This window comes from Agathobaculum faecis, assembly GCF_014287995.1.
GTDB classification, from domain to species: Bacteria; Bacillota; Clostridia; order Oscillospirales; family Butyricicoccaceae; genus Agathobaculum; species Agathobaculum ammoniilyticum.
Genome location: NZ_JACOPL010000014.1, coordinates 1 through 56,761 on the forward strand (window position 1 = coordinate 1; position 56,761 = coordinate 56,761).

Here is a 56,761-nt window from a genome sequence, read left to right on the forward strand (position 1 = left end):
TCCAGAATGGCCTGGATCTCCTCCTCCGAGGCGTCCCACAGCCGTTTCTTCAGCCGTCCTACCTTGTTATCCTCAAAAAATATGTTCGGATACGCTGTCGTTAAGTACTTCTCTTGCATGAAATATTGCTCCTTTCATTGGTTTGGCCCACAAACAAAAAACGTTTTTATTCTTAATGAAAATATATCATGAAGAGAAAAAGGGTGTCAATTGGTTATAAATCACAATAACAAGAAGAGGATATATCATATATTTAACAAAAATGATGGATTTAACAAAATTAATATTGCATTTCTGGGGGGGGGGGGGGGGTATAATGGCGACAACAAATAAAAACGTTTTTATCAAAACAGCCTGCATTTATGGTAAAGCATGTAATGATCTTTTTACTTAAGTATAACCGTATTGAATTTTACTCAACTGGAGGCGTGGAACACCATGAAAGCAATTATCTTCAAAAAACCGGGGGAATATGCTTATGAGGATCGTCCAGTACCACAGGTGGAAAAGCCGGATGACGTTCAGATTAAAGTGCTGGGCGTAGGTATTTGCGGTACGGATCTGCATGTTTTGATGGATCCGCCAATGCATCCGGCAAAGCCTGGTATTATTTTTGGCCATGAATACTGTGGTGAGGTTGCCGCGGTAGGGGAGGCAGTGGATTGGTTGAAGCCCGGGGACAGAGTTATTGTTGATCCGCACCCGCCATGCGGATGCTGTAAAAATTGCCGGAGCGACCGTCCGGGCCAGTGTACTACGCTATACAGCCAGCAGGATACGCCGTGGCCGGAGCATGGAGTTACGAGGGGGCTTTTTGCGGACGGTGCATTGACAAGCTATACCTGTGTTCCAGCACATTCCGTTTACAAGATCAGCAAAGATACCCCTTGGCAGCTTGCCGCCTTGGCTGAACCGCTTTCTTGTGTTGGTTATGCTATTGAAAAACTGGATATTCAAGCAGGGGATACGGCTTGTGTTCTGGGGGCAGGCCCTATGGGACTCCTTTTTGCGGCAATGGCAAAAGCAAATGGTGCGACAAAGGTTATCGTGTCGGAGCCGTATGAATACCGCAGAGAAAAAGCGTTAAAGTGCGGTGCCACCCGTGTGGTTGATCCTGCTAAGGAAGATTTGAAGGCAGTCTGCTTAGAGGAAACGGATGGACTGGGGGTGGACCATTGTATTGAAGCGGTAGGGCAACTGTTGCCCACAGCGATTGACATGATTCGCCCTGGAGGAAAAATCGTGATGTTCGGACATGACGAAACGGCTATGCCGCCGGTACGGCTGGCAGAGATTGTTCGCAAAGAGGCAGCGATTTTTGGTGGGTTCCTTGGAAAATATTATTTTGAAAAAACAGCTCGTATTATAGAAAGTGGAATACTGCCGTTGGAGGAGATTGTAACACATACCTTCCCGCTCAGCGAGTATGAAAAAGGGCTTGAGCTGCTGCGGGCAGGTAAGGCTTTGAAAGTAGTAATGTATCCGGAGGAATACTGAGGGGTATTTTATGAAAAATGTTGTTGCAATCCTGGGCGCTGGCCGTATCGCGAGAGTTCACGCTGAAGCATTGGTTCGGTTTCAACGGGATGTCCGAATTAAATACATTATTGATCCATACCTGACCGAAGAAGCTCGACAGTGGGCTGGTCGAATTGGCATAGAAAATACGGGTGTGGACGCAAACTGTGTTTTCGAGGACGCGGAAATAGATGCTGTATTTATTTGCTCACCGACACCAACGCACTGCACCTATATCATGAGGGCTTGCGAAACCGGTAAAAATATATATTGTGAAAAACCGCTGGATTCTGACATCGAAAAAATTTACCAGGCCATTGGAGCAATACAAAAATCCGGCATAAAATTTCTGATGGGCTTTATGCGCCGTTTCGATGTAAACCAACAAAAACTGAAAAATACAGTGTCCAGTGGAAAAATTGGGGTTCCTCAAATCATTAAACTCTGTTCAAGAGATCCCGCGCTGCCTCCTTATGAATATATTGCCTCGAGTGGAGGAATTTATTTTGATTCCATGATTCACGACTTTGATCTTGCCAGATTTTTTTCAGGTTCTGAAGTCTCTGAGGTATATGCCTGCGGTAACGCATTGATTGATCCTGTATTGACAGAGTATGGTGATATCGATACGGCTCTGGCTGTTTTGAAATTCGATAGTGGAGCGGTTGGACTGATTGATCTGAGCCGTCAGTCGAATTGCGGATATGACCAACGTACCGAGGTCCATGGCTCAAAAGGTTTTGCACAGGTAGGGAATGTGCCGGAGACAACAGTAAGCATACATAATGAAGACGGCGTTCATGAAGATAAGCCGGTATATTTCTTTCTGGAGCGCTATGCAGATGCTTTCGTGCATGCGCAAGCGACATTTTTTGATGTGGTGAATAATGGTGCGGAACCGCCGGTTACGGCCTATGACGGGCTGCAAGCAGTGCGGATAGCAAAAGCGGCGACACTTTCCTGGAGAGAAAACCGCGCTGTCAAACTTGATGAGATCCCCTGATCCGGAAAGCAGGGGATCAATAACAAAAGCAGTTCTACCATGAATGTAGGGACGAGAAGAGGAGGAAAATCATGAAAAAAAGAATCGCTTTGTTTGTGGTATTTGCAATGCTGATGAGCCTGTTTGCTGGATGTTCGTCAGATGGAGCATCCGGAAACGATGCTTCCACTGATTTGCCGCAGGACGAGGCAGCAGAAGATAAAATCGTTATCGGCTACACAGTAAACGATTTGAATGATACCTGGGTTTCGTCTGTTATCGATTATGTTGAGCAATGGGCGGATGAACACCCGGATGTGGAAGTCATCATTGGCGATGGTAAATCTGATGTGTCCACACAAATGGCTGTCGTAGAAGGCTGGATTGAAATGGGAATTGACAGCGTTTGCCTTAAGCCTGTCGATTATGAAGCCTCGCTTTCTATTCTTGATTCCGTCAAAGCAGCGGGGATCAATTATGTAGCCATGCAGCAGGATGCGGAAGATGCGGATTGTTTTGTCGGTGCAAATGGTGTAGAGACTGGCGAAGCGCAGATGCAGGCGGTTATCGATGCCATTGGCGGCTCCGGTAAGATCGCATATCTGGCGGGTACGGAGGGTACGCTGGTTGCCTCTGAAAGAGAAGAAGGTTCAATGTCTGCCTTGGAAGCATCGCCTGAATGTGAACTGGTTGCACGCGAGGATGGAGATTGGTTGCGTGAAGACGCCATTTCGATCGTAGAAACCTGGATTACCTCTGGCATTGAATTTGATGCGATCTGCGCGGCCTGCGATGAAATGGCAATCGGCGCGATTTTGGCGCTGCAGGATGCAGGGATAGACGATGTTGTTGTCGCGGGTATTGATGGCCTTCAGATGGGCTGCGAATATGTAAAGAATGGCGATATGACGCTTACTTTTTATGCAGACGCGAAAGGCTTGGCCTATGAATCGCTGGATGCTGCGCTGGCACTGGCCAAAGGCGGGCAGCCGGAAGATGTCGTCCTGAAAGATCTGCTGGTTAATAGAGATAATGTGGATGAATATTTGGCATTGTGGAGTTAAACACACCTAAAAATACATAGGTCGGAACGCTGCTGCGCTTCCTGTATTAAGAATGGAAAAGCAGCACTGTCTCTTTCTGCGCAAATGGTTGTCCGCAAAAGCGGGCAACCATTTGTAAACTATCATGCGGCAAGGAGGAGTACTTTTGGGACAAGAGTATATTTTGGAGGCAAGCGGTATTTGTAAAGCGTTTCCCGGGGTGATCGCTCTGTCAGATGTGGATTTGCGCGTAAGAAAGGGAACCGTCCATGCTCTGATGGGGGAGAATGGCGCTGGCAAGTCCACAATGATGAAAATCTTGTTGGGAATTTATTCGCGGGACAGTGGGAAAATCATTTTTAACGGGAAAGAAGTACACTATAAAGGGCCAAGAGAAGCTCTGGATGACGGCCTGGCCATGATTCATCAGGAGCTAAGCACGGTGCAGGAACTCAAAGTATATGAAAACATTTTTTTAGGCAAGGAAATATGTTTGAAAGGGCTCTGGATCAAAAACGATAAAGCGATGCATGAAGCGGCTCTTCAACTTTTTAATCGACTGGAGATTGATATAGATCCAGATGCAAAAATGAAAACCTTGAGTGTTGCCAAGCAGCAGCTTTGTGAGATTGCCAAAGCAATTTCATATAATGCAAAACTGATTATCATGGACGAGCCGACCTCCGCCATCACAGAAACAGAAGTCGCGCATCTATTCAAAATTATTCGCAAGCTCAGGGATGAGCAAGTCAGTATCATTTACATCACACATAAGATGGACGAGGTATTTGAAATCTCCGATGATATATCGGTGTTTCGTGACGGTCAATACATTGGAACAAAGCTGGCAAGCGATATTACTTATGATGAGTTGATTCAAATGATGGTTGGCCGTACAATTACCAATATTTTTCCCAAGGAAGAAGCGGAAATCGGAGAAGTTTATTTGAAGGTAGAAGGGCTAAGCCGTAATAACGAATTTCATGATGTCAGCTTTGAAGTTCGCAGGGGAGAAATATTTGGCTTGGCCGGCCTGATGGGCGCAGGGCGTACTGAGGTCGTTGAAACACTGTTTGGCGTTCGAAAAAAGTCTGCGGGTAAAATTTATGTGGATGGAAAAGAAGCGCGGATTAAATCGCCCAGTGATGCAATTCGATATGGGTTTTGCCTCCTTACGGAAGATAGAAAACAAAGCGGCTGTTTTTTATCGTTAAGCGTGCGTTTGAATACAGTGGCTGCCTCATTATCCAAACATGCAAAAGGGCCCTTTATCATGCGGAAAATGACCGTGCATTCTGCGGAAGAGATGAAAAAGCTCCTTTCGATAAAGACCCCCGGAATTAACACACCGATTTCAAATCTGTCAGGGGGAAATCAACAAAAGGTATTGGTCGGACGATGGCTGCTAACCAGCCCCGATATCCTTATTTTCGATGAGCCCACACGCGGTATCGATGTGGGAAGTAAATCCGAGATTCACAGGCTGCTGACAAACCTTGCCAAGCAAGGGAAATGCGTTATCATCGTTTCCTCAGAAATGCCGGAGGTCATGGGGATGAGCGATCGAATACTGGTAATGAGCGAGGGGAAAGCCGTCGGCATCATTGAGCGTAAGGATTTCTCTCAAGAAAAGATCATGCGCTACGCAACCGGTACAGCAGATTAAATGGGGAGGAATTCTTGATGAAAAAGTCGCTTGCAATGAAAGACAGACTGCAGGTCGTTATTAAAGAGTACAGCGCTATTTTAATTTTGTTGGCGCTGGTGTTGGCTATGAGTATCCTGAAAGGGGATTCGTTTTTAAAAAGCACGAATCTGGTTAATATCATTCGTCAACAGGCTGTGATCGGTATTATTGCCTTGGGCATTATGTTCCCCATTGTCAGTGGCGGTACTGACCTTTCCGGAGGTTCGGTGGTAGCGCTGTGCGGCGTTTTTGCAGCTTTGGCGGTTCGAGCGGAGCTTCCCATCCCGTTGGTGTTTTTGATTGCAATAGTTATTGGAGCCTTGACAGGAGTGATTAACGGATTTTTTATAGCGTATGGCAACGTTCCTGCTTTTATCGCAACGCTGGGAATGATGTCAGCAGCAAGAGGAGCGGCCTTGCTGATTACCGATAGCAAAAACATCAATGGGTTTTATGACGCATTTGAAAGCATCGGGACAGATTCTTTCTTGGGATTACCTATTGCAGCGTGGATATTTGTTTTGATGGCGATTATCATTTACATTATTTTGGAGCGCACAAAATACGGAACTTCGATATATGCAATTGGAGGAAACGCAACTGCTGCAAAGGTCTCGGGTATTAATGTTCGTCTATGTAATTTCATGGGGTATGTGATTGCCGGTATTTGCACGGGGGTAGCCGCTGTTGTGCTGACAGCCAGAATGCGCTCGGGGAATCCTTCTGTTGGCAACGCCTATGAAATGGATGCGATTACTTGCGTAATTTTAGGTGGCGCCAGTTTTTCCGGCGGTAGTGGAAAAGTTGTCAATACGGTATTTGGCGCTTTGATTTTGGGTATTTTGGTAAATGGCATGACCATGCTGCAGATCGACTCCAATTTGCAGAGTGTGGTCAAGGGTGCTGTTATTGTTATAGCGGTATTTCTCGATTCCCGCAAACGGACGGATTGAATTGGGGAATTATGTAAAGATGAAGATTGAATTTCAAAAAAAAATCAGATATAATAAAACAGCTATATTCAACCCTGAATTTGCAAGTAGCAGAACGGGGTAAGCTAATTTATTAGAAAGAAGCCCGAAATATGATACTTACGGAAAAGTCTGTTGGTATAAAGGATGTAGCGCGGCACGCCGGCGTGTCAATTTCTACTGTATCTAATGTGCTGAATGGGACCAGACCGGTTAGTCTCGCTCTGACAAAACGGGTTATGAAGGCGGTTAAAGAACTGAATTATGAAACTAATTTAGTTGGTCGCCAGCTGAAGACAGGAAAATCCCAGCAAATTGCCGTCGTTATTCCCTCTATCACCAGCATCTTTTTTCCGAATCTTTTAAAAAGTATTCAGGTCGCTGCGGATAAAGAGGATTACACGGTCAGTATCTTTAATACAAAAGGCGATATTAACCAGGAAAGACGAGTTATTAATCTGTTGCGCTCGCGTAATTATGATGGCGTTATGTTGTCGTCTTGCGCGGATGTGGATCAAATTGAAACCGCGGAATATTTGGATTTTCTTCACGCAATCAATTTTTCATCACAGCCGATGCATATTATCTGCCTTGAAGCAGCGATCAGTCCCAAATTAGACGCAGTGGTTGTTAACGATTTGGAAGGGACCATGAAAGCAACTAATTACCTCATTGAGAGCGGACGCAGGAACATCGCGCATATCGCAGCGCCAAACCAATACATGATGGGTAAAAACCGGCGCAGCGGCTTTATATCTTCCTTGTTGCTCAAGGGGCTGAGCGTGGATGACCATCTGATTGTTGAGGGACGTTATACCTGCGAAAGCGGCTATGAGGCCATGAAGCAGCTCTTAAATACAGGACGAACAATCGATGCGGTTGTTGCAGGCAACGACCAAATGGCGATTGGCGCGATTAACTATTTGAAGCAGCAACAGATCCGGATTCCGGAAGATATTGCAGTGGTGGGATTTAACGATAACACACCGGCTTCGCTGATTTCGCCGTCGTTGACCACCATTCATATACCGAAAGAAGAAATGGGAGCGCAGGCGTTCGAGCTTTTTATGCGTCGGGTCAATAATGACCAGTCCGCCAGAATGATGATTTGCTTGGAGGGAGAGTTGATAATACGCAATTCAACTGACCCCAGCGTAAAAGCGGAATGGGATATGAACTGGTAACTATAACCGTACGATGGACTTGAAATGATTTCATAACACGGATTGCAGGCTGCTTTTCGACGCCTGCAATCCGTGTTTTTGATGCTGCTATGGATGGAGCGAATAGAAGAAATGATTCGTAAATGGGTTTGTAAAAAATTTTGTAGATCTGTAATATAGAGAATCGTTTTTTTCTTGACAGTTTGGATAATTGTTATATAATATGAAGTATACTTCATGTGAAGCTTGCTTCATATTCGGCGGTGGTATAGTGAAAAACCGAGTAAAAGAATTGCGTACGGCTACTGGTATAACACAGCAGCAATTGGCGGAGCGGGTCCATGTGTCTGCCAGAACGATTATCTCGTTGGAAAAGGGGCAGTACAACCCCTCGTTGCTGCTGGCCTACCGTTTAGCGGAGCAGTTCGGCACATCGATCGAGGAGCTCTATTGTCTGAAAGAAAACAGGGAAGAGGAGGATAAGCGGTATGAAAATCTATAACAAAAAAACGTTCTGGTATGGAATTGGTTTTATAGTGCTTGGCACGCTCCAGCTGATGATCAGCATATGGAAAGGATTTGACCTGAAAGGAACGGTTATGATGATTTTATGCCTGCTGATCGGCGGCAGCGGACTGCTCCGCAGCTTTTCCCGGGAGATGTCGCGCGAGGACAAGATCGCGGAACTGGACGAGCGAAATCGTTTGGTCGAGTGGCGCGCTAAAAGCCGTGCGCTGGGTATCGCGGAACTGGTGTGCTTTGTTTGTATGCTGCTTAGTATTTTTGGGATGCAGGCAATGGAGGCGTTCTTTGGAGGCATGCTGGTAGCCTTTGGCCTCATTTTTACAACAATGCTGATTATCGAATGCATTACCTTGCTGTACTATAACAAAAAGCCCTGATTTTGCCTGCTTTTGCACGGGCGATGCCGGCTGGATTGCCCAGTTAGCGCTTTTATGCTATAATAGACACCGAAGGGATGTAATGCCTGTATGCAGGAGGAATGCAATGGAACTGACCGATTTTCTCGAAATGGATATGCTGGGTGAACACGACGCGGAGAAACTGATGGAATCCGCCATGCAGTTGCAGCAGATCATGCTGCTGTATGAGGCGGGAATCCGAGAGATCAAGACAAAGCTGGATATTTTGAGCGACGAATCGAATATCTCCGGCAAGCCAAGTCCGATTGATTCGATCAAAAGCCGTATCAAATCGCCGCGCAGCATTATCAAAAAGCTCAAGCGGCGCGGCTTCCCGATTTCTTTACAGTCCATGATGGATAACCTGAACGACATCGGCGGCATCCGCGTGATCTGCCCCTTTATCCAAGATATCTATACGGTGGCGGATATGCTGATGCGGCAAAGCGACCTGACACTGATCGAAAAGAAGGACTATATTGCCAACCCCAAGCCGAATGGTTACCGCAGCCTGCACCTGATCCTGGAGGTGCCGATTTTCCTGTCGGAAACAACCAAGCCGGTGCGGATCGAGCTGCAGCTGCGGACGATTGCCATGGATTTCTGGGCGAGTCTGGAGCATCAGCTTCGGTATAAATCCGATGTGCAGGTGCCGCCGCACATATCGGACGACCTGAAAGAGTGCGCGGATGTTATCGCGGCGACCGATGAGGAGATGCAGCGCATTGCTAAGGAGCTGCATGTCCTGCGGTAAAACACAAAGCTGAGAAAGGACCGAGACAATGCAATACCTATCTGTGGCCACGCTGGTACTGGTCATCATCCTGCTGGCGCTGGTCATCATCCTGCTGACGCGGAAACCCGCGGTCCAGGAGCGGCAGGAGAGCAGCGGCACCATCGCGGCGCTGGGGACGCTGGTCAGCCAAAATCTGAAGGAAGGCCGCGCGGCGCAGTTGGACCAGCTTTCCGCGATGGAGAAAAGCCTGTCCGGCAGGATGGGCGGCGTGACCGACCAGCTGGGGCAGTTTGAAAAGCGGCTGCACGGCTTTACGGCGGAAACGGCGCAAAGCCTGGAAAACATCCGCGCAGCCGTGGATAAAAACCTGCGCGCCCTGCAGGAGGATAACAATAGAAAGCTGGACGATATGCGGCGGATCGTGGACGAAAAGCTGCAGAAAACGCTGTCCGACCGTATGAATGAATCGTTCAAGCTGGTCAATGAGCGGCTGGAACAGGTCTATAAGGGCCTCGGTGAGATGCAGACGCTGGCGCAGGGCGTGGGCGATTTGAAAAAGGTTCTCACCAATGTCAAGACCCGCGGCATTGTGGGCGAGATCCAGCTCGGCGCGATTCTGGAGGATATCCTTGCGCCCGAGCAGTATGGGGTGAACGTCGCCACACGGCCGGGGAGCCGCAACGTGGTTGAATACGCGGTCAAGCTGCCAGTGGAGGATGGGGGCTTTATCTGGCTGCCGATTGACTCCAAATTCCCAGGCGAGACGTATGGCGCGCTGCGCGACGCCTATGAGGACGGCGCGCGCGAACAGCTCGACGCCTGTGCCAAAACGCTGGTCAATACGCTGAAGGCGGAAGCGAAGGATATCCGCGACAAATATCTGGAGCCGCCATATACGACGGATTTCGGCATCCTGTTCCTGCCGTTCGAGGGGTTGTATGCGGAAGCGGTCAGCCGCGGCATGGTGGAGGTGCTGCAGCGCGATTACCATGTGAACATCGCGGGACCGAGTACGATGGCGGCGCTACTCAATTCGCTGCAAATGTCGTTCCGCACGATTGCGATACAAAAGCGGTCTGGTGAGGTGTGGAGCGTGCTCGGGGCGGTCAAGACCGAGTTTGATAAATTTGAGGCCTGCCTGACGCAGACGCAGACCCGTTTGGACCAGGCCAGCCGTGAGCTGGACAAGCTGGTCGGCACGCGCACCCGCGCGATTCGGCGCAAGCTCAAAAGCGTGACCGAGCTGAGCGAAGCGGAGAGCGAAACCGTGCTCGCCTTGGGAGAGGACGCGGCGGAGCCGGAGGAGTAAAGGGGGAAAGGGGCTGTCCATGGGGGACAGCCCCTTTTTCAGAAGAAGATTAACAAAATCTTAAGAAAATTTTCATTATTTTGAGAGGGAAACAGCAAGAAAAAAGGGGTACAATACAATCAAGGACAAGCCTTGTGATACATAAGGCGCGGGACAGGAAGTGCGGACGGAGGAAGGGGCATGGCATGAAACACTATGGTTTGAGGTTCGGCGGGCTGTGGACCCTGCTGAAGCGCATCGCGGACAGTTGGTTCGGCCCGATCGAGCGCAGCAAGTACCGCGGCCTGTAAAAAGCAAGAACGCCGCAGCGGGATGACCGTTGCGGCGTTTTATTATGCCTGCATATGATTAGGCTGGACCTCCAGATAGTAGCCAACGCCGCGCTCGGCTTGGATTTGGACAACGGAATCGACCGCGCGCAGCTTGCGCCGCAGGAGGGACAGGTATACCTCAATATTGTTATAGCGCGCCTCGGTATCGCAGCCCCAGACCTTTTGCCGTAAGGTGTCGCGCGGCAGGATTTGGCCGGGATGGAGCAGAAACAGCTCCGCCAGCTGCAGCTCCTTGCTGGAGAGGCGCACCTCGCCAGCGCGGCCGGAGAGGAGGAAATGTCCGCGGTCGAGCGTCAGGTCGCCCGCGCGCAGCAGCCGCGGCTGAAGGATGCGTCCGCGCCGCCCGAGCGCGCGTACCCGTGCCAGCAGCTCGGCGATCAGGAACGGCTCGGTCAGGAAATCGTCCGCACCGGCGTCCAGCGCGCGGATGCGGTCGCGCGCGGAGGAGCGCGGCGCGACAACAAGAATGGGAACTGAAACGCCATCCTCCCGCACCATGCGGAGCCGGACGGGCAGGGCGGCGTCCGTATCGGAAAAGAGGACGACCACGTCGTAAAGGTTTTCCGGAAAGCCGGTCTGCGTCTGCTCCGGCCGGGGCAGGCAGTCGGCAAGGATATGATCGCGCCGCAGCGCCGGCAGGATTTTTTCATTAGGGCTGGGGCCGATAAGCAGAACACGCATAGCCGGCGCCTCCTTTGGCAGATGATGCCTTTATTTTGCAGGCTGTGTATGGAGTTTTTGTGTATGAGCGGTGGAAAATTTGTTAAAGCCGGATTTCTTCAATGCTTTTTCAATATACTGCGCTTATGATAGAGCGCGAATTGATAAACCAGCACGGGAGGGAACAGGGTTTGAAATTGCCGTTTGAAAAACTGCGCGGGAAAGCCCCATGGAAAGGAAAAAGGCTGTTTCAGGGAAAGAAAAAGCAAAATGAAGAAGCGGCTGCGGATATGGCACCGACTGGCGCGCACAGCAAAAAGAAAAAACGCAGGAAGCTGAAAAAGAAGGTGGTCATCCCCGTGGCGGTGGTGCTGCTTGCCGGAGGCTGGGGCGTGCATCATATTTTGACAGCCGGCGGTGCGGACGGAACGCAGACCTATACGGAAAGCGAGGCGGTCCGGCAGGACATCCAACTGACGCTGTCCGCGACGGGAACAATCGAGCCGGCCAACCAGTACAGCGTGACCGCATCGGTGCAGGGCGAGGTGCTGTCCTGCACATTTGAGGAGGGCGACGAGGTAAAAAAGGGCGATGTCATGTATGAGATCGACAGCTCAGACGCGGAAAGCTCGGTCGAGCAGGCGCAGCTTTCCCTACAGCAGAGCCAGAACAGCTACAGCCAGACGCTGGAAAGCCTGGACGACCTGAATGTAACCTCGAAAAAGTCGGGCATGATTACCGAACTGTATGTTGAGGTGGGCGACGAAGTGCAGGCGGGCGCGACGATTGCGGATGTGCGTGATTCTTCCGTGATGGAGCTGGTGGTGCCGTTCAATTCCGCGGAGGTGGAAAACTTCGGCGTCGGCGCGGCCGCAACCGTAACAATGGACAGCTCGTTCGAGACGCTGAGCGGCACGGTCACGGCGATCGACGCGGCCGAAACCGTGCTGGACGGTTACCAGATCGTCAAATATGTGACGATACAGGTCAGCAATCCGGGCGGGCTTTCAACGTCCTCAACCGCCTCTGCGACCGTGAACGGCATCGCCAGCAACCAGGGCGCGAGCTTTACATACCGGTCGGAATCCACGATCACCTCGGACGCTTCGGGTACGGTAACGAGCCTGAAAGTGAGCGAGGGTGCGCAGGTTTCGCCCGGCACGGTCATTGCGGTTTTGTCCTCTTCCTCGGTCGAACAGCAGGTGGAGAGCAGCCGCCTGTCGCTCGCACAGCAGCAGCTTTCCTATCAGAATACGGTAGATAAGCTGGACGACTACACGATCACCGCGCCGATTGACGGCACGGTCATCACCAAGAACACCAAGGTGGGCGATACGCTCGACACCACCAATGGGCAGACCACGCTCGCGGTCATTTACGACCTCTCCTACCTGACGTTCGATATCTCGCTCGACGAACTGGATGTGAACGAGGTAGAGGTCGGCCAGGCGGTCAATATCACCTGTGATTCGCTCACGGACACGGCGACGATCGAAGGCGTTGTGACTAAGGTTTCGGTCGCGGGTACGACCTCTAACGGTGTGACCACCTATCCGGTGACCGTGCAGATCGATAACCCGCCGGAAGGCCTGCTGCCGGGCATGAACGTGGACGCTACCATCGTGGTGGACGAGGCGGCGGACGCGGTCGCCGTGCCGATCGCGTCTGTGCAGCGCGGGAACACGGTTTATGTCAAGGATGACAGCGCGAAAAACACGGAAAACGCCATGGTGGGCGGCGTGCTTCTGCCCGACGGATGGCGGGCGGTCGAGGTTGAAACCGGCCTGTCGGACGACAGTTATATTGAAATCACCTCCGGCATCGAGCCCGGCGATATCGTCTATGTACCCGAGGTGCAGCGCAACTCGTCCGGCGATGAGTTCGGCATGCTGCCAGGCGGCGATATGGGCAATATGCCCTCCGGCAGTGATATGGGCGGCATGGGCGGTATGCCCTCTGGCGGTGGTATGGCAGGCGGCGGCATGCCGGGCGGAGGCGGTATGCCGTGATGACAACCGAAACCAGGACGCCGCTGATTGAGCTGCGCGATATTTATAAGATATACCAGATGGGCGATACCGAGGTGCATGCCTCGGATGGCGTTTCGCTCAAGATATACAAGGGAGAATTTGTAGCCATCGTCGGACAGTCGGGGTCGGGCAAATCGACGCTGATGAACATTATTGGCTGTCTGGACGTGCCGACCAGCGGGCAGTACCTGCTCAATGGCGAGGACGTGTCCGAGCTGACCGACGACGAGCAGGCAGAGATCCGCAATAAGACGCTGGGCTTTATTTTCCAGCAGTACAACCTGATACCCAAGCTGAACGTGCAGGAAAACGTCGAGCTGTCGTTGCTTTACGCGGGCATACCCGCTGAGGAGCGCGCCGAGAGGGCGCGGCTCCAGATCGAACGCGTCGGACTCGCGGGCAAAGAGAAAAATCTGCCCACGCAGCTTTCCGGCGGCCAGCAGCAGCGCGTTTCCATCGCACGGGCGCTGGCAGGCGACCCTTCGGTCATCCTGGCCGACGAGCCGACCGGCGCGCTCGATTCGCGCACCAGCCGCGAGGTGCTGGATTTTTTGAAAAAGCTCAACGACGAGGGCAATACGATCGTGCTTATCACGCATGACAACGGCATCGCGCAGGAGGCCAAGCGCGTCGTGCGCGTGGCGGATGGCAAAATCATTTTTGACGGCGCGGCGCGCGACGCGTTTCCGAGGGGGGACTGACGATGGGGTTCACACAGGCGTTCAAGCTGGCGTTCAAGAGCCTGTCGGGCAGCAAGATGCGCGCGTTTCTGACCATGCTGGGCATTATCATCGGCGTGGCGTCGGTCATTATCCTGGTTTCGCTCATGCAGGGCATGACGGGAGAGGTGACCTCCATGTTCGAGGATATGGGTACCAATACGCTGACCGTGACCGTAACCGGACGCGGCTCCTCGCGCACGGTGGATACGGACGACATGTACGCGCTGTATGAGGAAAACACGGATACCTTTATGGGCATGAGTCCGACGGTATCGGTCATGGGTTCGGTGAAAACAGGAACGGATTCGGATTCTTTCAGCTCCACGGGCGTGACCGGCGTTTCCGAGCAGTACGCGGAGATATCCAAGCTGACGATGCGGGAGGGCCGCTTCATCAGCTATGCAGATTTGGATGCCCGCAATAAGGTGGCGGTCGTCGGGACCTATGTGGCGAATATGCTGGGCGGCGATGCGGTCGGGCAGACCATCAAGGTCAACGGTAACGCTCTGACCGTGGTCGGCGTGCTGGAGGAGCAGGACGATTCCTCCGAAGGCTCGGCGGACGACTGTGTATACCTGCCGTATACCACGGCCTCCAAGCTGACATTCGGCGCAATATCCAGCTTTCTGTTTGCCACCTGGGATGCGTCCCTCAACAGCGAAGGCACCACCCTGATCGATAACGCGCTGTATGCGGTGTTCCAGAACGACGATTATTACATGATCTCTGACATGCAGGAAATGGTGGATTCCATGACCGAAATGACCAATATGATGACCATGGTGCTGGTCGGCATCGCGGGCATCTCGCTGCTGGTCGGCGGCATCGGCATTATGAACATCATGTTGGTCTCGGTCACGGAGCGCACCCGCGAAATCGGCATCCGCAAGTCGCTCGGCGCGAAGAAAAAGGATATCATGCGGCAGTTCGTGATCGAAGCGGGTACGACCTCCGCCCTGGGCGGCGTGATCGGCATTGTGTTCGGCTCGGTGGTCGCGGTGATCGCCGGTCAGATCATTGGCATGACCACGACGCCGAGCGTGGGCGCGGTTGCAATCAGCTTCGGCGTTTCCGTGTTTATCGGCGTGTTCTTCGGCTTCATGCCCGCGAACAAGGCGGCGAAGCTCAACCCGATCGACGCGCTGCGGTACGACTGAAAAGCACGCGAGGGGGCAGGTTCCCCCTTGGATACCGAAAAAAGTTCCAGCGGAAACCATTTTCGGATAACCCGCCCTCGCCTCCGCGATGGGCGCACAAAAAAGGAGGAGTTACTCTTGAAGAAAAAACTGCTTTCGCTGCTGACGGCGGCGGCAGTGCTGCTGGGCGGCCTGCCCGCCGCGCTGGCCACGTCCGAGGTATCGGATAGTGTGATCGAGCAGGTGATCCGGTCCACGGAGATTATGGTGGGCGACCCAAACGGGGATATGAACCTAGACAAAACGGTCACCCGCGCGGAATACGCGAAGATGCTCGTTGCGGCCTCCACCTATCAGGACAAGGTGGCGGGGGCATCCAATTCTTCCCCGTTCAAGGATGTGCCATATACCCACTGGGCGGCAGGCTATATCAAGACCGCCGTGCAGCAGGGCTGGCTGACCGGCTATCTGGACGGCAGCTTCCGGCCGGACAAAACCGTCACGCTGGAGGAGGCCGCGACCGGCGTACTCAAGCTGCTCGGTTACACGACCGAGGACTTTTCCGGCTCCTATCCGTATGGGCAGCTCGCCCTGTACGAATCGCTGGGGCTGGACAGCAAGGTCACCGCGTCGCAGGGTTCGGCCATGACACGGCGGAACATGATGTACCTGTTTTACAACCTGCTCAACGCGGATACCAAGGACGGACAGGTCTACGCGCAGATGCTGGGTTACACGCTGAACGAAAACGATGAGATCGATTACCTGAATATCGTTTCTGATACGATGAAGGGACCCTACATTGTGGAAAACGGCATATCCAGCATCGTTTCGACAGAGGGGAAAACCGTGTACCGCAACGGCTACACATCCTCCGCGGATGCGATACAACGGTACGACGTGGTGTATTACACCGGCTCCGCGGTATGGGCGTATGCCAACGCGGTGACAGGCACCTACCAGTCCGCCTCGCCCTCGGCGGCGTCCCCGACCTCCGTGACGGTCGCGGGCAACACCTATGAGATCGAAACCAGCGACGCCGCTTTCGAGCTGTCCACGCTGGGCGGGCTGAATGTAGGCGATATCGTGACCCTGCTGCTCGGGCGCGACGGCAAGGTCGCCGCCGCGCTGCCGGCGGACGAATATGTGTCCGAGGTTGTCGGCATGGTGACCGCCACGGGGACCGGCACATACTACAATTCGGTCGGCAACGCCTATACCTCGCGCACCATTACGGTCACGGCTATGGATGGCAACAGCTATGTATATCCCTGCACACGGACCTCGATCAGCACAGGGGACCTGGTATCCATCGGTTTCGGCTCGTCCGAAACCGATGTTTCTATCCTGAAGTCCTCCACGGTGCGCGGGGCGGTGTCCGGCTACACGATCGGCAGCAAAACGATGGCAAAGGACGTGCGCATCCTGGATACCAACGCCTCAAGCGCCAAGCGGGTGTATTACTCCCGCTTAAACGGCGCAGCGCTGGACTCCACGGACGTGCGCTACTGCGCGACGAACGGCGCGGGCGAGATCACCGACCTGATCCTGCGCGATTTTACCGGCGACCTGTATGAATACGGCATCATCACCAGCGTCAAGGAGCAGTCGGACGATATGAGCGTTTCCGGCAGCTATACTTACCTGGTGAATGGAGAAAAACAGACGCTTTCCACCAACGGCAGGACGCTGGGCGCCTCCAACGGACCGGCCAGGCTGACGGTCGAGGACGGGCAGCTTTCCGCGGTGAGCGCGCTGAAGGCGATCAAGAATCCGGATACCATCACGCAGCTCGGAGTGTCCAAGGACGGGGACAGTTGGCTGTTTTCGGATGAGTGCGCGGTATACCGGTCCGAAAACGCGAGCTACAGCCTGCTCTCACTGACCGAACTGCGGAACAATTTCGATTCATACAGCATCACCTGCTATTATGATAAGGATACAGGGGACTGCGGGCGCATCCGCATCATCATCGCGCGCGAAAAATAAAACGGTCGGTGCGGGAAAAGGGGTTTCTCCTCAGAGAAACCCCTTTGATATTTCTTGCTTGTTGCACAAACAATAGCTATAATATCTGTATAAAACGCAGATAGGAGCGAGGACGATGGCTTCGGATAAAACCAATGTAATGCGGGTGCTGGAGCAGCACAGGATCCCCTATACGGCGCATGCGTATCCACACGGCAAGGAAGCGGTAGACGGCGCAACGGTCGCGCGGCTTTTGGGACAGGATGAGGCGCAGGTGTTCAAGACGCTGGTGGCGCGCGGCCGGTCGGGCAGCTGCCATGTGTTCGTCATTCCGGTGGCGAAGGAGCTTGACCTGAAAAAAGCGGCCAAGGCGGCGGGGGAAAAGGCGGTCGAACTGGTGCATGTCCGAGAACTGCTCGGCCTGACGGGGTATGTGCGCGGCGGCTGCTCGCCGGTCGGGATGAAAAAGGCGTTCCCGACCGTGTTTGACGAAAGTGTGAGCCGCCTGCCGTCTGTCATTGTCTCCGCAGGCAGGATCGGTTTCCAAATCGAGTGCGCGCCGGCGGACCTGCTCGGCCTGACGCGGGCCAGGACCGCGCCGGTCACGACGGACTGAGCAGTTGCTTTGCGTCCGGAAACAGGGCGAACACGGCCTGCACGCCGCAGCCGGACAGTTGCGCGAGCTTGGCCTCGAGCGTGGAGGCATCGTCGAACAGGACAAAGTGCGCGCGTCCCTCGCTGTCCGTATAGGTGAAATACTTGGCGCACAGCTCGCGGGAGAAAAAGGTCTGCGATCCGGTGCGGCCGAGCAGGGTTTCGCGCTCGGTGTTGGTGAGCGGTTTGCCGTTGGGCGAGTTGGACGGAAGCGTGAAATCCTGCGAGACCGGCTGCAGGAACGCCGCGATGCGGGCTGCACCGTAAATGCCCTGCAGGGAGGAGATGTAGTCGGTCAGGCTGCCGCCGGACAGCGCGGTCGGCGTGGTGAGGATCGCATGCGTCAGCGACCGACCGCAGGCGAGCGGGACGTAGAACGGGATTTCCGCTTCGTGCAGCGCCTTGTCGAACGCAGCGAGCAGCATCCGGCCGCGCGGGGTATCGTGCTCAAAATCCGCGAACACACCGGGCGCGTCCGTGCGCTTTGCCTCGAACACCAGGTCGGCGGCAAGCCTGTCTGCATTGCAGTCGGCGAGCGAACGCGGCGGGTCGCACAGGCCCAGCAGGCAGCGCGCCTGCACAGTGGGAAGCTGCAGGCGCTGCAGCGCGCCGGTGGGCGTGATGCCAAGACAGAGGTGCAGCACGGGGATGCCGTGCTTCGCCGCATATACCGTGTCGCGGCCGGTGCATACCAGGATGAGATTTTTCGTATATACCATTGTGATCGACTCCCTTGCTCTGGACTTTTTGGACAAATTCCATTACACTATATGTGGCAATTCCCAAAGTGAGAACGCAGGAGTAAACGAATGAGTAAACTGATTCCCGACTATGTATTTGAGTCGATTTATGACATTACCCCGCAATTGCTGCGCGAGAACCATGTGCGCAGCGTGCTGATCGACCTGGACGGCACGATGGCCTCGCATAAGGCTGCGCTGCCGCCGGATTCTCTGGCGCCGTTTGTGCGCGCGCTGCGCGACGCGGGGATGAAGGTGCTGGTGTTTTCCAATAACAGGGCCGCGCGCGTGGAGAAATTCTGCGCCGCGCTCGGTGTGGATTTCATCAGTCGCGCGGGGAAGCCGTTTTCCGGCGGGTTCCAGCGCGCGGCTGAGCGGCTGGGCGTGCCGCTCTCCCAGACCGCCGTGGTGGGCGACCAGATCTTTACCGACGTGTTCGGCGGCAACCGTGTCGGCGCGCTGACCTGCTATGTGCAGACGCTGGACCGCCGCTTTTTCTGGGTGAATGTGCGCTACCAGCTCGAACGCGGTTTTATCGAGCGCGGCAGGCGCCGGATGGAAGCGAGGGCGCGGCATGATTGAAGCAAGGTTCGGACCCGCCGGCAATTCGGAATCCTTTGCCGCCGAGGGCTTTAAAAAAAGCGAGGACGCTCCCGCCTGGATTGCGGCCAGGGGGCTGACTGCGTTTGAATACCAGTGCGGCCGCGGTGTGCGATGCGGGGAAGATACCGCAAAAAGGATCGGCGCGGCCGCGCGTGCGCACGGCGTCCAGATGAGCATCCACGCGCCGTATTTCATCAACCTTTCCTCTGAGGAAAGCGAGCGGATGGAGAAAAACATCGGGTATGTGCTGGATACGGCGCGACTTGCCGTGCCGCTGGGCGCGGTGCGCATGGTGGTCCATTGCGGCGGCCAGGGAAAGCTGACGCGCGAGCGCGCAATGCGCAACACGCATGAAAATGTGAAAAACATCCTGCGTGCGCTGGAGGAGGAACACCTGACCGGCTGCGCGGTCTGTCTGGAAACCATGGGCAAAAAAAGCGTGCTCGGTTCAGCGGAGGAGGTCTGCGAGCTGGTGGCGGCAGACGAGCGCCTGCTGCCGTGCATCGATTTCGGACACCTGAACTGCCGCACAGGCGGCGGGATGTCCACGCGGGAGGATGTGGCGCGCCTGTTCGATCGGCTGGAAAACGGCATCGGTGCGGAGCGGACACGCATTCTGCACGCGCACTTTTCCCATATCGAATACAATGACAAAGGCGAGGTGCGCCACCTGACCTTTTCGGATACCGTATACGGGCCGGATTTCCTGCCGGTTGCGCAGGAAACGGCGGCGCGCGGCTATGCGCCGACCTTTATCTGCGAATCGGCCGGCACACAGGCCGAGGACGCGCGGATGATGATGGACTTATATAAAAAGGAGACGGAAAAATGAAAAAAGTGCTGCTGATTCATGGACCAAACCTCAACCTGACCGGCCAGCGCGAGCCGGGCATCTACGGCTCGGATACGCTTGCCGCGATCAACGCCGAGGTCGTGGCCAAGTGCGAGCGCCTTGGCATGAGCTGCGCGGTGTTCCAGTCCAACGTGGAAGGGGCGCTGATCGACCGCATCCACGCGGCGCGCGAGGACTGCGCGGCCATCATTATCAACGCGGGCGCGTATACGCATTACAGCTACGCGCTTCGGGATGCGATCGCGTCAGTGCGCCTGCCCTGTGTGGAGGTCCACATGTCCAACGTGCATGCGCGCGAGGAGTTCCGGCACAAATCGGTCATCGGGCCGGTGTGCGCGGGCGTGATCGCGGGCTTCGGCAAGCACAGCTACCTGCTGGCTGTGGACGCGGTCAAGGCGATCATCGGGTGAGGCGGCTATGAAACGGGAAGAATTGCGCGCACTGCTGCGCGAGGCGCCGTATGACGCGATGGTGCTGACCAGCGAAATCAGTCGGCGGTATGCGACCGGATTCCATTCGACCGCCGGCGCGGTCTACCTGTCGGCGGACCAGGCGGTGTTCTATACGGATTTCCGTTATGTCGAGGCGGCGCGCGCCGCGGTATCAGGATTCGAGGTGCGCGAGATCGGCAGCGGGAGGAGTTATTCCGCTGTCATCAACGAGCTGATTGGGCAGGACGGCGTAAAGAAAATCGCACTGGAAGACAAGCAGATGACCTATGCGGAGTACATGTCCTGGTCCTCCGCGCTGCACGCTGCGGCGATGCGCCTGGAGGATGGTGTGGAGCGCCTGCGCATCACAAAAGAGGACGATGAGGTTGGCAGGATTGCCGCCGCACAGCGCATTGCCGAGCGGGCGCTCGAAGAGGTGCTGAACGATATCCGGATTGGCGTGACCGAAAAAGAGGTCGCCGCACGGCTGACCTACCTGATGTTGCATTACGGCGCGGAAAACATGTCGTTCGACCCTATCGTCGTATCGGGCGCGAACAGCTCCAAGCCGCACGGTGTGCCGACGGAAAAGGCGATCGCGGCGGGGGATTTCGTCACCATGGACTTCGGCTGCATCGTGGACGGATACTGCTCGGACATGACGCGCACAGTGGCGGTCGGTCATGTGACCGACGAGATGCAGACCGTATACGATACGGTGCTGAACGCGCAGCTTGCGGGAATCGCGTGCTGCAAGGCGGGCGTCACTGGACGGGCGGTGGATGCGGCGGCGCGTCAGGTCATTGCGGACGCGGGATACGGCGATGCGTTCGGCCACGGCTTTGGCCATGGCGTCGGCCTGGAGATCCATGAGGCGCCGACCGCGGGACCGCGCGGCGAGGCGCGGCTTCCGGCGGGGGCGGTCGTAACCGCCGAGCCGGGCATCTATCTGTCGGGACGCTTCGGCGTGCGCATCGAGGATATGCTGTATGTGATTGAGGACGGCTGTATCAACCTGACCGAAGCGCCCAAGGCGCTGGTGGTCCTGTGATCGGGCGCGTTGCGTCGCCCCAATGCATCGGCCCGCTGCTAAACGGCTGGGAGGAGGGCATGCTGTACGCCTATCTTGCCGGACGAATGGGATATGCGGTCGCGGATGGGGCATACCGGTCGGCGCAGGTGCGCGTCGGGGATTTCTGCTTTTTCGCGGGAGAGCCGGACGCGCGTGTCGCGGCCTGGCAGCCGGAGAACACGCGGCCATATACCATACTGATCCCGCGCACACCGGACTGGCGGCCGCTGATCGAACAGTGCTATCCACAGGCGCGCCTGACGGAGCGGTATGCCTTTGCAAAAAAGAACGCCTTTCAGCGTGCGAAGCTGTCAGTGCTGGCCGCCCGCGTGCCGGATGAGTACGCCCTGCGCTGGATGGACGGGGCGCTGTTCCGCCAGGCGGGGCAGGAGGAATGGAGCAGGGATCTGACCTCGCAATACCCTGACTGGGAAGACTTTGCAGCGCATGGGCTGGGGATAGCGGCAGTAAGGGCGGGGCGGCTGCTGTGTGGCGCGTCCTGCTATGCGGACTGGCCGGGCGGCATCGAAGTGGAGATCGACACCCATCCGTCGCACCGGAGGCTGGGCTTGGCACGCGCCTGCGCGGCGGCGCTTATCCTCGCGTGCCTCGAACGGGGGCTGCATCCGTCCTGGGATGCAGCGCATCCGGTATCCGCACACCTGGACAAAACGCTGGGCTATCTTCCGGCAGGCGCATATCCGGCGTATGAGCTATGGCAATAGAAAAAGCCGCTGCTAAAGCAGCGGCTTTTTGCGCAGAATCATTTCTTTTCGTCAACGTCCTCGTCGTCGATCTCAAGGTAGTCGGCGAGATCCTTGAACAACGCGGTCGGGTCGACGCTGTCCTCCAGCACGATCTGCAGAGGCTCGTTGAGGGAGAGCAGGAACATGCCGAGCAGGCTCTTGGCGTCTACCATGCCGCTCTTGCCGTGGATCCAGATATCAAAGCCATACTTGGTGACGATCTTGTTGATCTTCTGAATGTCGTCCGTATTTTTTACGCGGATTCCTCTGGTCATAGTACTTACCTCCTGTGCAATGCTTTCCAAAATCTGATTTATGTTATCATTATAGCATAAAAGACAGGAAAATAAAGCGTTTTTTGCAGATTTCTGTATTTTCATCATTTTGAGCCGCTAAACCGGCGGCGGGTCATAATAATTGTAGGAGATGCACAAAATAAAAGGATTAATGTTGTGCAATAAGTGAAAGAGCAGCCTGATCCAACCGGCTGCTCTTTTTGCCGTGCAGCGGCCCCACACCGCCGCACGGCTATTCGCCCCCATGGGCTTTCTACTCTGCTATCGATATTGTCGTATCGCCGATGCGGATGCCCGTCACGTCGGAGACGGACAGGAAGCGCCGGCTGTCAGTGCCTGCCTGGTAAACATAAGTGACCTCGAACGTTTCGCGCGCGGACGATTCCTCCATGGAGAGGCCGCACTCGGAAACCGAGGCGCCAATTATACTGTTGTCCTGCAGGATCACGGCGATATGGGGCGCGCGGTCCAAGCCCCCATCCTCGTCCAGCGAGGCGGGACGCGTCCCTTCGATCCGGATGCCGAGCGGGGACAGGAACAGATGGTCAATATGGCTGCCATCCGAAAGATCCAGGCTGAGCGCGCGGGAATAGGTCTGCGCGCTTTTGGCGCGGAAAGAAACCTCCCAAGGCTTCTGCGTCAGCGGCACGCTGCGGGTGTAGATGATCTGCGGCTGCAGATACGGTAGGTCGTCCACGGTCAAGCCCTGGAAGCGCGCCTCACGGATTTCGCTGTCCTCCCCCTCCAGCGGGTAGGTGCCGCTGCCGGTATTGTCGATGATTTTTCCCGTTCGGGTGTCCAGCAGGGAAACAATATCACAGGAAACGCCTTGATACAGGTCATAGGGCGGTGTGATCAGCGCAAGGCATAATTCGTCCCCCATAAAACCAACGCCGGCGAACTGTACCTCCGAAGACTCCCAAGCCTGCGGAAGCGGGACGGAGGAAGTATCCTGCTCCAAATAGGCGGAGGTGCGGTAAGCGTCCTGCTGGTCGGTGGGAAACGCAATGGGATGCGCCTGATAAACCGCCGCAAGGTCAAGGCTGGCGGTAAGGACTTCACTGGTTTCCATGCTGGAGGCGGGGCCGATGGTCAGGGTAAGGTCACGGTCGCCGGGATCCTCGGCAAGGGAGAACTCCTGATAAAAATATTGGACGGCATCTCGAGAATCCGTAAAGATGCTCTGCCCGCGGCTGGAATAGGCGGTATCTGTCCCGTCGGTCAAAAGGGAAACCGTTTCAAAGTGAATTGGGTTGGAAAGGGGGGAGCCATCCGCATAACGGAAGGAATAGATGAGCGCGACGCCAGTGCGGGTGACGATGGCATCCTCCACCGTCAGCGTGCAGCCGTTCATGGTGGCGCCCTTCTGCAGAGGGATGGCGAGCTCGTCGGGAATTACAACATCCTGCCCGAAGATGGTTTTCCAGCCGACCGAAACCTGAAATACGGCGGCGGCCGTTACGGTCAGCAGGGCCGCCGCCAGCACGGCGGAGACAAGCCGCCGCGGGCTGCGCAGCGGCATACGCCTGCCGCGCCGGGCGCGCTGCTCCCTGACCGCCCCGGCGATGTCGTAAGCGGGTGTCTGGATGCGCTCAAGCGCTTCGCGGATGCGGATTTCATCGGGTGTTGGACTCATACGGCTGCTTCCTCCTCCTTTCTGCCGGCGTGCCTTCCAATGCCTGCGCGAGCTTTTTGCGGGCGCGTTCATAGCGCTTGCGCAGGGTGGCGGCGGGCTTTCCGTAAATGACGGCCAACGCATCGAAGCTGCGCTGCTCGATCACGCGGCCGAATACCAGCGCTCTCTGCTCCGGCGACAAGGCTTGCAGCGCACGCCGCAGGTCGTCCCCGATATAATCAGGGTCGGCGGCGGCAGGCGGCGGTGTGAGAAGCTGGAACTTCCGGCGGCGCAGCATGTCGATACAGGTGGTATAGGCAAGTCGGTAAAGCCAGGCGCTCAGGCTGGTGCCTGCCCGAAAACGGCTGCGGTTATCATAGGCCTTGATAAAGGTGGTCTGCACGGCGTCCTGCGCTTCGTGGTAATCGCAGAGGATGTGGTGGCAATACCGCAAAAGCGGCTGGCCGTACAGCTCGATCGCATCGGCGAGCGCCTGTTCTCCGCCCAGAGCGAAGCGCTCATCCAAGGTGCGGGCGTCCATCCGGCGCCCCCCTTTCTGAAAAGAACATGTTCATTTTCTATAACGTGCGGCGGCTTGGTTTTGTGACATGCCCGCGCGAGTTTTTTCCGTTTTGTTACCAAAGCAGTATAGGGAATGCAAACCGAAGATTAATGAAAATTATATATTATTTATTGATTATCATTAAATTATTATTGACAAAGATATACGCCTGTGATATTCTTCAGGAAGAGGTGAAATGTATGCTGGAGACGTAGAAGGATATCGTTCGGGCAAGATGCGCGGATATCGGGACGCTGCTGCGGGTTTTATTCTGGATCACCGCGGCTTTGGTTGTGGTGCGCCTCGTCTACGGGACGTGGCTGCTGTTCCAGCCCGCGGAGATGTTGGTGGAGCATTTTTCCCTTGGCGTAAGCTGGACTGGTACGGAGGGCTGGCGGGGCGCGGTACGGTTTGCCTGTGGGATTTCGTTCTGGTGGAGTACGCTGTTCTGGATCGTGATAGCAGGGATCCTGTGGTTGGGCTGTGCTATTTTCCGGGGAATCGACCGACAGGGGACGCCGTTCCTGCCGTGCCATGTTCGTGCGGTGCGCGGCATCGGCCTGCTGGTGATGGCGCTGGGACTGCTGCGCGGCAGCCTGCCCGAGCTGCTCTATACCGTCTGCGGTTTTGCGCTGGAGCGGCAGGAGACGCTGCTCCGCGGCGGTGTGCGCATCGTGATGGAAGCCGGCGGAGGTTCGCTGATCAACTGGAACTACCTGCTGCTTGGCGGTGTGGTTTTGTGCCTGTCCTATGCATTTGCTTATGGTGCGCATTTGCAGCAGGAAGCTGACGAGACACTGTAGGGCGGTGGCGTATGGCAATCATATTACGGCTTGACCGTGTGATGGCGGACCGGAAGATGTCGCTGGGCGAGCTGTCCGAGCGGGTGGGCATTTCCAACGTCAACCTGTCCAAAATCAAAACCGGAAAGATCAGCGCGATCCGTTTTTCCACGCTCAACGCGATCTGCAGTGCGCTGGACTGCCAGCCGGGAGATATCCTGGAGTACCGGCGCGAGGAAACGGAAGAAAAATAACAGGGGCGCTGGAAGCTTTGCTTCCAGCGCCCCTGCGCATGTCCGGAGCCGTGTCTGCCGGCAGCCGGCCGTGTTTGAGAATGGGATGGCGGCGCGCCTCGTTTACGGCGCGTATACGAGCGCCTCGCTCGATACCGTTTGGCCGTCCTTGCGGATGGTAACCACATAGGTCCCAGCGGCATCCTCCTGGTCAAAATAATCCCTGCCCTCGGAATCGGCGGGCTTGGTCAGGTGCCAGAGCTGGTAGCGGTCTGTGTTGACCGTGCTTTCCGCGTGTGATTTACTGCCGACCGGCGTGCCGTCCTTGGTCACCTGGATTTCCACCGCGCCGGTTACGTTGCTGTCATAGCTGACCGCCAACCACGGAAGCGCGGCCGCGTTTTCCGGCTGCAGGTAGGCATCGTCCCACGGATGCGCGCCCGTATAGTCTGCGGGGAGGCGCTCGTAGGAGGCCTGGTCGTTTACGACCCAAACCTGCATATTTTCCACCACGGGTGCCAGCGTGACCTGGAAAGAGACGCGATAGGCTGCGGTGTCTTCACCGTTTTTGACGACGACATACGCGCCGTTTTCTAAATCCACGTCTTTCAAGCCGAAGTATACCGTATTATAGGTCTTGCCGTTTTCTTCATAGGTGCGGTCTGCGATGGAGTCCACGGGCGCGCCGAGCTCTTCCGGAACAGCGCCGTATCCGGCATAGTAGGTATTGCCCTCCTTAGCCGGAATACCGAAGCCAATCCAGTAGTCAGAAACGCCCTGAGCGTTCTGGTGCTTCATCAGGTGCTCGCCGCTGATGGTGACCTCGGTCACATCCCCTTTGACAGTGCTGGAAACCTGATAATCCCGCACAAGCGCATCGGCGTCAATGGTTCCCGACTGGTCGAGGAGCGGCGCCTTGACGATATCGGCCTGCTGGACAGTGTCCCCACCGCCCGAACCCGAGCCGCCGCTCGAAGGGCCGTCCTGCGTCGGCGCGCTGTTCTCGCCGTTCGAGGTGCCGGCATGGCCGGGCTGGATCGAGCCGGTTCCGGAGGATACCGCCTCGCTGCTGTTATTGTCGATTTTGGATCCGATGGTGTTGACTGTGACGCCGGAAGCGCCGTCGGAAACCGCAACATGGGACACCTTACCCGCGCCCTTGACAGTCGTACCCGTGCCCGCGGTCGATACCCGATCGATCTGCGCGCCGCTTTCCGCGGAAACCAGCGTATCCGCAGCTTGCTTGGTCACATCAACCGAAGCGATCGAGCCGTAAGCGGACAGCTCTGTTTGCGCTGCGGAGATGGCGACGGTTTCCACAGACGCGTCCGTGGCAACCATGACCGAAGCGGAGGCGGCGGTTTCGGCGATTTCGACGCGGTCTGCTGAACCGAAAACGGACAGCGACGCATCCGCGCCGTGAAGCGTGATCTCTCCAGCCTGGGAGGAAGCGCCGACGCTGACCGACGCGGCGGCATGGACGTTCACGCGGCCGGCGCTGGCAGCTCCGTCCAGCGAAACAGAGGTCCGCCCATCAATCCGGACGCTGCCGGCGGTAAGGCCGTCCGCCGTCACATCCGCCGCGGTACCCGCGGAAATGACAAGGCCCGCGGCCTTGCCGGAAAGGGTGACGCCCTCAGTATCGCGCGCGCTGGCGGCGGCATTGATAACGGTAAAGCCGTTTTCATTTTTCAGCGCAATCTCGCCGGACGAGGTTATGTATTCCTCGATCGCTTTGTCCAGAAGCGCCATGGTGGAAGCACGGTCGATATGCTCGTCCGGCGCGACACGCCCGCCGCCTACGCCGTCCAGGATACCCATTTCCGCAAGCGGCGCCATATAGCCCGCCGCCCAATCCGCGACCCGGCCCCCGTCGGTGAACTGGCTCAGGTCGGGGGAGGCGTCCGGCGTCATACCCATTGCGCGGGCGAACATGGTCATTGCCTCCTGACGGGTGACGGGGGCCGCTGCATTGGCGTTTTTTCCGTCGCCTTCAAGGATGCCGGCCGCAGTGCATTTCAGGATCGCGTCCGCGTACCACTCGCTGCCGGTCAGGTCGGCATACTTGTTTTCCGCCTTTTCGGTCAAGCCGAACATGCGGGTGAAAATAGCGGCAAGCTCGCCACGGGACAGGGAGCGGTACGGCTTGAAGGTGCCGTCGCTGTTGCCCTCTACGATGCCGTGCTGCACCCATCGGTCAATCGAACTGGCGGCCCAACTGTTTGCCGCGTCCTCCATAACGGGCTTTGCGTTGGCGGCTGCGGCCGAAACGGATAGCATGGACAGCGCCATCGTGGAGGACAGGATCGCGGCCAGTGTTTTTTTCATTCGCATTTGCATTCTCCTCATTGGTCGTATAGCGGTGAGCCCGCGGCTATGCGGGCGGTAACGGTGCGCGGTACCGCGCTCTGGTGCTTACTATACGACAATTTCGACCGGAAAACAATGATAAAAAGCTGGTTTTAGAACAATGTGGATTCCATAACAAGAAGAAAATAGAAAAACAACAAAATAGCAGAACTTTTTGTGGTAAAACCATGTACAGGCTTGTTGAGGATGGGTAACAGAAAAAGGCCGCTGAAACGCATCGTTTCAGCGGCCCTTTTTCAGAACAAAGCAATTGATGGGGAGGGGGTTACGGCTCCAAGCGGTTCATGTCGCGCGGGAACATGGAAGCGTCGCGCACATTGTTTAGCCTCAGAAGCTGCATGGTCAGGCGCTCCAGGCCGATGCCCAGGCCGCCGTGCGGCGGCATGCCATACTTGTGCAGAATGGTGAACGACTCAAACAGCTCCGCGTTCATCTTGCGGGCCGCGAGCTTGTCCATCTGCTCCTGATAATCGTGGATGCGCTGGCCGCCCGTCGTGACCTCCAGCCCGCGGAACAGCAGGTCGAACGACAACGCCAGCTTGGGGTCCTCCGGATCGTCCATCGCGTAAAACGGACGCTTGGCGGACGGGAAGTGCGTAACGAATACGAACTCGCTGTCGTGCTGCTCCTTGGCCCACTGGCAGAGCAGAACCTCTTCGTCCGGATTGAGGTCGTAACGGTTTTTGGATTTATGGCCGTATTTTTCCTCCATGATCTGCTTGGCCTCATGGAAGCGGATGGTCGGGATCTCGCGGATCTCCGGCACGTCGGCCTTGAGAAGTGCCAGCTCCTCCGCGCAATGCTCCTTGACGTAAGCCATGACCGACTTTAACATGCCGGTTTCCATTGCCATCACGTCATACATGGAATCGATATAGGCCATCTCGAAATCAAGGCCGATATACTCATTCAAATGGCGCGAGGTATTATGCCGCTCGGCGCGGTAAACCGAGCCGATCTCGAACACGCGGCCGAACGCGCCCGCAAGGTACTGCTTGTGGAACTGGGGCGACTGCGCCAGGTAAGCGGGCTGGCCGAAGTAGTCCAGCTTGAACAGGTTCGCGCCGCCCTCTGCGCCCGCGACAACGATCTTGGGCGTGTGGATGTGGGTAAAGCCCTGCGCCTGCATATACTGGGCGAAGCCGTCCGCAATCGCGCCCTGTACGCGGAACACGGCCTGCTTGACCGGATGGCGCAGGGTGATCGGGCGCAGCGGCAGATCGACGTCGAGCGACAGGCCCATATATTTTTTGCCCAGCGGCACGGGAAGTTGCTCGTACGGGCGGCCGATGACCTTGACCGCGCTCAGCACAACCTCGATGCCGTGCTCGGCTCGGGGTTCCTCATGCACCTTGCCGGTGACCTCGAGCACCATGGCGTCCCGAATATCCGCGCGCTTGACGCCGCCGATCTCGTCCCCCTGGAACGTGCATTGGATCAGGCCGCGCTCGACACGCATGATGATGAACGAAAAATCGGACATATCACGGGCGCGGTGTACGGTGCCGCGGAACGTGACCTCGCTACCGACCGCGCCGCAGACGCGCTTGACGGTATCAACGTACTGTCCCGCTTCATGAATCATTTCCATAATTATAACGCCTCTCTATTCAGCATTCTCATACAGGAATACATTGTACCATGAAAAGAGAAGATAAACAAGTTTTTTACGGGAAAAAGCAGACGGGATTCGCTTAAATGTTAAAATGCGTTGCTTGCAGCAACGGGCAGCTCCTCATATAATTATGACAAAGACCAGAAGAATGGAGGCTATCCCCGATGCTCAAAGAAAACATAAAAGCAATCAGAAAATCAAAAGGTCTTTCGCAACAGGAGCTTGCTGTAAAGCTGAACGTGGTGCGACAAACAATTTCCAAGTGGGAGCAAGGCTTGTCAGTTCCTGATTCTGATATGTTGATCTCCCTATCGGAAGCGCTTGCAACACCCGTGAGCACGCTGCTTGGAGAAAACGTCACGGAGCCGGAAGCTGATGACTTAAAGGCGATTTCCGCAAAGCTAGAGGTGATAAACTTGCAGCTCGCACAGAGAAAAGCCGCAGGAAAGAAAATGCTGCATTGGCTCCTTATCGCATTGTGCGCAGGCATAGCAGCAATTTTTGCATTCTTATTGGCGTTGGAAAGTCCTTACCTGGGCTGGGATTACAGTGATCCGGAAACGGCTGTTCTCGGCGTTGCGCTGCACGCATTTGAATGGCTGTTTGTCAGAGTGGCGCCGCTTATCTTGGTTGCTGCATTCCTTGGACTTTTCCTGACACGAAAGGACTAGATGATGAAACCCGAAAGGCAGATACAGTATGACCGTATCTGCCTTTTATTATCGCTTCAGCCTTTTCAGTACGGCTTGCGCTTCCGCACGTCCCTCGCCGCTGGCGATGATGGCTACTGCGTACACCGCCGCGCCCGCCGCGACCGCGCAGACCAGCCGCAGCAGGTTATTCACGGGCAACAGCGTGCAGCCAAACGCCGCCGCGCCGCAGAGCAGCGCACAGACCAGGATGCGCGCCAGGCTTTTCGCGGGTACGCGGAAAATAAAGCGCTTGCGCACGCGCACCGCCGTAATGATAAAATACGAGGCGAACGCGACGACCGAGCCGAGCGCGCCGCCGGTGAACCCGAGCGTTTTGAGCAGCACAACGCTGCACACCACCTTGATGGCCGCCGCCGCTGCGCTGTTCTGCAGCACATGGATGGTGGACTGCTCCAGCTCATACGCCTTGTTGGCGTATTCGGTCAGCCCCATGAAAAGCATGGCGAGCGCGGTGTAGGCGATGACCGGCGCGCCCGCGTCGTACCCCGCCGCGAACAGGAAGCGGGACATGGGCAGCGCCACCGCGGACAGCCCTGCGACAGCCGGTACCGCGATCAGCAGATACAGCCGCACGCCCTGGTCGAGCAGCGGCTTGGCGGCGGCCTGTCCGCCGTCGCGCCAGGCGCGCAGCACGTTCGGGTATACGCCGCGCATGATGCCGACCGAGATCATCGTAAAAATACCAGAAGCGATCGAGTTGTTCTGGTTGTAGACCGCAAAGGCCTCCTTGCCGAAAAAACCCGTCACCAGATAGCGGTCGATCATGTTGAGCAGCGCGACCGCGATCGATACCCCCATGAGCGGCACGCCGTAGGCGAAAAACTTGTGCAGCAGGGGGCGGGAGAACCAGCGCAGGCGCGCGACCGTCGGGATGGACAGCGCGAAGACCGCGCCCAGGCCGGCCAGACCGTCCGCGAGGGTGTTGGCGATGAACGCGGGCGCGGCGGAGGGGTAATCGGATGCGCCGTGGACGATCGCATAAGCGATAGCCAGCTTGCCCGCCGCGGAAAACAGGCTGAGCGAGATGGAGGCGCGCATCCGGCCGAGCTGGATCAGCGCGGAGTTGAGGATCTGGAACACGGTATAGCTGAAGAACATGCACGCGCCGCCGAGCCAGACCGGATCGCGCGTGACCGCGGCCGCGCAGAGCGCGACGGCCGCGACGGCCGCGCAGATCAGCAGATAGATGGCTGAAACGGTCGAAAACAGCGCGCTGGCGCGGTCCCTGCGGAATTCCTCGCCCACATAGCGCGTGGCGGCGTTCGCCATCCAGCCCGCGACGACCAGATAACAGAACTGCACGGTCGTGTTGACAATGCCGAACGTGCCGACCGCGCCCTGTGTGAAAATATGCGTATACAAGGAAGAGCACGCGATGACGAGCAGCCCCTCGACCACCTTGGCGGGGAGGAACAGCATCGCGTCGCGCGTCATAGTGTTTTTACCGGACAAATGAGGAACCCTCGCTTTCGGTCAGATAACCATAGTATAGCATGATATGGCGGCAAAAACAAATACGGCTTTGCTGGAAACGCCTTTTCCTTGCGGCGGGCGCGGCGGTATGCTATGATAAAACCGGATGGAACAATACACAAGCTGTGAACGGAGGAATGCAATGTACAGCCAAAGAGGGAAGATCAGGATACCATCCTATGTTTTTATTTTGCTGTTGGCCGTTATTTTGGGCGGCTACCTGTTCAGCGGCGGGCTGGCCGGTGTGAATGCCCGCGCGCTTGAACACGCGGTGGAGGCAATACCGGAGGAGTCGACCCAGGTATCCCTGAACGAGCTGGTCCCGTTCGAGTGGGACGAGGTATATACATTTGGCCCATATACCTCGAAGGAGGAAATCCAAAGCATCATCCGGCTGGACAGTGACGCAGTCAAGGAGAGCGTCAGCGAGGGGATGGTGCAGCTTGTGTTTGTCGAGTGGGGGAAGGAAAGGGTCGTGGCGAGCGTTTGTGCGTATCCGGATAACCTTGGCTACGATATCCGCATCCCTTTCAATCACGGGGACGAGGGATACGGCGTGCTGCGCTATGAGGACAACGCCGTGTTCTCCAAAAGCACGGAAAACGGCGTGACCGTTCTTACCTATCTCCCGTGAGCGGGAGAGCCGCCCCTGACGGGCGGCTTTCTTTTGCATTTGCCGGTGTTCCGTGGTATACTATGGTATACTCATGCGAGTATTACCAGCCTTATCAGGAGGAGTTGCCCTTGCGAGTCATGCATGTTATGGGCGGCGGCGACGTGGGCGGCGCCAAAACCCACATTATGAATATGGTCACCGGCCTGAGCCGGCGGAACGAGGTTATGCTGCTTTCGTTTCGCGCAGGCCCGTTTGCGGATGAGGCGCGTGAGCGCGGCATCGACGTCCGCGTGATCGAGCGGCATAACCCGTTCCGCGCGGCGCGCGCGATGCGCGACCTGGTGGACGAGTTCCGGCCGGACATTATCCACTGCCACGGCGGTCGCGCCAATCTGATGGGGGCGATGGTACGCCGTTCGCGCCAGGTGCCGATCGTGACGACCGTGCATTCGGATTATAAGCTGGACTATCTCGGCAATCCGTTCAAGCAGCATACATTCGGCGCGGCGAACGCGGTCGCGCTGCGTTTTCTGGATTTTTACCAGCCGGTCGCGGACCGGATGGCGCGCACGCTGATCGAGCGCGGCTTCGATCCCGAACGGATTGTGAAGATTTACAACGGCATGGATTTCAAACGGCCGGAGGGCGAATTTGACCGTGCTGCCTATCTGCGGGATACCTACGGCGTGGAGGTGGAGGAGGGCGACGTGCTGTGCGGGATCGCCGCGCGTCTGACCGCGGTCAAGGATATTGCGACGACCGTGCGCGGCTTTGCCGCGGCGCTTGAGGAGGCGCCGCAGCTGCGCCTGTTCATCGCGGGCGACGGCGAGGATGAGGAGATGCTCCGCAGGCTGTGCGCCCAGCTCGGCGTGGCGGAGCGCGTGACGTTCTGCGGCTGGGTTTCCCCAGTCGGGCCGTTTTTCCGCGCAATGGACATCAACCTTTTGTCCTCGGTGTCCGAAACTTTCCCGTACTCCATCCTCGAAGGCGTCTGCGCGGGCTGCGCGACCATCTGCTCGGATGTGGGCGGCATGCCCGAACTGATCGACACGGGCGAAAACGGCTATATTTTCCCAGTTGGGGACGACCGCCAGCTTGCCAGATACATGGCGCGCCTGGCAAACGACCCCGCGCTGCGCTGCGCCTTTTCCGAGGCGCTGTACGACAAGGCCTCCCGCGAGTTTTCCCGGGAGAATATGTGCGCGCGGCAGGAGGCGAATTACCGCCATCTGCTCGCCCGCTTCCACCGGCCCAAACACGAGCGCGAGAGCATCGTGATCTGCGGCGCGTACGGGCGCGGCAATGCGGGCGACGACGCTATTTTGGAGGCGATCGTGCAGGAGATGCGTGCGCTCGATCCGGAGCGCACGATCTGCGTTATGTCCCGCCGCCCGAAAGAGACTCGCCTGGTCTACCGGACGAACGCGATTTATACGTTCAACGTGTTCGCCGTGCTGCGGCGGTTCCGGCGCGCGGCACTGTATATCAACGGCGGCGGCTCGCTGATGCAGGACGTCACCTCAACGCGGTCGATCTGGTATTACTGCTACACCCTGCGCGCGGCGAAAAAGCGCGGCTGCAAGGTGATGATGTACGGCTGCGGCATCGGCCCGATCAACCGCGCGGGCAACCGCGTCATGGCGGCCAAGACGATCGACCGGTCGGTCGACCGCATTACGCTGCGCGACGATAACTCCCGTTCGCTTCTGGCCGAGATGGGCGTGACCCGTCCGGACATCCGCGTATCCGCCGACCCGACGATTATCCTGGACCCCGCGCCGCGCGAGGTCGTGTCGCTCGCCATGGAGCAGAGCGGCATCGATCCTGAGGGGCGCTATATCGGCTTCGGCCTGCGAAACTGGAAAGGGCTGGACGCGGCGTTGCCCGAGATTGCGGCGGCGGCCAATTACGCCTATGAGAGACATGGGCTGACACCGGTGTTCGTCCCCATCGAATTCCCGAACGACCTGCTGCCCGCCGAGCGGGTGGGGGCGCTGCTCCGCTGCCCGTGGCACGCGGTGCGCACCCGCCAGCCGATCGAGGTGACCATCGGCATCCTGGCGCGCATGAAAACCGTGGTCGGCATCCGCCTGCACTCGCTGATGTTTTCCGCTGGACAAGGCGTGCCGGTCGTGGGCATGAGCTACGACATCAAGGTGGACGGTTTTCTCAAATATATCGGCAGCCGCACCTGTCTGCAGCTGCAGACCGTGCGCGCGGAGCCGCTGTGCCGCCTGATCGACGAGTGTGTGTCCGGCGCGCTGGATGGGGAGGTGCGCCGCACCGCCGGAATGCTGCGCGAGCGCGAGCAGGAGAACGTGCGCTGCGCTGCGCTGCTGCTGGGATTGAAGTGTGAAAAAAAGGACGGGGAAAACGCATGAAAAACCATATCGTCTGTCTGTCGACGACCAACTACCACCCGCTGCCGACCCGCAAGCAGAACGTGATGAGCCGCCTGCGGAACGCGGAGGTGCTGTATTTTGATCCGCCGGTGTCGGTGATTGCGCCGCTCAAGGCCAAAAAAGCGTCCGCGTATCTCTCGAAATACAAGCGGCCGGGGGAAAAGGTGGAGGGGCATGAAAACATCACTGTCTACGCGTTGCCGCCCGTCCTGCCGTTTTTCAACAAGTTCCGGTGGGTCAACCGCCTCAACCAGAAGCGCCAGGCCGCATTCGTGCGCCGGAAGATGTGCGAGCACGGCTTCGGGGAGGAAACGGTGCTCTGGTGCTACTCGCCGTCCTCCTGCGATATCGCGGCGCATGTGCCGCACCGCGCGCTGGTTTATGACTGCGTGGACCGCCATTCGGCTTACAAGGGGCATATCGATCCGGTGGTGGTGGACCGGATGGAGCGCGACCTTGCGGGGGTGGCGGATCAGGTGTTCGCGACTGCGGTCGGGCTGGCCAAAACGCTGGAAAAGGTGAACCCCACGACAAAAATGATCCCGAATGGCGCGGCGTATGAGATCTTTTCGCGCGTGCAGACCGAAAAAGGCAGCCTGCCTTGTCCGGAAGATATGAAAAGCTTGAAGCATCCAGTGTTCGGGTTTGTGGGCATGCTGCAGGAGTGCATCGATTACGCGCTGATCGAAAAGCTGGCAAAGGATCGGCCGGATGCGACTGTTTTCCTGATCGGCCGGACGCTGCCGGGCGTGGACCTGTCGCATTTGCGGCAGTATCCCAATATCGTGTTCCACGGCCTGGTGCCGCAGCCCGAGCTGCCTGCGTACCTGGCGCAGATGGATGTATGCCTGAATGTGTTTCGCGCGGGTGCGCTGAGCCGCGATGTATCCCCGCTCAAGTTTTACGAGTACCTTGCGACCGGCAAGCCGGTGGTTTCCACACGCGAGCCGCTGCAGGTCGAGGATTTCGCGGACGTGGTGTATATCGCGCACGACGCGGACGAGTTTATCGCTATGTGCGACGCGGCAGCGACGGAAAATGATCCGGAGAAAGTGGCCAAACGGCTGTCCTATGGCGCGCAGTGCTCCTGGAGCGAGCGCGTGCGCCAGATTGAGGCGGTGCTGTACGGAAAGGGCGTTCTGCACGAAAGCTGAGAGCCGCGGCCCCCATCTTTGGGCATTTGTACAAAACGAGAAAAAACGGCGTAAAACGCTTGCAATACACAGGCGCTTTGGATAAAATATTGATGTATCTCCACTGATAGCAGGACAAGCAGCGAAAGAGGTGTACACATGATCGGAAGCGTGTTTCTGGATAAGGCGGCGCAGTCTATCCGCATGCAGTTCTTCAATCTGGGTACCGGGCATTCGTGCATGCTTTCGGGCATCGGTGCAGCTAATTGAGCGCGTATATAGGACACGGGTCTATCCGTGTCCTCATTTGTTTTTGAGGAGGAATATGCGATGAAAAAGGTGCTCGTCGTCATGGGGTCGGACAGCGACCTGAAGGTTATGGAAAAATGCGTGGACCGGCTGAAATCGTTTGCCATACCGGCCGAGGTGCGGATCTGCTCCGCGCACCGCACGCCCGCGGCGGCGGAGCAGCTTGCGAAAAACGCGGCGGCAGAGGGCTTCGGCGTGATCATCGCAGCGGCGGGCAAGGCCGCGCATTTGGGCGGCGTGCTGGCAGCCTACACCACGCTGCCGGTCATCGGCGTGCCGATGGGAACCAGCGTGATGGGCGGCATGGACAGCTTGCTGTCCATGGTGCAGATGCCCAAGGGCATTCCGGTCGCGTGCGTGGCGATTGACGGCGCGGACAACGCAGCCATCCTAGCGGCGCAGATGCTCGCCCTGTCGGACGAAGCGCTTGCCGGAAAGCTGCGGCAGTTTAAGCAGGAAATGGCCGACGAGGTCATGGACAAGGATGAAAAGGTAAAGGCGCAGTTTGCGTAACCACCTGCGCGGACTGGGTAAAACCCAAAAACAAAGGTTTGTTTGTTTTTAAATTACACATATAAATGGAGGAAATGGACATGCAAAAGAAAGAGCAGATGTACGAAGGAAAGGCAAAGAAAGTGTTTGCGACCGACGACCCGAACCTGGTCATCGTCGATTACAAGGATGACGCGACCGCGTTCAACGGGGAGAAAAAGGGGACGATCGTCGGCAAGGGCGCGATCAACAACGTCATGTCCAACCACATGTTTCAGCTTCTGGAGCAGCAGGGGGTGCCGACCCATTTCGTCGAGCAGCTCTCTGAGCGCGAAACGGTTGTGAAAAAGGTTTCTATCGTACCGCTCGAGGTCATTATCCGCAACATTTCGGCCGGCTCCTTTGCCAAGCGCTACGGCGTGGAGGAGGGCATCGTGTTCGACGAGCCGACCGTCGAATTCTCCTATAAGAACGACGATCTGGGCGACCCGCTCATGAATGCGTACCACGCGATCGCATTGAAACTCGCCACCCGCGAGGAGATCGAGCAGATCAAGGGCATGGCGTTCAAGGTCAACGAGGTCATGAAGCAGTATTTCGATACGCTGAACGTACTCCTGGTCGATTTCAAGCTGGAGTTCGGCAAGACTGCGGACGGTAAAATCGTGCTGGCCGACGAGATCAGTCCGGACACCTGCCGCCTGTGGGACAAGACCACCAAGGAGAAGCTGGATAAGGACCGGTTCCGCCGCGACCTGGGCGGCGTCGAGGAAGCGTACCAGGAGATCATGAAGCGCGTGCTGGGCAAGTAACCGCCTGCGGGAACGCGCCTGATCGGGCAAACCCAAAACCGGAAAAAGATAAGGAGCAACTATGGGAGGATTTTTTGGCGCGGTCTGCAAGCAGGACTGCGTACTGGATATATTTTTCGGCGTGGACTATCATTCGCACCTGGGTACACGGCGGGGCGGCATGATCGTCTACGACAAGGAGGTCGGCTTTCAGCGCCAGATCCACAATATTGAAAATACCCCGTTCCGGACCAAATTTGAAAAGGATCTGCAGGATTTCCAGGGTTGCAGCGGCATCGGCTGCATCAGCGATACCGACCCGCAGCCGCTGCTCGTGCGGTCCCACCTTGGCCTGTACGCGCTGACCACGGTTGGTATCATCAACAACGCGGAGGAGCTGGTTTCCCGCTATTTTTCCGACCATGGCCATCAGTTCATGGCCATGAGTTCGGGCAAGGTCAACTCCACCGAGCTGGTTGCGGCGCTCATCAACCAGAAGGACGACCTGGTATCCGGCATCCTGCACGCGCAGGAGCTGATCGACGGCTCGCTCACCCTGCTCGCGCTGACGCGGGAGGGGATCATCGCCGCGCGCGACAGGCTGGGTCGCCTGCCGGTGCTGATTGGCAGAAGCGAGGACGGGCATTGCGTTTCGTTCGAGTCGTTCGCGTACCACAAGCTCGGCTATGAGGATGCCTATGAGCTTGGGCCGCGCGAGATCGTCAAGGTCACGGCGGATGGATTTGAAACGCTGTCGCCGGCCGGAAAGGAAATGAGAATATGCGCGTTCCTCTGGACGTATTATGGCTATCCCAATTCCAATTATGAGGGTGTCAACGTCGAGGTGATGCGCTACCGCAACGGTGAGATCATGGCGTGCGACGATAAAAAGCGCGGCTTGGCGGAAAATGTGGATTTTATTGCCGGCGTGCCGGATTCCGGCGTGCCGCATGCGATCGGCTACGCCAACGAATGCGGCAAACCGTTTGCGCGTCCGTTTGTCAAATATACCCCGACCTGGCCGCGCTCGTTCATGCCGGCCAACCAGAAGATCCGCAATCAGGTCGCCAAGATGAAGCAGATCCCAGTACCCGAGCTGATCGAGGGGAAAAAGCTGCTGTTCGTGGACGACTCGATTGTGCGCGGCACCCAGCTGCGTGAAACCGTTGAGTTCCTGTACGAATCCGGCGCAAAAGAGGTCCATATGCGGTCGGCCTGCCCGCCGATCATGTACGGCTGCAAATACCTGAATTTCTCCTCCAGTAATTCCGAGATGGAGTTGTTGGCCCGCCGCACCGTGCAGGAGCTGGAGGGCGATGAGGGGCAGAAGCACCTGGAGGAATACGCGGATGCGAATACCAAGCGCGGCCAGTGCATGCTCAAGACAATTTGCGAAAAATTTGGATTCAGTTCGCTCGGCTATCAGTCGCTTGACGGACTGCTGGAGGCCATCGGCCTGGACCACGATAAGGTCTGCACCTACTGCTGGAGCGGCAAAGAATAAGCCGCTCCCCATATTAAACGACGAAGGAGTATTACTATGAGTGAAAGCCGTTCTGAAAGCTACAAGGCTGCCGGCGTTGACGTGACTGCGGGCTATGAAGCGGTCAAGCTGATGAAGCCGATGGTCGAATCGACCTTTACCAAGGGCGTGATGGGTACGCTGGGCGGTTTTGGTGGCCTGTTCCGTCCGGATTTCAAGGGCATGGCCGACCCCATCCTGGTTTCCGGTACGGACGGTGTGGGTACCAAGCTCAAGCTGGCCTTCCTGATGGATAAGCACGACACGGTGGGCATCGACTGCGTGGCCATGTGCGTCAATGACATCGCGTGCTGCGGCGCACAGCCGTTGTTTTTCCTGGATTATATCGCGGTCGGTAAGAACCATCCGGCCAAGATCGCGCAGATGGTTTCCGGCATCGCGGAGGGTTGCCGCCAGGCGGGCTGCGCGCTGATCGGCGGCGAAACCGCGGAGATGCCCGGCTTTTATCCGGAGGACGAGTACGACATGGCAGGGTTCTCGGTCGGCATGGTGGATAAGGAGAAAATGATCGACGGGACGACGATCCGGCAGGGCGACGCGCTGGTCGGCGTGGCTTCCTCGGGCGTACACTCGAACGGCTATTCGCTCGTGCGCAAGACGCTCGGCATCAATGAAAAGTCCGTGCGCCGCTATATCGACGAGTTTGGTAAAACCCTGGGCGAGGAGCTGCTCACCCCGACCAAAATCTACGTCAAGGCGATCCAATCCCTGATGGGTAAGGTGGATGTCAAGGGCATCAGCCATATCACCGGCGGCGGCTTCTACGAAAACGTGCCGCGTATGCTGCCCGAAGGCATTTGCGCGAAGATCGAAAAAAGCGCCATGCCGGTGCCGCCGGTGTTCGGCCTGATTGCCAAAACGGGCGGCATACCGGAGCGCGATATGTACAACACGTTCAATATGGGCGCGGGGTTGGTGCTTTCGGTTGCCGCGGAGGACGCGTCGCGCGCGGTCGCCGCGATCTCGGCCGCGGGAGAAAAGGCGTATATCATCGGCGAGTGCGTGAACGGCGAGAAGGGCGTGGAACTCGTCTGACGCCGGCGCGGCTACGCAGAGTTTGATTCAATGCGCGCTGCGGCGCAGAAAATGGAGATCCAATATGATAAACATTGCAGTTTTGGTTTCTGGCGGCGGTACGAACCTGCAGGCGCTCATCGATGCGCAGCAGGCGGGCAAGATCGAAAACGGGCGCATCGCGTTTGTCGTCTCCTCCAATCCGGACGCGTTTGCGCTGGAACGGGCGGCGAAGGCCGGTATCCCCTCCGCGGTGCTGCGGCGCAGGGAGTTCGCTTCTCCCGACGCATACGGCGCTGCGCTGGACGCGCTGCTGCGCGAACGGGAGATCGGGCTGGTTGTGCTCGCAGGCTTTATGACCGTGCTCAGCGCGGACTTCTGCCGCCGTTATGAGAACCGCATCATCAATATCCATCCCTCGCTGATCCCCGCGTTCTGCGGGGAGGGCTTCTACGGCTTGCGCGTCCATGAAGCGGCTTTGGCAAAAGGGGTGAAGGTGACCGGCGCGACCGTGCATTTTGTATCTGAAGTGGTGGACGGAGGCGCGATTATCTCGCAGAAAGCGATTGAAGTGGAGGACGATGACACGCCGGAGACGCTGCAGAAGCGCGTGATGGTTCAGGCGGAATGGCAGCTGCTTCCGCAAGCCGTGTCCGATTTCTGCGCGGGCAGGCTGACCGTCGACGGCGCGGCCGTCAAGAGAAAGTAACAAAGGAGTGTGTTTGCGTTATGAGCAAAAATGTGTTCAATATCGCGGATGAGTTGGTGTCCAACACCTATCCGGGCCGCGGCATCATTTTCGGCCGTACAAAGGATAACAAAAGGAACGTTGCGGCCTATTTCATCATGGGCCGGTCGGAGAACAGCCGGAACCGCGTGTTTGTGGAAACCGAGGATGGAATCCGCACGGAAGCGTTTGACCCGTCCCGAATGACCGACCCCTCCCTGATTATTTATCATCCGGTCCGTGTCTGCGCGGGTAGGACGGTCGTGACCAACGGCGACCAGACGGATACGATCTGCGACTATCTGCGGCAGGGAAAAAGCTATATCGACGCCCTGCGCACCCGCCAGTTTGAGCCGGACGCGCCCAACTATACCTCCCGCATTTCCGGCGTGATCAACGAGGACGGCTCGTACAGCCTGTCTATTCTCAAAAACTTTACCTCCGACCGGACCTCGAACAAGCGCTTTTTCTATGAATATGACAAACCGGTGCCTGGGCTGGGCCATTTTATCCATACCTACCTGTGCGACGGCGACCCGCTGCTCCCGTTCCGCGGCGAGCCGAAATGCGTCCGCATCGAGCTGCCGCTGCAGGAGTTCGCGGACATGATGTGGGACAGCCTGAACGAACAGAACAAGATTTCGCTCTTCGTGCGGTATATCGACCTGGAAACGGGTAAATACGAGCAGGTCATCAAAAACAAGCATGTGAAATGAGGGGAAACGAATGAAAGAACTGGCATTGAAATACGGCTGCAACCCCAACCAGAAGCCCGCGCGCATTTTTATGACCGAGGGCGAGCTGCCGATCGAGGTCCTGAACGGCAAGCCGGGGTATATCAATTTCTGCGACGCGTTCAACGCGTGGCAGCTGGTCAAGGCGTTGAAAAAGGCGACCGGCCTGCCGGCCGCGGCCTCCTTCAAGCATGTTTCGCCTGCGGGCGCGGCGCTGGGTAAGCCGCTGACCGACGTGGAAAAGCAGATCTATTTCGTGGAGGCTGACCACGAACTGTCGCCGATCGCATGCGCCTACATCCGCGCGCGCGGCGCGGACCGCCTGTGCTCCTACGGCGACTGGGCGGCGCTGTCGGATACCTGTGATGCGGATACCGCAGCTTATCTCGCGCGGGAGGTATCGGACGGTATTATCGCGCCGGACTACACTGCCGAGGCGCTTGAGATCCTCAAGACCAAGCGCAAGGGCGGCTACAATGTGGTTAAGATCGATCCGGACTATGCGCCGAAGCCGGTTGAGCAGCGCGATATCTTCGGCATCCGCTTTGAGCAGGGCTATAACGATTATGAGATCAATGAAAGCCTGCTCACCAATATCGTGACCGAGCAGAAGGAGCTGCCGGAAAGCGCCAGGCATGATATGATCCTCGCGCTGATCACGCTTAAGTATACGCAGTCCAATTCCGTGTGCTATGTGAAGGACGGTATGACCATCGGCGTGGGCGCGGGCCAGCAGAGTCGCATCCACTGCACGCGCCTTGCGGGCAATAAGGCGGATAACTGGTTCCTGCGCCAGCATCCCAAGGTGCTGGGCCTGCAGTTCAAGGAAGGTATCCGCCGTCCGGACCGCGACAACGCGATCGACGTATATATTTCGGACGAATACGAGGATGTGCTGGCGGAGGGCGTTTGGCAGAATACATTCGCGGTCAGGCCGGAGCCGCTCACCCGTGAGGAGCGCCTGGCCTGGATCAAGGGCAATGCCGGCGTCACGGTCGGTTCCGACGCATTTTTCCCGTTTGGGGATAATGTAGAGCGCGCGCGCAAGTCAGGCGTGCAGTATATCGTCCAGCCGGGCGGCTCGATCCGCGATGATAACGTGATTGAAACCGCGAACAAATATGGTATTGTGATGGCGTTCACCGGCATGCGCCTGTTCCATCATTGAGCCGGAGCAACGCTTCCGGTGCGGCGGTCTGGACGCTGGCTGCCTTTGCCGCGCAGATAGTGGCGTCCCTGTTCCTCAATGGGACGCTCCGGCCGGTCGGTATGCTGCTGATGGCGCTGTGCTATCTGATGAACGCATTTGCGGCATTCTGGCTGCGTTGCTGGGTCGCTTTGGGCGCGTCAGCGGTGGGTGCTCTGCTCACGGTGACGGTACCGAACGGTACGGATCCCGCATGGGTCGGCAATATGGCGGTCAACCTGCTGTTCCTGCTGTTCTACCTGCCGATGGAGCGCGATTTTGACCGCCGGCTGCGCGCAGCCGACGCCTCTGAGCAGACGCTGCGCCTGGGCCGCACCTGGGCGATGGCGACGCTTGTGCAGCGCGGCGCGTCCATGATGGGCTTTCTGCCGTATTTCGAAGGGCAGGCCGAGCTTTCGGTCCAGCAGGGCGCGTATACCGTGCTGTTCTGCGTGCAGATGGGGCTGGAGGTTGTGGCGCTGCTTGCGGCGGTGGTTTCCTATGCTTGGATGGTGCGGTATTTGTGGCGCGCGAAAACGCTGCTTGCGGAGGATAAAGTATGAATGTTCTCAAAAGCTATTACGCCTATCTGGGGATCGCGGCCGGCATTGTGATCAAGCTGGCGATGCTGGGCAGCACGGCACTGGCGGGCAACTGGATGCTGGAGCTGGTGGCGTATGCCGTGATCTCGGCGGGCGCGCTTTCCCAACAACAGGCGTCTCCGTGGTTCCGGCGGGCGAGTATCACAGCGGATGTGCTGATCGGCTTTACGGTGGTCTGCGGGCCAGCGGTCCTGCCGCCGTATTGGGGGAATATCCTGGAGTATGCTTCGCTTGTGCCGCTTATTCTGCTCGGCTGCATGCTGCTGCTTGCGGCGGCGGACCAGATGCGCGCGGCGGGGCGGCAGGTCGTTCTGGAATGGGTGCTGGTGGCTGTATGGAGCACAGGGTATATCCTGTGGCTTGTCATGGCGTTCGACTGGCTGGAGGAGCCGGTGGTCGCGCAGGGGATCCGGATCGCCAGCATGCTGCTGCCGTTGGCCCATGTCGCCCTACTGGTGGATATGTTCCGCGCCCAGCAGCAATACATCCGTATGGAGGTAGATAAATCATGAAAGTTTTGGTAATCGGCGGCGGCGGCCGTGAGCACGCGATCGTCCACGCTTTGAAAAAAAGCCCCAAGGTAGATCATATCTGGTGCGCGCCGGGCAACGGCGGCATCGCGCAGGAAGCGGAATGCGTGGAGATCAAGGCGACCGATATCGACGGTGTCGTTGCGTTTGCAAAGGCACAGCGGCCGGATCTGGTGATGGTCGCGCCGGATGATCCGCTGGCGCTGGGCATGGTGGATGCGCTCGAAGAAGCGGGCATCCGCGCGTTCGGCCCGCGGAAAAACGCGGCAGTTATTGAGGGGAGCAAATCATTCGCCAAGGAATTGATGAAGAAATACGGCATCCCCACCGCGTCCTATGCGGTATTTGAGGATTCCACCGCCGCGATCGACTACATCAGGCGGAACGGCGCTCCGATTGTGGTCAAGGCGGACGGCCTGGCGCTGGGCAAAGGAGTAACGGTGGCAATGACAGAGGAAGAAGCGGTTGCTGCGGTCAGGGACGCGATCGACGGGCATGCGTTCGGCGGCGCGGGCGCGCGCGTGGTGATCGAGGAATACCTGACCGGTCCCGAAGTTAGTGTGCTGGCGTTTGTGGACGGGAAGCACCTGAAAACCATGCCGTCCGCGCAGGACCATAAGCGCGCCTACGACGGTGACGCGGGACCGAACACCGGCGGCATGGGGGCGTTTTCCCCTTCCCGTTTTTATACGGAGGAGATCGCGGCCGTTTGTATGGAAACGATCTTCCAGCCGACGGTCGCGGCGATGGCCAAGGAAGGGCGGCCGTTCAAGGGCGTGCTGTATTTCGGCCTGATGCTGACGCCCAAGGGGCCGAAGGTGATCGAGTATAACGCACGGTTTGGCGATCCGGAAACGCAAGCCGTGCTTTCGCGGCTGGAAACCGATCTGTTCGATATTTTCAATGCAGTGATCGACGAAAAACTGGATGAAATCGAGATCCATTGGGCCGACAACGCTGCGTGTTGCGTTTGCATGGCGTCCGGCGGATACCCCAAGGCGTATGAAAAGGGCAAGGAGATTACCGGCCTTGCGGATGTGAAGGATTCGTTCGTGTTCCACGCGGGTACGGCGGTCAGGGGTGGTACATTCGTCACCAGCGGCGGGCGTGTGCTGGGCGTGACCGCGGTCGCCCCCACGCTGGAGGAAGCAATCCGCAAAGCGTATGCGGATGTGGAAAAAATCCATTTTGAGGCGGCGCATTACCGCAGGGACATCGGCGTTAAATAAGCGATGCACGGCGCGGCAGGGAGTCCGCGCCGTGTTCCATAAGGAGAGATATCGGAATATGAAAATAGAGCAACAGGAACAGATATTGGGCTGTATGTCCGATGTGCTGAATCAGAACGGGTTCCGCGCGGAGGTAATGCGGCAGGAGGGCGCGCCGACGCTGCTGCGGTGCGAGGCTATGCGTCAGGGCAAAGTGGCCAAGGACGTTGTGATAGAATGCTGCTTTATCCCGATGCAGCTTCCGGCGGAGGATATGGGGCTGCTACAGTTTTTCGTCACACTGTTCCAGGGCGCGCCGGATACGCATGAGACGCAGCTTCGCAAGGCGTGCGTCTACTGCAACGATTTCTGCGCGCTGGGTGCGTTCGGCTTTTTTGAGCAGGCGGGGCAGATCTACCTGAAGCACAATACCTTAGTGGATGGCTCGCTGGAGCTGGAAAAGATCATCCCGTTTATTGCGGATAATATTTCCGTGCTGCTGGCAGCGGTCACGCGGTTCATCGACGGGCTAGCCCAGATCGCTTACGCAGGTATGACGCTTGACGCGGTGATCGATCAGGAGCTGTTCCCCAAGCTGGGCTGAAACGGCTGCCGCAAAACATCGGATAAACGCGGAGAAACCGCGCGAAAAGAGAACCACAAAGCAAAAGCAGCCGGAAAGGCTGCTTTTTATTTGCGCACGGTTTGACGCTGAAAACGTAGAATAGAGATGTTTTTTGCGAATATCGGTCTTGTTTTTATAAAAATGAATAAATAGTCTTTTTAGAGTGCCGATATGATGCACGATAGAAAGCGGGAGCCGTGAAAAATATCCGCGCAGCGGGTGGCAGGGACTTTCCTCCGCGTCTGATTTCGGGTATAGTATAGTCATATCAGGGAAAGGGGCCGCGCCGCACGGCCAGCGACCTGGCTCGCGTTTTTTTTTGAACCAAACGGCAGGAGGCCGGCTCTTATTGACAGGTGTACCAAAACAGGCGGCGCATAAACTTAAAAAAATTTTTTGAACCGATTGCCGTTTTCGGTGCTCTTATTATCAGGTACACCGAAAACGGAGAAAGGACATTGCAAACATGACCGATGAAGAACTGGTTCGCCGGATGCAGCGGGGCGATATGCAGGCGTTTGACGAGTTGTATGCGCGCTATAAAAACGACGCCTACCGCGTCGCATGCCTGATTACGGGAAACCGTGCGGACGGTGAAGATTTGACGCAGGAGGCGTTCGTCATCTGCGCGCGGTCGATCGGATCGCTGAAAGACGGTGCGAAATTCCGACCGTGGCTGCTGAAAACGCTGTCGCGGGCAGCGTGGAAGTACTGCCGGAAAACCAAACGCGAGACACCGGTCGCGGAATTCTTTGAAACCGGAGAGGCGGAAAGCGCGCTGTCCGCCGTACTCCGCACCGACGAGCAGCGGCGGCTGTATGAAGCGCTGTATGCGCTGGATGAAAAGCGGCGCGTCGTGACGATTCTGTATTACTTTGACGACCTTCCGGTTAAGGAGATCGCATGCACGCTGGGCGTGACCGAAGGTACGGTAAAATCCCGCCTGTTTTCCGCCCGCCGCCATCTGCGGCAGGCGCTGACCGCAAAAGAGGGAAAGCCAAAGGAGGCTGCAACAAATGGATGAAATGAAGATGGACCGCACGATCAGAGAGACGATGAAGCAGTGTGCAGAGGGGCTGGAAGCGCCCGACAAGCTGAAGACACGGATTGATTTTGCGCTGAAGAGCGGAGCGCCCGCAGAACTGCGCCGCCGGCCCAAATGGGGCAAGCGTCTGGCAGCGGTATGCCTGGTGGCAGCAGTTGCCGTGACCGGCGCGGTCGCGGGCAGCGGCGTTGTAAGCTGGGGATCGAGTACCCGACTGGATAAGAACTGGACAGATTTCGAAAAAACAGCCGCCTATGTGCAGGAAAATATAGCGGGAGCGAAATATGTTGAGTCATTCTCGAATGGCTTCGTCTTTGAAAAGGGTAACGAGAGCACGACCGATAAACGGGACGAAAACAACCATACTCTGGGTTCATTTACCGGTATTCAGCTCGATTATGAGCAGGATGGCGTAAAATTGACATTGGCTTTTGATCCGGTGCAGGAGGAAGGCGAGTATACCTCTCCCTACGATACGGTACGCACGGTGGCGGGTACCGAGGTACACTACCGCGAGATGAAGGGCATTTATTTGCCGGCTGATGGCAACAGCCAGCCCACGGCGGAGGAACAGGCGGCATTCGATCGCGGCGAGATCAATATTGCTTACGGTTCGGACGAGCGTGAGGAAAAGGTGTTTTACCGCGTATCGTGGATCGAGGGTGACATCGCTTATTCGATCTATACCTTTGACCCGGGCAGCCTGACGATGGATGATTTCTTCCAGATGGCGCAGGAGGTCATTGAGGCGTAAAAAAACAGGCAAACCGCTGTTGACAAGTCGGCAGCGGTTTGTTAATATATAGCTGTACTATTACATACAGTACAGATAATACACGAGGGTGAGGTGTATCCCATGAAAAAACGGTTGGCGGCATTCGCAACAGTGCTTGCGCTCCTGCTGCCGCTCGTGCCGGCGGAGGCGGCCGCGGCGGGCAGATACGGGCAGCACGGGTTTACCGAGGTAAAAACGCAGGGTACAGGCGAAGGAACATACCATCTGCTCCGGCATACGGATACGGGCGCACAGGTCGTCTGGCTGGAAAACGGCAGCGAAACGCGCGAGTTCGCGATCGGCTTCCGAACCCCGCCGGAGGACAGCAAGGGCGCGAACCATGTTCTGGAGCATTCCCTGCTCAACGGAAGCGAGCAATATCCTCTCAATGACCTGATGCATATTCTGCGCAACAGCTCGGTCGCGCAGGAACTGAACGCGTATACGAGCGAGGATTATACCACCTATGTTTTCCGCACCGAGGCGGAGCAAGACTTTTATAATCTCGCGGATATTTATACGACGTGTGTGCTGTTCCCGCTGCTGCGCAGCGAGCCGAATATTTTCAAGCAGCAGGGTATCCGCATCGAATATTCGGACGGAAAAGCGCGATATAACGGTATTGTGTACAGCGAGCTGCGGCTGAAAAGCCTGGATACAGACCAGAATTCGCTAGATTTTGTATCCGATAAGCTGTATGAAAACCTCTATGGCGACTCCCCAGCAACATTTGATTCCGGCGGCGCGATACCGGAGCTGCTTGACCTGACCTATGAGGACGTCATGTGGGTATACGACACCTATTACCGCCCATCCAATATGCTGGTATATACGGCGGGAAAGCAGGATATCGGTAAAACGCTCAAAATGCTGGATGGATATTTGAATAAAACAGACAAAGGTGAAACGCCGGCTGTGACCATCCAAGCACAGCCGATCGCGCAAGCGCAGATCGTACAGGAGTATAATGTGACCGGTTCCACGCAGACGGTGGACATCGGCTTTATGGCGCATGGGCCGAGCATCCTGGATACAGGGAAGATGGAGGCCTGGGGCGCGATGCTGACCTGTCTGCAGCGGCAGCTTGGCGAGGCGTTCCCCGAGGCGCTGCCCTATACGGTGGGCGGCAATGCGGGCGGCATCTACAATGTCGGCGTGATACTGTCCGAGGTGCCGGTGGAGCAAAAGGATGAGGTGGTTTCGGTATTCCAAAAGCTGCTGGAGGATGCGGCGCAAAACGGCTTCCCAACCGCGTTACTGGACGAAGTGCTTGACCAGCAGCAGAAAGCGCAGCAGTTTGCACGGGAAGAGGTGTTTATGGGCTTCACCTATGCGGGGGACCCCTTCGCTTGCATCGACCGATCGGACGTTATTGCGGATTTGCGACAGGATATGTCATATTTTAAGTCGCTTGCGGCAGAATGGAGGGACAGCAAGTTCCAAACAATCGTCATCTCCGGCAATGGCGCGGCTAAGTACTCCATCCCCGAACCGCGGTTGGACGCGGCCGGATTGGAGCAGGTGAAGCGGGACACCGAGGCGTTTAATGCTTGGCTGGACCAGCCGGATGATCCAGCGGTACTCGCCAAACTTCCCACACTCGACCTGAACGCCTTTTCAGAGGACCCGTTTTCCATGGAACAGACGAGCCAAACCACGGATGGCGTGACCTGGTATTTCAATGAGGCGACGGATACGGAAGCGCCGGCATTTTCTCTTTATTTCCCAATCGAACTTCGGCAGGAGGAAGCCTCCGTATGGTGCCTGCTGTGCGAATATCTGAACGATCAGTTCGAGGAGGCAGGGCTGTCCCTTTATACTGGAATGTCTTCGGGCGAACGGTATGACGCACCGGATACGCTTCAGCCTGCATTCGCCCTCGGTGGCGGTGTGGAAGCCGGAAAGGCCGCGGATGCGGTACAGGCGGCGGCAGAGCTGCTGCGTGGGCAGCCGTTAGCGGATGCGGCTGCGTTACGTACCTTTCTGACCGAACGGAGAGACAGCCTGCGCGCACAATATCGGGATCCGTATTACTATGAATACAGCATGATGCTGCAATCCAGCACCCAAGCAAACCGCTTCATGGACCGCGTTCCGGCGGGGTTTGTCGGCTCGTCTATGTCTTATAAGGCGTTTATTGAGGAAGCGGCGGCAAACGAGGGCGGGGACGCCGCGCTGCTCGAACAGATGCGCACCCTGCTGGAGCGTGTACTTCAGCGCACAGGGGTGGTCGCGGAGTTTACCGGAAGCCGCGCGGATTTTGAAGCGTTCCGGCGCGCGGCTGCGGCATTTGTCGCGGCGCTGCCCGCGGGAACAGGCATAGCCTCCTGCGAATGGATTTCCGGCGGATGGCCGAGCGCGCTTGTGGTATCCTCAAACACGCAGGACGCCAACCATGTCATGCTGACCGGCCAGTTCCGCACGCCGCCGGAAAATATGGCGGTTTACGATGTGCTGGGGCCGCTGCTGACTGCGAAATACATGCTGCCGGAGCTGCGCGACAAGCGCGGCGCCTATGGCGCGAGCCTGCTGTTCGATGCAAACGGCGTTACCATGGTTTCGTCAGGCGGCGTGAGCGTGGACGAGGCGGTGGCGGTGTTCCGCGGGGCGGCGGATTACCTGCGGTCGATGCAGCTTGCGCCGAGCGAGCTGGCGGGCTTTCAGGTAAATGCGGTCAACACCTTTGACATGGACGCGGAATGGTCGCGGGCAAGCGGCTTGGGCCTGGCACGGTCCGGACACACCCAGGCGGATTATGCGGCGGAACGCGCGGCGATCCTTTCCCTGACCGAGGACGACCTGAAGGCCTGCGCGGATGAGCTGGAAGCCATGGTCGCACAGAACCGCGTATTTGCGCAGACGACCAGGGCGGCGGGAAAAAACGTACAGTTTCCGTTTGCCGCGCGGGTGGATGCGGCCACAGGCAAGGTCACGCCGCTGCTCAAGACGAATATCCCAAGGTCGGATGATACGGCGCCGGTCACGCGCGGGGAGGCGGCGGTGCTGCTGGCGGACAGCCTGACCGATCAGACTGCGGTGGAGCAGCCCGAGCTGGCGCGGTTTGCAGATGTAAGCCCAGACAGTGCGCACGCGGCTGCGCTGGCGCGGCTGCACGACCGCGGCCTGCTGAACGGCTATGCGGATGGCAGCTATCAGCCGGACGCGCTCCTTACCCGCGCGGAATTCTGCGTGATCGCTTCCACGCTGTCCGACAGCGATTCCACAGCAGGGGCGCCCGTGTTTACCGATGTATATCAAGGCTATTGGGCGCAGGCGGCGATTGAAAAAATGGCGGCGCAAAACATCCTTCAAGGGGATGGGGACGGCCGTTTCCGGCCGGAGGAGCCGATCACCGCGCAGGAGATCACCTTGATTTTGCAGCGCCTTTCTGCGATGAATCAGGGAGAATAAGAGGAAAAACAGAACAAAAAGCAGAAAAGCGTCCGTATGGACGCTTTTCTGCTTTTTAAAACCGCTCGCAGTAGCCCTCGCCGCCGTTGGCCAAGGACTTGAGCGCCTGCTCGGACCGCTCGTTCGGGTCGTCCGCAATGGAAACCGCGTCGGTCAGCGTCTCCTGCGTTTCCCGCGGCAGATCGAAGAACCGCTCCATCGCGCGGGTGTTGTGTCCCATCTCATTGAGGAAAGAAAAGGGGATATCCGCGGAGACGCGCTTTTTCTTTTCATTTCGTTCCATTCGTACCGCTCCTTTCGATTGCAGTATGTGCCGGAAGCATGATATAATACGGATACAAACCGGAAAAAGGAGCGCCGTGAGGAATGGAGCTTATTAAAAATAAAATTTATCGCTGCCAGATCAGCGATTATACCGCGGATGGCACGGGGTTCGCCAAAATCGGGGGACGCGCGGTGTTTGTCCCGCGCACCGCCGTGGGCGACCAGTGTGACGTGCGGCTTGTCAAGGTGACGAAAAACGTTGCGTTTGGCCGTGTGGAAAAGCTGGTTGCGCCTTCCGGCACGCGCATAGAACCTGCCTGTCCGGCGGCGGGACGGTGCGGGGGCTGCTGTTACCAGCACATCACCTACGAGGAGGAGCTGCGTGCGAAGGGGAAAAAGGTGCGCGACGCGCTGACTCGTATCGGCGGGCAGGACGGAAGCAAGCTGCTTGGCATTACCGGCGCGCCCGCTACCGTGCATTACCGGAACAAGGCGCAGTATCCGGTCGGACGGGATAAGGAGGGCGGTATCGTCACCGGCTTTTATCGGTCGCGCAGCCACGAAATCGTGCCGGTCGAGCGCTGCCTGATCCAGTCGGAAACAGCCGACCGCATTGCTGCGGTTGTACGCTCCTGGATGCAGGAGTTTGACGTGCCGCCGTATGATTACGGTGCAAACCGCGGTGCGGTGCGGCATATTTACGTCCGTGTAGGCGAAAAGAGCGGCGAGAGCCAGTTGACACTGATTACGGCGACACGCAAGATGCCCGCGCTGGAGGTACTCGTGAGCCGCCTGCGTGAAAGCGAGCCGGCGCTGACCGGTATTTTGCTTAACCACAACCAGCGCGGCGACAACGTAATACTCGGCGACCGGACCGATGTGCTGTGGGGGGAGGCCATGTTGGAGGACCGGCTTTGCGGACACTCCTTCCTGCTTTCGCCCGAGGCGTTTTATCAGGTTAACCATGCCCAGGCCGAGCGTCTGTACGCGTGTGCGGCGGACTTTGCGGGGTTGATGGGAGAGGAAACCGTGCTGGACCTGTACTGTGGCGCGGGGACGATCACGCTGACGCTGGCGGAACGGGCGAAAACCGTGATCGGTGTGGAGATCGTGCCGGAAGCGGTGGAGAATGCCAAAAGGAACGCGGCGCGGAACGGAATGGAAAACGTGGAATTCCTGTGTGCGGACGCAGGGCAGGCGGCGCGGCAGCTTGCCGGACGCGGCATCGATGTGCTGGTTGTCGACCCGCCTCGAAAGGGCTTGGACGAAGTAGCGCGAGACGCGATCCTGAAGATGCTGCCGCCGCGTGTGGTGTATGTATCCTGCGATCCGGCCACGCTCGCCCGCGACGTTGCGGAGCTGTGCGGCGCAGGTTATTGGCTGGAAAGGGCGCAGGCGTTTGACATGTTCCCGAGGACGAGCCATGTGGAGACGGTATGCCTGCTGCAACGATGAAAACGGAAAGAGGGGCTTTCGCTTTGCACCAAAAGGGAAAAGCTATGAAAGTTTATTTTGACAAAGAAGGGCTGATAGAAAGCCTAGAATTTTATCGTGATAACAATGCACGATATTTTTTGTTTTTTAGTGTCAGTTCGGTATATCCTTTTGTCAAATATGAAGAAGAACTGGCAGAAATAAATGATTACTGCCTGTTTGTATTATGCCAGCTTGAGAACAAATTAAAGGCGCTGATTGCTGAGTCGGAAGGCCGGTTTGAATTGGTAAAGGGTTACCGGCGCCAAAGGGAATACACGGTGGAAGAACTGGACGTTTTTTTTGATCCGGCATATATGTTTTCGCCAGTGACTACTTGGGAAAATCTTTCCCACGATATTAACAAAAATACAATGCTGCTGTTGCTTCTTTCATATTTGGAGTCCTCGCTCAATGAAATTGCACAATGGTTTTGTGAGGTATGTTCGATTCCTTTGGGAAAGAAACAGAAAGGAACCAACGAAATTGCGTTTTATATTCAAAAAATAGGCGAGTGTTGTCAGTGCGATTTAACAGAAACGCTGCAGAAGGAATTGTTGTATTTGGGCAGAGTAAGAAAAATAAGAAATCGGTTTGTTCATAAAGCGTGGGAGCAGGAGGAGGAGCAATACGATCAGTTTTATCTGTGTGACGTATTTCGAGTCGTGTCGATGATTTTTACCCAAATAGAAAGGGCGGCGTGCCATAAAGGAATCATTGAGGAAGACCAACTGTTCTCCAAAGGATAGAAATTTGTCCGTGTTGGAGCAGGAAAGGCATATTGTCTTCCAGAGAAAAGCCCGAGACGCGCAGAAATCAGAAAAGGCATGGCTTCGCCATGCCTTTTCCGTTATCCATTTAAGCAGCCGTTGCCGCCCATAAGAGCAGTCATCTCCTCGATTCGCTCCAGCGGGAACGGTGGTTCACACAATGGCTTCATGGCAATCGACATCAACTTCATCGGATTGTCATCCGCAGCCACCCGGTTGGAATGGAGCGTGCCACACCGGCGGCAGCGATGGATAACCGCCCATTCCCTGTTTTTGCGCACCCACACTGCGACGGGGTCCATGACGCCGCCGCAGTCTGCGGTACGGTCGCCGGGTTCATCGTCCAGATGCAAGCTTGACAGGCAGTTCGGACAATGGTTGCGGTGACCGCTGCCTGCGCCGACGGAGACGACCGGCCGCCCGCATACGCGGCAGGTAAAGCTTTCGGCACAGGGATGGGTTTTATAATAACCCTTTTCATACATTTTTCGTTTGTTTTCTCGGTTCATGGTTTGTTTGTCCTTTGTTATAAAATGATGGTTTCGCTTTTAGGACAACAAAAAATGGCCCGGGACGACGGGCCATTAAACTGTTCTGCTGAATAGATGGGGACGACAACATGCAGCCGCCGAAAAACGGCGGCAACGAAAAGGTTGCCCAATGAAAGGCAGGCCCGACTCTGTATCCGTAAAATCAGCACAGCAAAAAGCCCATCGTCTTGCGATGAGGAATTTTTGTCATCCTGTTATTTACGGATAGCCGACATCAAGCCACCACCTCTACTTTAATATTCTATCATAAGTATAGCATAAACAAAGCCGTTCCGCAAGGTTTTTTGCGGCGCCTGCTTAGCAGGTTGGGGAGCGCTTGCAGAATCCTATGTAGGTCATCCGAGCGCAACGTCAAGGATCATCATTACCAGAAAGCCAGCCATTACACCAAGTGTTCCAGGGTGGGAATGCTCTCCAAGGTGTGCTTCCGGGATCAGTTCCTCGACTACAACATACAGCATCGCGCCCGCGGCTGCGGAGAGCAGCCAGGGCATGAAAGGCGTAAGCTGCGCTGCAGCCAAAACCACCAGCACGCCGAAAATCGGTTCCACTACACCGGACAGCGCGCCGTAGAGAAAAGCGCGCGGGCGCGACAGCCCCTCTTGCTGCAATGGCAGAGACACCGCCGCGCCCTCGGGAAAGTTTTGGATGCCAATGCCGAGCGCCAGCGCACCGGCGGCCGCGATCAGGCCGGCCTCTCCGTTGTGCTGTGCCGCGCGGGCGAACGACAGGCCGACCGCCATACCCTCCGGTATGTTATGCAGCGTTACGGCGAGCACGAGCAGCGTGGTGCGCCGGAAAGAGGAGGGCAGCCCCTCGGCTCGGACGGCACCGCTGTGCAGATGCGGGAGCAGGCCGTCCAGCGCGAGCATGAGCAGAATGCCGAGGATAAAGCCGCCGGCGGCAGGGATCCAGCCGATCCCGCCAGCCGCCTCGGCCTCTTCAATAGCGGGGATCAGCAGGCTCCAAACCGAAGCCGCGATCATGACGCCAGCCGCAAAGCCGAGGAAAATACGCTGCAGCAACGCGCTCGATTTGCGGCGCAGGAAAAATACCATAGCGGCCCCCAGCGAGGTCATCGCAAAAGTAAAACCAGTGCCGGCCGCCGCCCAAACCAATGCTTGTATCATAAAAAGGCCTCCTTTCCGGATGGAAGTATGATAAAAAGTCCGTTCTGATAATAGAAAAGTTTATTGACAATTATAGTTAGCGAAAACCAACTACAATTATAGATATCCATGCCAAGACTGTCAAGGCAATGTCTGCCGCCTGAATATGGAGCGAATGCGTATACTTCATTATACATGCTTCGCGCACCCGCCGCAAGAGGGAGATATAGGGGATGGCGGGCATATTGGCGGAAAGGCGTCGCGGCTGCAGGGTCGTGCGGCAGGCGCCTTTTCCTTGCTGGTTTGCCGGTCGCTGTGGTATAATAAAAATAAATGCTATAAGGAGGAACCGAATATGCCGGTGTCACGGGAAAACGTTTTATATTTTGATCCCAACAGCGGGGAACAGGCCGCTGTTTTGAAATCCATCCTGGTACGGATGGGGGTGCGTATTCGAAATGTCGCGCCGGAGGCAGCAGGACAGACGATTGGCTGTCTGCTTGGCCGCAAGGGGTTCGATGCGCGCGAAGCGCCGGAGACGCCGGCGCTGGCTGAGCCCGTGCTGGTGCTGGATGGTTTTACGGATAAGCGTCTGGAGATCCTGCTGCGTGAAATGAAAAAGAACGGCGTATCCATCCCGTATAAAGCGGTCGTGACAGAGACGAATCTGGGCTGGCTGTTCCACCAACTGTATGACGAGCTGGCGGCGGAGCATGAGGCGATGAGCAAATGATCGAACGCGAGATAGCAGACTTTGATTTGGAGCAGATCGCTCGGTCGGGACAATGCTTCCGCTTTCGGGAGCTGGGGGAAAAAAGGTACTCGGTCGTTGCGGGAGGGAAGTATATCGAAGTCTGCCAGGAAGGGCGGCTGGTGCGGTTCGATTGTTCGGAGGAAACATTCGAGTCGGTCTGGCGAGGATATTTTGACCTGGATGCGGACTATGGCAGGTATAAGCGGGCGGTCGCTAAGCGGGACCAATACCTACAGCGTGCGGTTGCGGCGGGATGCGGGCTGCGCATCCTACGGCAGGAGCTGTGGGAGACCATCGTGTGCTTTATCATATCCCAACAGAACAATATCGGGCGCATCACGAAATGCGTCGAAAATTTATGTTCCCTTTTTGGGGAAATCTGCTATAATAGGAGTGGACAGGTATACAATGCTTTCCCGACGGTCGAACGCCTTGCCGCCTGCACGCTGGAGGAGTTTGCGCCCATCCGTCTGGGCTATCGGGCGAGATACATACTGTCCGCCGCACGGCAGGTTGTATCGGGCGAAGTAGACCTGGAGGCTGTCCGGCATATGGACTATGCCCATGCCCGCACCGAGCTGATGCGACTGTCCGGAGTGGGGCGCAAGGTAGCGGAATGTATTTGCCTGTTTGCGCTGCATCATATCGATGCGTTCCCAATCGATACGCATATCCGGCAGGTATTGGATGCCCACTATCCCAAGGGCTTCCCGTTAAAGCGCTATCGGGGATTTGCGGGCGTTATGCAGCAGTATGCAT

At 57.0% G+C, this 56,761-nt stretch carries 55 protein-coding genes (1 of these 55 cut by a window edge); 44 read left to right on the plus strand and 11 right to left on the minus strand.

Translation table 11 applies throughout. The features are described from left to right. The first annotated feature begins 438 nt into the window (after positions 1–438). The 10 genes from H8S45_RS12735 (at position 439) to H8S45_RS12780 (ending at position 10,332) form a co-directional block, all read left to right on the plus strand. A complete protein-coding gene (locus tag H8S45_RS12735; RefSeq protein WP_147574486.1) occupies positions 439–1,497 on the plus strand; it encodes a zinc-dependent alcohol dehydrogenase in 1,059 nt (352 codons plus the stop codon). Between the two features lie 10 nt (positions 1,498–1,507). After that, positions 1,508–2,521 carry an inositol 2-dehydrogenase gene (gene iolG / locus H8S45_RS12740; protein ID WP_054328097.1) on the plus strand — a complete coding sequence of 338 codons (1,014 nt, stop codon included), beginning with the start codon at positions 1,508–1,510 and terminating at the stop codon, positions 2,519–2,521. Positions 2,522–2,592: 71 nt separating this feature from the next. Continuing rightward, positions 2,593–3,564, plus strand: coding sequence for a substrate-binding domain-containing protein (locus H8S45_RS12745; RefSeq protein WP_054328096.1), 972 nt, complete (start codon positions 2,593–2,595; stop codon positions 3,562–3,564). Positions 3,565–3,688: 124 nt separating this feature from the next. After that, positions 3,689–5,209, plus strand: coding sequence for a sugar ABC transporter ATP-binding protein (locus H8S45_RS12750; protein WP_390124573.1), 1,521 nt, complete (start codon positions 3,689–3,691; stop codon positions 5,207–5,209). Positions 5,210–5,226: 17 nt separating this feature from the next. After that, positions 5,227–6,183: an ABC transporter permease gene (locus H8S45_RS12755; protein ID WP_107631797.1), complete on the plus strand. Its 957-nt coding sequence runs from the start codon at positions 5,227–5,229 to the stop codon at positions 6,181–6,183. 131 nt (positions 6,184–6,314) lie between these two features. Further along, positions 6,315–7,385 carry a LacI family DNA-binding transcriptional regulator gene (locus H8S45_RS12760; protein WP_186950158.1) on the plus strand — a complete coding sequence of 357 codons (1,071 nt, stop codon included), beginning with the start codon at positions 6,315–6,317 and terminating at the stop codon, positions 7,383–7,385. Positions 7,386–7,635: 250 nt separating this feature from the next. Further along, on the plus strand, positions 7,636–7,866 hold the full coding sequence (locus H8S45_RS12765) for a helix-turn-helix transcriptional regulator (RefSeq protein WP_186950160.1): 231 nt from the start codon (positions 7,636–7,638) through the stop codon (positions 7,864–7,866). Then, positions 7,853–8,266 (plus strand): DUF2178 domain-containing protein, encoded by a 414-nt coding sequence (locus H8S45_RS12770; RefSeq protein WP_186950162.1) that lies wholly within the window; start codon positions 7,853–7,855, stop codon positions 8,264–8,266. Before H8S45_RS12765 ends, H8S45_RS12770 begins: the two co-directional genes overlap by 14 nt. 106 nt (positions 8,267–8,372) lie before the next feature. Then, complete coding sequence (locus H8S45_RS12775; protein ID WP_054328089.1) at positions 8,373–9,041, plus strand: GTP pyrophosphokinase; 669 nt, start codon at positions 8,373–8,375, stop codon at positions 9,039–9,041. Positions 9,042–9,069: 28 nt separating this feature from the next. Next, entirely contained in the window at positions 9,070–10,332 is a 1,263-nt protein-coding gene (locus H8S45_RS12780) for a DNA recombination protein RmuC (protein WP_186950164.1), read from the plus strand. A gap of 332 nt (positions 10,333–10,664) precedes the next feature. Here H8S45_RS12780 and H8S45_RS12785 read toward each other — a convergent pair whose 3' ends face one another. Further along, positions 10,665–11,345, minus strand: a complete 681-nt coding sequence (locus H8S45_RS12785) for a response regulator transcription factor (RefSeq protein ID WP_147574485.1) — start codon at positions 11,343–11,345, stop codon at positions 10,665–10,667. Between the two features lie 170 nt (positions 11,346–11,515). Between H8S45_RS12785 and H8S45_RS12790 the strand changes: the two genes are divergently transcribed. The 5 genes from H8S45_RS12790 to ybaK all read left to right on the plus strand — a co-directional run bounded on the left by H8S45_RS12790 (position 11,516) and on the right by ybaK (position 17,796). Next, positions 11,516–13,333 carry an efflux RND transporter periplasmic adaptor subunit gene (locus H8S45_RS12790; protein WP_054328086.1) on the plus strand — a complete coding sequence of 606 codons (1,818 nt, stop codon included), beginning with the start codon at positions 11,516–11,518 and terminating at the stop codon, positions 13,331–13,333. Continuing rightward, positions 13,333–14,055, plus strand: coding sequence for an ABC transporter ATP-binding protein (locus H8S45_RS12795; RefSeq protein ID WP_054328085.1), 723 nt, complete (start codon positions 13,333–13,335; stop codon positions 14,053–14,055). The genes H8S45_RS12790 and H8S45_RS12795 overlap by 1 nt, the downstream gene beginning before the upstream one ends. Positions 14,056–14,057: 2 nt before the next feature. Further along, on the plus strand, positions 14,058–15,233 hold the full coding sequence (locus tag H8S45_RS12800; protein ID WP_243182465.1) for an ABC transporter permease: 1,176 nt from the start codon (positions 14,058–14,060) through the stop codon (positions 15,231–15,233). Positions 15,234–15,350: 117 nt separating this feature from the next. Continuing rightward, the gene (locus tag H8S45_RS12805) at positions 15,351–17,201 is read left to right on the plus strand and encodes an S-layer homology domain-containing protein (protein WP_054328084.1); all 1,851 of its coding nucleotides are present in this window, start codon (positions 15,351–15,353) and stop codon (positions 17,199–17,201) included. Positions 17,202–17,316: 115 nt separating this feature from the next. Then, positions 17,317–17,796: a Cys-tRNA(Pro) deacylase gene (gene ybaK, locus H8S45_RS12810; RefSeq protein ID WP_054328083.1), complete on the plus strand. Its 480-nt coding sequence runs from the start codon at positions 17,317–17,319 to the stop codon at positions 17,794–17,796. Here the strand turns inward: ybaK and H8S45_RS12815 are convergent. After that, complete coding sequence (locus tag H8S45_RS12815) at positions 17,783–18,553, minus strand: glycoside hydrolase family 18 protein (RefSeq protein WP_054328082.1); 771 nt, start codon at positions 18,551–18,553, stop codon at positions 17,783–17,785. The two genes, ybaK and H8S45_RS12815, sit on opposite strands and share 14 nt — an antisense overlap. A gap of 90 nt (positions 18,554–18,643) precedes the next feature. On the opposite strand from H8S45_RS12815, the gene H8S45_RS12820 reads away from it, so the two are divergent. The 5 genes from H8S45_RS12820 to H8S45_RS12840 are packed head-to-tail and all read left to right on the plus strand — an operon-like array spanning position 18,644 to position 22,258. Next, the gene (locus H8S45_RS12820) at positions 18,644–19,156 is read left to right on the plus strand and encodes a YqeG family HAD IIIA-type phosphatase (RefSeq protein WP_054328081.1); all 513 of its coding nucleotides are present in this window, start codon (positions 18,644–18,646) and stop codon (positions 19,154–19,156) included. Further along, positions 19,149–20,009 (plus strand): TIM barrel protein, encoded by an 861-nt coding sequence (locus H8S45_RS12825; RefSeq protein WP_207724505.1) that lies wholly within the window; start codon positions 19,149–19,151, stop codon positions 20,007–20,009. The genes H8S45_RS12820 and H8S45_RS12825 overlap by 8 nt, the downstream gene beginning before the upstream one ends. Further along, complete coding sequence (aroQ, locus tag H8S45_RS12830; RefSeq protein WP_054328078.1) at positions 20,006–20,440, plus strand: type II 3-dehydroquinate dehydratase; 435 nt, start codon at positions 20,006–20,008, stop codon at positions 20,438–20,440. The genes H8S45_RS12825 and aroQ overlap by 4 nt, the downstream gene beginning before the upstream one ends. Before the next feature lie 7 nt (positions 20,441–20,447). After that, on the plus strand, positions 20,448–21,512 hold the full coding sequence (locus H8S45_RS12835; protein WP_054328077.1) for an aminopeptidase P family protein: 1,065 nt from the start codon (positions 20,448–20,450) through the stop codon (positions 21,510–21,512). Beyond that, complete coding sequence (locus H8S45_RS12840) at positions 21,509–22,258, plus strand: GNAT family N-acetyltransferase (protein ID WP_082397351.1); 750 nt, start codon at positions 21,509–21,511, stop codon at positions 22,256–22,258. The genes H8S45_RS12835 and H8S45_RS12840 overlap by 4 nt, the downstream gene beginning before the upstream one ends. 38 nt (positions 22,259–22,296) lie before the next feature. On the opposite strand, the gene H8S45_RS12845 is transcribed toward H8S45_RS12840, so the two are convergent. From H8S45_RS12845 to H8S45_RS12855, 3 genes are all read right to left on the minus strand, one after another. After that, entirely contained in the window at positions 22,297–22,554 is a 258-nt protein-coding gene (locus H8S45_RS12845; RefSeq protein ID WP_054328076.1) for a hypothetical protein, read from the minus strand. A gap of 274 nt (positions 22,555–22,828) precedes the next feature. Further along, on the minus strand, positions 22,829–24,211 hold the full coding sequence (locus tag H8S45_RS12850; RefSeq protein WP_054328075.1) for a hypothetical protein: 1,383 nt from the start codon (positions 24,209–24,211) through the stop codon (positions 22,829–22,831). Further along, positions 24,192–24,731, minus strand: coding sequence for an RNA polymerase sigma factor (locus tag H8S45_RS12855; protein WP_054328074.1), 540 nt, complete (start codon positions 24,729–24,731; stop codon positions 24,192–24,194). Before H8S45_RS12855 ends, H8S45_RS12850 begins: the two co-directional genes overlap by 20 nt. Positions 24,732–25,039: 308 nt before the next feature. Between H8S45_RS12855 and H8S45_RS12860 the strand changes: the two genes are divergently transcribed. Both H8S45_RS12860 and H8S45_RS12865 read left to right on the plus strand, forming a co-directional pair. Then, positions 25,040–25,555, plus strand: coding sequence for a DUF2975 domain-containing protein (locus H8S45_RS12860; RefSeq protein WP_054328073.1), 516 nt, complete (start codon positions 25,040–25,042; stop codon positions 25,553–25,555). Between the two features lie 11 nt (positions 25,556–25,566). Next, the gene (locus H8S45_RS12865) at positions 25,567–25,788 is read left to right on the plus strand and encodes a helix-turn-helix domain-containing protein (protein WP_054328072.1); all 222 of its coding nucleotides are present in this window, start codon (positions 25,567–25,569) and stop codon (positions 25,786–25,788) included. A 102-nt stretch (positions 25,789–25,890) separates the two neighbouring features. On the opposite strand, the gene H8S45_RS12870 is transcribed toward H8S45_RS12865, so the two are convergent. Together H8S45_RS12870 and aspS are read right to left on the minus strand one after the other, a co-directional pair. After that, positions 25,891–28,101 carry an S-layer homology domain-containing protein gene (locus H8S45_RS12870; protein ID WP_186950167.1) on the minus strand — a complete coding sequence of 737 codons (2,211 nt, stop codon included), beginning with the start codon at positions 28,099–28,101 and terminating at the stop codon, positions 25,891–25,893. Positions 28,102–28,402: 301 nt separating this feature from the next. Next, complete coding sequence (aspS, locus tag H8S45_RS12875; protein WP_107631809.1) at positions 28,403–29,728, minus strand: aspartate--tRNA(Asn) ligase; 1,326 nt, start codon at positions 29,726–29,728, stop codon at positions 28,403–28,405. Between the two features lie 188 nt (positions 29,729–29,916). On the opposite strand from aspS, the gene H8S45_RS12880 reads away from it, so the two are divergent. After that, positions 29,917–30,423 (plus strand): helix-turn-helix domain-containing protein, encoded by a 507-nt coding sequence (locus H8S45_RS12880; protein WP_054328069.1) that lies wholly within the window; start codon positions 29,917–29,919, stop codon positions 30,421–30,423. Positions 30,424–30,471: 48 nt separating this feature from the next. On the opposite strand, the gene H8S45_RS12885 is transcribed toward H8S45_RS12880, so the two are convergent. Next, positions 30,472–31,917, minus strand: coding sequence for a lipopolysaccharide biosynthesis protein (locus H8S45_RS12885; RefSeq protein WP_147574483.1), 1,446 nt, complete (start codon positions 31,915–31,917; stop codon positions 30,472–30,474). Positions 31,918–32,080: 163 nt separating this feature from the next. Between H8S45_RS12885 and H8S45_RS12890 the strand changes: the two genes are divergently transcribed. From H8S45_RS12890 to H8S45_RS12970, 17 genes are all read left to right on the plus strand, one after another. Beyond that, positions 32,081–32,572 (plus strand): hypothetical protein, encoded by a 492-nt coding sequence (locus tag H8S45_RS12890; protein WP_054328067.1) that lies wholly within the window; start codon positions 32,081–32,083, stop codon positions 32,570–32,572. A gap of 119 nt (positions 32,573–32,691) precedes the next feature. After that, entirely contained in the window at positions 32,692–34,935 is a 2,244-nt protein-coding gene (gene csaB, locus H8S45_RS12895; RefSeq protein ID WP_242977981.1) for a polysaccharide pyruvyl transferase CsaB, read from the plus strand. Continuing rightward, on the plus strand, positions 34,932–36,110 hold the full coding sequence (locus tag H8S45_RS12900) for a glycosyltransferase (protein WP_186950169.1): 1,179 nt from the start codon (positions 34,932–34,934) through the stop codon (positions 36,108–36,110). Before csaB ends, H8S45_RS12900 begins: the two co-directional genes overlap by 4 nt. 309 nt (positions 36,111–36,419) lie before the next feature. Further along, positions 36,420–36,911: a 5-(carboxyamino)imidazole ribonucleotide mutase gene (gene purE, locus H8S45_RS12905; RefSeq protein WP_054328063.1), complete on the plus strand. Its 492-nt coding sequence runs from the start codon at positions 36,420–36,422 to the stop codon at positions 36,909–36,911. Positions 36,912–36,991: 80 nt separating this feature from the next. Continuing rightward, entirely contained in the window at positions 36,992–37,702 is a 711-nt protein-coding gene (gene purC / locus H8S45_RS12910) for a phosphoribosylaminoimidazolesuccinocarboxamide synthase (protein ID WP_054328062.1), read from the plus strand. Positions 37,703–37,763: 61 nt separating this feature from the next. After that, positions 37,764–39,185, plus strand: a complete 1,422-nt coding sequence (locus H8S45_RS12915; protein ID WP_107631834.1) for an amidophosphoribosyltransferase — start codon at positions 37,764–37,766, stop codon at positions 39,183–39,185. Positions 39,186–39,221: 36 nt separating this feature from the next. Further along, positions 39,222–40,259 carry a phosphoribosylformylglycinamidine cyclo-ligase gene (purM, locus tag H8S45_RS12920; protein WP_054328061.1) on the plus strand — a complete coding sequence of 346 codons (1,038 nt, stop codon included), beginning with the start codon at positions 39,222–39,224 and terminating at the stop codon, positions 40,257–40,259. A 64-nt stretch (positions 40,260–40,323) separates the two neighbouring features. After that, complete coding sequence (gene purN / locus H8S45_RS12925) at positions 40,324–40,947, plus strand: phosphoribosylglycinamide formyltransferase (protein ID WP_054328060.1); 624 nt, start codon at positions 40,324–40,326, stop codon at positions 40,945–40,947. Positions 40,948–40,967: 20 nt separating this feature from the next. Further along, complete coding sequence (locus H8S45_RS12930) at positions 40,968–41,681, plus strand: IMP cyclohydrolase (protein ID WP_054328059.1); 714 nt, start codon at positions 40,968–40,970, stop codon at positions 41,679–41,681. Between the two features lie 10 nt (positions 41,682–41,691). Continuing rightward, positions 41,692–42,867 (plus strand): phosphoribosylaminoimidazolecarboxamide formyltransferase, encoded by a 1,176-nt coding sequence (locus H8S45_RS12935; protein ID WP_054328058.1) that lies wholly within the window; start codon positions 41,692–41,694, stop codon positions 42,865–42,867. Next, positions 42,864–43,448: a hypothetical protein gene (locus tag H8S45_RS12940; RefSeq protein WP_147574481.1), complete on the plus strand. Its 585-nt coding sequence runs from the start codon at positions 42,864–42,866 to the stop codon at positions 43,446–43,448. Before H8S45_RS12935 ends, H8S45_RS12940 begins: the two co-directional genes overlap by 4 nt. After that, positions 43,445–43,999 carry a hypothetical protein gene (locus tag H8S45_RS12945; RefSeq protein ID WP_107631836.1) on the plus strand — a complete coding sequence of 185 codons (555 nt, stop codon included), beginning with the start codon at positions 43,445–43,447 and terminating at the stop codon, positions 43,997–43,999. Before H8S45_RS12940 ends, H8S45_RS12945 begins: the two co-directional genes overlap by 4 nt. Continuing rightward, positions 43,996–45,246: a phosphoribosylamine--glycine ligase gene (gene purD / locus H8S45_RS12950; protein ID WP_054328055.1), complete on the plus strand. Its 1,251-nt coding sequence runs from the start codon at positions 43,996–43,998 to the stop codon at positions 45,244–45,246. Before H8S45_RS12945 ends, purD begins: the two co-directional genes overlap by 4 nt. A 58-nt stretch (positions 45,247–45,304) precedes the next feature. Further along, the gene (locus H8S45_RS12955; protein WP_054328054.1) at positions 45,305–45,829 is read left to right on the plus strand and encodes a hypothetical protein; all 525 of its coding nucleotides are present in this window, start codon (positions 45,305–45,307) and stop codon (positions 45,827–45,829) included. Between the two features lie 487 nt (positions 45,830–46,316). Then, positions 46,317–46,874, plus strand: coding sequence for an RNA polymerase sigma factor (locus H8S45_RS12960; RefSeq protein WP_107631838.1), 558 nt, complete (start codon positions 46,317–46,319; stop codon positions 46,872–46,874). After that, positions 46,867–47,649 (plus strand): hypothetical protein, encoded by a 783-nt coding sequence (locus H8S45_RS12965; protein ID WP_054328052.1) that lies wholly within the window; start codon positions 46,867–46,869, stop codon positions 47,647–47,649. The genes H8S45_RS12960 and H8S45_RS12965 overlap by 8 nt, the downstream gene beginning before the upstream one ends. Before the next feature lie 102 nt (positions 47,650–47,751). Continuing rightward, positions 47,752–51,081 carry an S-layer homology domain-containing protein gene (locus H8S45_RS12970; RefSeq protein ID WP_186950171.1) on the plus strand — a complete coding sequence of 1,110 codons (3,330 nt, stop codon included), beginning with the start codon at positions 47,752–47,754 and terminating at the stop codon, positions 51,079–51,081. A gap of 55 nt (positions 51,082–51,136) precedes the next feature. Here H8S45_RS12970 and H8S45_RS12975 read toward each other — a convergent pair whose 3' ends face one another. Then, positions 51,137–51,364, minus strand: a complete 228-nt coding sequence (locus H8S45_RS12975; RefSeq protein WP_054328049.1) for a hypothetical protein — start codon at positions 51,362–51,364, stop codon at positions 51,137–51,139. An 83-nt stretch (positions 51,365–51,447) separates the two neighbouring features. Between H8S45_RS12975 and rlmD the strand changes: the two genes are divergently transcribed. Together rlmD and H8S45_RS12985 are read left to right on the plus strand one after the other, a co-directional pair. Continuing rightward, positions 51,448–52,800: a 23S rRNA (uracil(1939)-C(5))-methyltransferase RlmD gene (gene rlmD / locus H8S45_RS12980; protein ID WP_054328048.1), complete on the plus strand. Its 1,353-nt coding sequence runs from the start codon at positions 51,448–51,450 to the stop codon at positions 52,798–52,800. Continuing rightward, entirely contained in the window at positions 52,782–53,567 is a 786-nt protein-coding gene (locus tag H8S45_RS12985; protein ID WP_147574475.1) for a hypothetical protein, read from the plus strand. Before rlmD ends, H8S45_RS12985 begins: the two co-directional genes overlap by 19 nt. 101 nt (positions 53,568–53,668) lie before the next feature. On the opposite strand, the gene H8S45_RS12990 is transcribed toward H8S45_RS12985, so the two are convergent. Both H8S45_RS12990 and H8S45_RS12995 read right to left on the minus strand, forming a co-directional pair. Further along, a complete protein-coding gene (locus tag H8S45_RS12990; protein ID WP_054328045.1) occupies positions 53,669–54,097 on the minus strand; it encodes an RNHCP domain-containing protein in 429 nt (142 codons plus the stop codon). 377 nt (positions 54,098–54,474) lie between these two features. Next, positions 54,475–55,269 carry a ZIP family metal transporter gene (locus H8S45_RS12995; RefSeq protein ID WP_107631845.1) on the minus strand — a complete coding sequence of 265 codons (795 nt, stop codon included), beginning with the start codon at positions 55,267–55,269 and terminating at the stop codon, positions 54,475–54,477. A 334-nt stretch (positions 55,270–55,603) separates the two neighbouring features. Between H8S45_RS12995 and H8S45_RS13000 the strand changes: the two genes are divergently transcribed. Both H8S45_RS13000 and H8S45_RS13005 read left to right on the plus strand, forming a co-directional pair. After that, positions 55,604–55,981 carry a DUF3783 domain-containing protein gene (locus H8S45_RS13000; protein ID WP_054328044.1) on the plus strand — a complete coding sequence of 126 codons (378 nt, stop codon included), beginning with the start codon at positions 55,604–55,606 and terminating at the stop codon, positions 55,979–55,981. After that, a protein-coding gene (locus H8S45_RS13005; protein WP_054328043.1) for a DNA-3-methyladenine glycosylase family protein crosses the window boundary here: on the plus strand, positions 55,978–56,761 show its 5' portion. The gene runs 26 nt beyond the window's last position; only the first 784 of its 810 coding nucleotides appear in the window; it begins with the start codon at positions 55,978–55,980; its stop codon lies beyond the right edge, outside the window. Before H8S45_RS13000 ends, H8S45_RS13005 begins: the two co-directional genes overlap by 4 nt.

What these genes read in the sequence shown, in the direction of transcription:
- H8S45_RS12735 (WP_147574486.1), top strand. Translation starts at nt 439, where the DNA reads ATGAAAGCAATTATCTTCAAAAAACCGGGGGAATATGCTTATGAGGAT.
- iolG (WP_054328097.1), top strand. Translation starts at nt 1,508, where the DNA reads ATGAAAAATGTTGTTGCAATCCTGGGCGCTGGCCGTATCGCGAGAGTT.
- H8S45_RS12745 (WP_054328096.1), top strand. Translation starts at nt 2,593, where the DNA reads ATGAAAAAAAGAATCGCTTTGTTTGTGGTATTTGCAATGCTGATGAGC.
- H8S45_RS12750 (WP_390124573.1), top strand. Translation starts at nt 3,689, where the DNA reads ATGCGGCAAGGAGGAGTACTTTTGGGACAAGAGTATATTTTGGAGGCA.
- H8S45_RS12755 (WP_107631797.1), top strand. Translation starts at nt 5,227, where the DNA reads ATGAAAAAGTCGCTTGCAATGAAAGACAGACTGCAGGTCGTTATTAAA.
- H8S45_RS12760 (WP_186950158.1), top strand. Translation starts at nt 6,315, where the DNA reads ATGATACTTACGGAAAAGTCTGTTGGTATAAAGGATGTAGCGCGGCAC.
- H8S45_RS12770 (WP_186950162.1), top strand. Translation starts at nt 7,853, where the DNA reads ATGAAAATCTATAACAAAAAAACGTTCTGGTATGGAATTGGTTTTATA.
- H8S45_RS12775 (WP_054328089.1), top strand. Translation starts at nt 8,373, where the DNA reads ATGGAACTGACCGATTTTCTCGAAATGGATATGCTGGGTGAACACGAC.
- H8S45_RS12780 (WP_186950164.1), top strand. Translation starts at nt 9,070, where the DNA reads ATGCAATACCTATCTGTGGCCACGCTGGTACTGGTCATCATCCTGCTG.
- H8S45_RS12785 (WP_147574485.1), bottom strand. Translation starts at nt 11,345, where the DNA reads ATGCGTGTTCTGCTTATCGGCCCCAGCCCTAATGAAAAAATCCTGCCG.
- H8S45_RS12795 (WP_054328085.1), top strand. Translation starts at nt 13,333, where the DNA reads ATGACAACCGAAACCAGGACGCCGCTGATTGAGCTGCGCGATATTTAT.
- H8S45_RS12800 (WP_243182465.1), top strand. Translation starts at nt 14,058, where the DNA reads ATGGGGTTCACACAGGCGTTCAAGCTGGCGTTCAAGAGCCTGTCGGGC.
- ybaK (WP_054328083.1), top strand. Translation starts at nt 17,317, where the DNA reads ATGGCTTCGGATAAAACCAATGTAATGCGGGTGCTGGAGCAGCACAGG.
- H8S45_RS12815 (WP_054328082.1), bottom strand. Translation starts at nt 18,553, where the DNA reads ATGGTATATACGAAAAATCTCATCCTGGTATGCACCGGCCGCGACACG.
- H8S45_RS12820 (WP_054328081.1), top strand. Translation starts at nt 18,644, where the DNA reads ATGAGTAAACTGATTCCCGACTATGTATTTGAGTCGATTTATGACATT.
- H8S45_RS12825 (WP_207724505.1), top strand. Translation starts at nt 19,149, where the DNA reads ATGATTGAAGCAAGGTTCGGACCCGCCGGCAATTCGGAATCCTTTGCC.
- aroQ (WP_054328078.1), top strand. Translation starts at nt 20,006, where the DNA reads ATGAAAAAAGTGCTGCTGATTCATGGACCAAACCTCAACCTGACCGGC.
- H8S45_RS12835 (WP_054328077.1), top strand. Translation starts at nt 20,448, where the DNA reads ATGAAACGGGAAGAATTGCGCGCACTGCTGCGCGAGGCGCCGTATGAC.
- H8S45_RS12845 (WP_054328076.1), bottom strand. Translation starts at nt 22,554, where the DNA reads ATGACCAGAGGAATCCGCGTAAAAAATACGGACGACATTCAGAAGATC.
- H8S45_RS12850 (WP_054328075.1), bottom strand. Translation starts at nt 24,211, where the DNA reads ATGAGTCCAACACCCGATGAAATCCGCATCCGCGAAGCGCTTGAGCGC.
- H8S45_RS12855 (WP_054328074.1), bottom strand. Translation starts at nt 24,731, where the DNA reads ATGGACGCCCGCACCTTGGATGAGCGCTTCGCTCTGGGCGGAGAACAG.
- H8S45_RS12865 (WP_054328072.1), top strand. Translation starts at nt 25,567, where the DNA reads ATGGCAATCATATTACGGCTTGACCGTGTGATGGCGGACCGGAAGATG.
- H8S45_RS12870 (WP_186950167.1), bottom strand. Translation starts at nt 28,101, where the DNA reads ATGCGAATGAAAAAAACACTGGCCGCGATCCTGTCCTCCACGATGGCG.
- aspS (WP_107631809.1), bottom strand. Translation starts at nt 29,728, where the DNA reads ATGGAAATGATTCATGAAGCGGGACAGTACGTTGATACCGTCAAGCGC.
- H8S45_RS12880 (WP_054328069.1), top strand. Translation starts at nt 29,917, where the DNA reads ATGCTCAAAGAAAACATAAAAGCAATCAGAAAATCAAAAGGTCTTTCG.
- H8S45_RS12890 (WP_054328067.1), top strand. Translation starts at nt 32,081, where the DNA reads ATGTACAGCCAAAGAGGGAAGATCAGGATACCATCCTATGTTTTTATT.
- csaB (WP_242977981.1), top strand. Translation starts at nt 32,692, where the DNA reads ATGCATGTTATGGGCGGCGGCGACGTGGGCGGCGCCAAAACCCACATT.
- H8S45_RS12900 (WP_186950169.1), top strand. Translation starts at nt 34,932, where the DNA reads ATGAAAAACCATATCGTCTGTCTGTCGACGACCAACTACCACCCGCTG.
- purE (WP_054328063.1), top strand. Translation starts at nt 36,420, where the DNA reads ATGAAAAAGGTGCTCGTCGTCATGGGGTCGGACAGCGACCTGAAGGTT.
- purC (WP_054328062.1), top strand. Translation starts at nt 36,992, where the DNA reads ATGCAAAAGAAAGAGCAGATGTACGAAGGAAAGGCAAAGAAAGTGTTT.
- H8S45_RS12915 (WP_107631834.1), top strand. Translation starts at nt 37,764, where the DNA reads ATGGGAGGATTTTTTGGCGCGGTCTGCAAGCAGGACTGCGTACTGGAT.
- purM (WP_054328061.1), top strand. Translation starts at nt 39,222, where the DNA reads ATGAGTGAAAGCCGTTCTGAAAGCTACAAGGCTGCCGGCGTTGACGTG.
- purN (WP_054328060.1), top strand. Translation starts at nt 40,324, where the DNA reads ATGATAAACATTGCAGTTTTGGTTTCTGGCGGCGGTACGAACCTGCAG.
- H8S45_RS12930 (WP_054328059.1), top strand. Translation starts at nt 40,968, where the DNA reads ATGAGCAAAAATGTGTTCAATATCGCGGATGAGTTGGTGTCCAACACC.
- H8S45_RS12935 (WP_054328058.1), top strand. Translation starts at nt 41,692, where the DNA reads ATGAAAGAACTGGCATTGAAATACGGCTGCAACCCCAACCAGAAGCCC.
- H8S45_RS12945 (WP_107631836.1), top strand. Translation starts at nt 43,445, where the DNA reads ATGAATGTTCTCAAAAGCTATTACGCCTATCTGGGGATCGCGGCCGGC.
- purD (WP_054328055.1), top strand. Translation starts at nt 43,996, where the DNA reads ATGAAAGTTTTGGTAATCGGCGGCGGCGGCCGTGAGCACGCGATCGTC.
- H8S45_RS12955 (WP_054328054.1), top strand. Translation starts at nt 45,305, where the DNA reads ATGAAAATAGAGCAACAGGAACAGATATTGGGCTGTATGTCCGATGTG.
- H8S45_RS12960 (WP_107631838.1), top strand. Translation starts at nt 46,317, where the DNA reads ATGACCGATGAAGAACTGGTTCGCCGGATGCAGCGGGGCGATATGCAG.
- H8S45_RS12965 (WP_054328052.1), top strand. Translation starts at nt 46,867, where the DNA reads ATGGATGAAATGAAGATGGACCGCACGATCAGAGAGACGATGAAGCAG.
- H8S45_RS12970 (WP_186950171.1), top strand. Translation starts at nt 47,752, where the DNA reads ATGAAAAAACGGTTGGCGGCATTCGCAACAGTGCTTGCGCTCCTGCTG.
- H8S45_RS12975 (WP_054328049.1), bottom strand. Translation starts at nt 51,364, where the DNA reads ATGGAACGAAATGAAAAGAAAAAGCGCGTCTCCGCGGATATCCCCTTT.
- rlmD (WP_054328048.1), top strand. Translation starts at nt 51,448, where the DNA reads ATGGAGCTTATTAAAAATAAAATTTATCGCTGCCAGATCAGCGATTAT.
- H8S45_RS12985 (WP_147574475.1), top strand. Translation starts at nt 52,782, where the DNA reads ATGCCTGCTGCAACGATGAAAACGGAAAGAGGGGCTTTCGCTTTGCAC.
- H8S45_RS12990 (WP_054328045.1), bottom strand. Translation starts at nt 54,097, where the DNA reads ATGAACCGAGAAAACAAACGAAAAATGTATGAAAAGGGTTATTATAAA.
- H8S45_RS12995 (WP_107631845.1), bottom strand. Translation starts at nt 55,269, where the DNA reads ATGATACAAGCATTGGTTTGGGCGGCGGCCGGCACTGGTTTTACTTTT.
- H8S45_RS13000 (WP_054328044.1), top strand. Translation starts at nt 55,604, where the DNA reads ATGCCGGTGTCACGGGAAAACGTTTTATATTTTGATCCCAACAGCGGG.